At 68.5% G+C, this 55552-nt stretch carries 57 protein-coding genes and 2 pseudogenes (1 of these 59 only partly in view); 22 read left to right on the forward strand and 37 right to left on the reverse strand.

Annotation, left to right across the window (positions count from 1 at the left end; genetic code table 11):
- Positions 1-83, forward strand: partial view of a hypothetical protein gene (locus tag ABT294_RS34770; protein ID WP_350810565.1) — the 3' portion only. It extends 211 nt beyond the left edge of the window; only the last 83 of its 294 coding nucleotides appear in the window; the start codon falls outside the window, past its left edge; the stop codon is at positions 81-83.
- Positions 84-375: 292 nt separating this feature from the next.
- Here ABT294_RS34770 and ABT294_RS34775 read toward each other — a convergent pair whose 3' ends face one another.
- Positions 376-741: a nuclear transport factor 2 family protein gene (locus ABT294_RS34775; protein WP_350810566.1), complete on the reverse strand. Its 366-nt coding sequence runs from the start codon at positions 739-741 to the stop codon at positions 376-378.
- 298 nt (positions 742-1039) lie between these two features.
- Positions 1040-1426: a hypothetical protein gene (locus ABT294_RS34780; RefSeq protein ID WP_350810567.1), complete on the reverse strand. Its 387-nt coding sequence runs from the start codon at positions 1424-1426 to the stop codon at positions 1040-1042.
- Positions 1427-1784: 358 nt separating this feature from the next.
- Here ABT294_RS34780 and ABT294_RS34785 point away from each other — a divergent pair, with 358 nt between their 5' ends.
- The 3 genes from ABT294_RS34785 (at position 1785) to ABT294_RS34795 (ending at position 5198) form a co-directional block, all read left to right on the forward strand.
- On the forward strand, positions 1785-3383 hold the full coding sequence (locus ABT294_RS34785) for an ISL3 family transposase (RefSeq protein WP_350810568.1): 1599 nt from the start codon (positions 1785-1787) through the stop codon (positions 3381-3383).
- Between the two features lie 77 nt (positions 3384-3460).
- Positions 3461-4324, forward strand: coding sequence for a hypothetical protein (locus ABT294_RS34790; RefSeq protein ID WP_350810569.1), 864 nt, complete (start codon positions 3461-3463; stop codon positions 4322-4324).
- Between the two features lie 280 nt (positions 4325-4604).
- On the forward strand, positions 4605-5198 hold the full coding sequence (locus tag ABT294_RS34795; protein WP_350810570.1) for an NUDIX domain-containing protein: 594 nt from the start codon (positions 4605-4607) through the stop codon (positions 5196-5198).
- Here the strand turns inward: ABT294_RS34795 and ABT294_RS34800 are convergent.
- Positions 5182-5601 (reverse strand): DUF6262 family protein, encoded by a 420-nt coding sequence (locus ABT294_RS34800; RefSeq protein WP_350810625.1) that lies wholly within the window; start codon positions 5599-5601, stop codon positions 5182-5184. The genes ABT294_RS34795 and ABT294_RS34800 overlap by 17 nt on opposite strands.
- Positions 5602-6089: 488 nt before the next feature.
- Between ABT294_RS34800 and ABT294_RS34805 the strand changes: the two genes are divergently transcribed.
- Both ABT294_RS34805 and ABT294_RS34810 read left to right on the forward strand, forming a co-directional pair.
- Positions 6090-6572 (forward strand): recombinase family protein, encoded by a 483-nt coding sequence (locus ABT294_RS34805; RefSeq protein ID WP_502912191.1) that lies wholly within the window; start codon positions 6090-6092, stop codon positions 6570-6572.
- Between the two features lie 194 nt (positions 6573-6766).
- A pseudogene (locus ABT294_RS34810) lies at positions 6767-7054 on the forward strand (recombinase family protein); the annotation flags it as partial.
- 95 nt (positions 7055-7149) lie between these two features.
- Here ABT294_RS34810 and ABT294_RS34815 read toward each other — a convergent pair.
- Positions 7150-7794, reverse strand: a complete 645-nt coding sequence (locus ABT294_RS34815; RefSeq protein WP_350810571.1) for a TetR/AcrR family transcriptional regulator — start codon at positions 7792-7794, stop codon at positions 7150-7152.
- 90 nt (positions 7795-7884) lie between these two features.
- Here ABT294_RS34815 and ABT294_RS34820 point away from each other — a divergent pair, with 90 nt between their 5' ends.
- The 4 genes from ABT294_RS34820 (at position 7885) to ABT294_RS34835 (ending at position 10628) form a co-directional block, all read left to right on the forward strand.
- Positions 7885-8850, forward strand: coding sequence for a ketopantoate reductase family protein (locus tag ABT294_RS34820; protein WP_350810572.1), 966 nt, complete (start codon positions 7885-7887; stop codon positions 8848-8850).
- Positions 8851-9010: 160 nt separating this feature from the next.
- Positions 9011-10216, forward strand: coding sequence for a cytochrome P450 (locus ABT294_RS34825; protein ID WP_350810573.1), 1206 nt, complete (start codon positions 9011-9013; stop codon positions 10214-10216).
- A gap of 38 nt (positions 10217-10254) precedes the next feature.
- The gene (locus tag ABT294_RS34830; protein ID WP_350810574.1) at positions 10255-10449 is read left to right on the forward strand and encodes a ferredoxin; all 195 of its coding nucleotides are present in this window, start codon (positions 10255-10257) and stop codon (positions 10447-10449) included.
- Between the two features lie 11 nt (positions 10450-10460).
- Entirely contained in the window at positions 10461-10628 is a 168-nt protein-coding gene (locus ABT294_RS34835) for a hypothetical protein (RefSeq protein ID WP_350810575.1), read from the forward strand.
- Positions 10629-10687: 59 nt separating this feature from the next.
- Here the strand turns inward: ABT294_RS34835 and ABT294_RS34840 are convergent, their stop codons facing one another.
- Positions 10688-13792 carry a Tn3 family transposase gene (locus ABT294_RS34840; RefSeq protein ID WP_350810576.1) on the reverse strand — a complete coding sequence of 1035 codons (3105 nt, stop codon included), beginning with the start codon at positions 13790-13792 and terminating at the stop codon, positions 10688-10690.
- A 595-nt stretch (positions 13793-14387) separates the two neighbouring features.
- Here ABT294_RS34840 and ABT294_RS34845 point away from each other — a divergent pair.
- Positions 14388-15083 (forward strand): hypothetical protein, encoded by a 696-nt coding sequence (locus ABT294_RS34845; protein ID WP_350810577.1) that lies wholly within the window; start codon positions 14388-14390, stop codon positions 15081-15083.
- Between the two features lie 293 nt (positions 15084-15376).
- Here ABT294_RS34845 and ABT294_RS34850 read toward each other — a convergent pair whose 3' ends face one another.
- From ABT294_RS34850 to ABT294_RS34870, 5 genes are all read right to left on the reverse strand, one after another.
- Positions 15377-15709, reverse strand: coding sequence for a helix-turn-helix domain-containing protein (locus tag ABT294_RS34850; RefSeq protein WP_350810578.1), 333 nt, complete (start codon positions 15707-15709; stop codon positions 15377-15379).
- Positions 15706-16830: a tyrosine-type recombinase/integrase gene (locus ABT294_RS34855; RefSeq protein ID WP_350810579.1), complete on the reverse strand. Its 1125-nt coding sequence runs from the start codon at positions 16828-16830 to the stop codon at positions 15706-15708. The genes ABT294_RS34850 and ABT294_RS34855 overlap by 4 nt, the downstream gene beginning before the upstream one ends.
- A gap of 411 nt (positions 16831-17241) precedes the next feature.
- Complete coding sequence (locus ABT294_RS34860; RefSeq protein ID WP_350810580.1) at positions 17242-17745, reverse strand: ATP-binding cassette domain-containing protein; 504 nt, start codon at positions 17743-17745, stop codon at positions 17242-17244.
- Positions 17742-18134 carry a GntR family transcriptional regulator gene (locus ABT294_RS34865; protein WP_350810581.1) on the reverse strand — a complete coding sequence of 131 codons (393 nt, stop codon included), beginning with the start codon at positions 18132-18134 and terminating at the stop codon, positions 17742-17744. The genes ABT294_RS34860 and ABT294_RS34865 overlap by 4 nt, the downstream gene beginning before the upstream one ends.
- A gap of 150 nt (positions 18135-18284) precedes the next feature.
- Positions 18285-19259: a nitroreductase/quinone reductase family protein gene (locus ABT294_RS34870; RefSeq protein WP_350810582.1), complete on the reverse strand. Its 975-nt coding sequence runs from the start codon at positions 19257-19259 to the stop codon at positions 18285-18287.
- A 77-nt stretch (positions 19260-19336) separates the two neighbouring features.
- Here ABT294_RS34870 and wrbA point away from each other — a divergent pair, with 77 nt between their 5' ends.
- Complete coding sequence (gene wrbA, locus ABT294_RS34875) at positions 19337-20020, forward strand: NAD(P)H:quinone oxidoreductase (RefSeq protein ID WP_350810583.1); 684 nt, start codon at positions 19337-19339, stop codon at positions 20018-20020.
- A 26-nt stretch (positions 20021-20046) separates the two neighbouring features.
- The gene (locus tag ABT294_RS34880; protein ID WP_350810584.1) at positions 20047-21471 is read left to right on the forward strand and encodes an MFS transporter; all 1425 of its coding nucleotides are present in this window, start codon (positions 20047-20049) and stop codon (positions 21469-21471) included.
- An 86-nt stretch (positions 21472-21557) separates the two neighbouring features.
- Here the strand turns inward: ABT294_RS34880 and ABT294_RS34885 are convergent, their stop codons facing one another.
- From ABT294_RS34885 to ABT294_RS34910, 6 genes are all read right to left on the reverse strand, one after another.
- Positions 21558-22970, reverse strand: coding sequence for a nitronate monooxygenase (locus tag ABT294_RS34885; RefSeq protein WP_350810585.1), 1413 nt, complete (start codon positions 22968-22970; stop codon positions 21558-21560).
- Between the two features lie 17 nt (positions 22971-22987).
- Positions 22988-24157 (reverse strand): globin domain-containing protein, encoded by a 1170-nt coding sequence (locus ABT294_RS34890; RefSeq protein ID WP_350810586.1) that lies wholly within the window; start codon positions 24155-24157, stop codon positions 22988-22990.
- Positions 24158-24387: 230 nt separating this feature from the next.
- Complete coding sequence (locus tag ABT294_RS34895; RefSeq protein WP_350810587.1) at positions 24388-25293, reverse strand: LLM class flavin-dependent oxidoreductase; 906 nt, start codon at positions 25291-25293, stop codon at positions 24388-24390.
- Positions 25294-25321: 28 nt separating this feature from the next.
- Positions 25322-25567: an aldo/keto reductase gene (locus ABT294_RS34900; protein ID WP_350810588.1), complete on the reverse strand. Its 246-nt coding sequence runs from the start codon at positions 25565-25567 to the stop codon at positions 25322-25324.
- A 95-nt stretch (positions 25568-25662) separates the two neighbouring features.
- Positions 25663-26766 carry an NAD(P)/FAD-dependent oxidoreductase gene (locus ABT294_RS34905; RefSeq protein ID WP_350810589.1) on the reverse strand — a complete coding sequence of 368 codons (1104 nt, stop codon included), beginning with the start codon at positions 26764-26766 and terminating at the stop codon, positions 25663-25665.
- A gap of 85 nt (positions 26767-26851) precedes the next feature.
- Positions 26852-27316: a MarR family winged helix-turn-helix transcriptional regulator gene (locus ABT294_RS34910; protein ID WP_350810590.1), complete on the reverse strand. Its 465-nt coding sequence runs from the start codon at positions 27314-27316 to the stop codon at positions 26852-26854.
- A gap of 874 nt (positions 27317-28190) precedes the next feature.
- Between ABT294_RS34910 and ABT294_RS34915 the strand changes: the two genes are divergently transcribed.
- Positions 28191-29018, forward strand: coding sequence for a GNAT family N-acetyltransferase (locus tag ABT294_RS34915; RefSeq protein ID WP_350810591.1), 828 nt, complete (start codon positions 28191-28193; stop codon positions 29016-29018).
- A gap of 140 nt (positions 29019-29158) precedes the next feature.
- Here ABT294_RS34915 and ABT294_RS34920 read toward each other — a convergent pair whose 3' ends face one another.
- From ABT294_RS34920 to ABT294_RS34930, 3 genes are all read right to left on the reverse strand, one after another.
- Positions 29159-29632, reverse strand: a complete 474-nt coding sequence (locus ABT294_RS34920) for an SDR family NAD(P)-dependent oxidoreductase (RefSeq protein ID WP_350810626.1) — start codon at positions 29630-29632, stop codon at positions 29159-29161.
- Between the two features lie 380 nt (positions 29633-30012).
- Entirely contained in the window at positions 30013-30936 is a 924-nt protein-coding gene (locus ABT294_RS34925; RefSeq protein ID WP_350810592.1) for an RNA polymerase sigma-70 factor, read from the reverse strand.
- A complete protein-coding gene (locus ABT294_RS34930; RefSeq protein ID WP_350810593.1) occupies positions 30933-31844 on the reverse strand; it encodes an NAD-dependent epimerase/dehydratase family protein in 912 nt (303 codons plus the stop codon). The genes ABT294_RS34925 and ABT294_RS34930 overlap by 4 nt, the downstream gene beginning before the upstream one ends.
- Positions 31845-32217: 373 nt before the next feature.
- On the opposite strand from ABT294_RS34930, the gene ABT294_RS34935 reads away from it, so the two are divergent.
- On the forward strand, positions 32218-32982 hold the full coding sequence (locus ABT294_RS34935) for an NAD(P)-dependent oxidoreductase (protein ID WP_350810594.1): 765 nt from the start codon (positions 32218-32220) through the stop codon (positions 32980-32982).
- A gap of 47 nt (positions 32983-33029) precedes the next feature.
- Here ABT294_RS34935 and ABT294_RS34940 read toward each other — a convergent pair whose 3' ends face one another.
- From ABT294_RS34940 to ABT294_RS34980, 9 genes are all read right to left on the reverse strand, one after another.
- On the reverse strand, positions 33030-33533 hold the full coding sequence (locus ABT294_RS34940; RefSeq protein ID WP_350810595.1) for a PaaI family thioesterase: 504 nt from the start codon (positions 33531-33533) through the stop codon (positions 33030-33032).
- A 32-nt stretch (positions 33534-33565) separates the two neighbouring features.
- Entirely contained in the window at positions 33566-34327 is a 762-nt protein-coding gene (locus tag ABT294_RS34945; RefSeq protein ID WP_350810596.1) for a hypothetical protein, read from the reverse strand.
- A gap of 4 nt (positions 34328-34331) precedes the next feature.
- A complete protein-coding gene (locus ABT294_RS34950; protein ID WP_350810597.1) occupies positions 34332-35063 on the reverse strand; it encodes a beta-sandwich domain-containing protein in 732 nt (243 codons plus the stop codon).
- Entirely contained in the window at positions 34967-36415 is a 1449-nt protein-coding gene (locus ABT294_RS34955) for a right-handed parallel beta-helix repeat-containing protein (RefSeq protein WP_350810598.1), read from the reverse strand. Before ABT294_RS34955 ends, ABT294_RS34950 begins: the two co-directional genes overlap by 97 nt.
- A 17-nt stretch (positions 36416-36432) precedes the next feature.
- Positions 36433-37398 carry a hydroxyacid dehydrogenase gene (locus tag ABT294_RS34960; RefSeq protein WP_350810599.1) on the reverse strand — a complete coding sequence of 322 codons (966 nt, stop codon included), beginning with the start codon at positions 37396-37398 and terminating at the stop codon, positions 36433-36435.
- Positions 37399-37430: 32 nt separating this feature from the next.
- The gene (locus ABT294_RS34965; protein WP_350810627.1) at positions 37431-38255 is read right to left on the reverse strand and encodes a carbohydrate ABC transporter permease; all 825 of its coding nucleotides are present in this window, start codon (positions 38253-38255) and stop codon (positions 37431-37433) included.
- Between the two features lie 5 nt (positions 38256-38260).
- Positions 38261-39211 (reverse strand): carbohydrate ABC transporter permease, encoded by a 951-nt coding sequence (locus ABT294_RS34970; RefSeq protein WP_350810600.1) that lies wholly within the window; start codon positions 39209-39211, stop codon positions 38261-38263.
- Positions 39212-39262: 51 nt separating this feature from the next.
- A complete protein-coding gene (locus ABT294_RS34975) occupies positions 39263-40570 on the reverse strand; it encodes an ABC transporter substrate-binding protein (protein ID WP_350810601.1) in 1308 nt (435 codons plus the stop codon).
- A 109-nt stretch (positions 40571-40679) separates the two neighbouring features.
- Positions 40680-41714 (reverse strand): substrate-binding domain-containing protein, encoded by a 1035-nt coding sequence (locus ABT294_RS34980; RefSeq protein WP_350810602.1) that lies wholly within the window; start codon positions 41712-41714, stop codon positions 40680-40682.
- Positions 41715-41842: 128 nt separating this feature from the next.
- On the opposite strand from ABT294_RS34980, the gene ABT294_RS34985 reads away from it, so the two are divergent.
- Positions 41843-43591, forward strand: a complete 1749-nt coding sequence (locus ABT294_RS34985; protein ID WP_350810603.1) for a DUF2264 domain-containing protein — start codon at positions 41843-41845, stop codon at positions 43589-43591.
- 265 nt (positions 43592-43856) lie between these two features.
- Here ABT294_RS34985 and ABT294_RS34990 read toward each other — a convergent pair whose 3' ends face one another.
- Together ABT294_RS34990 and ABT294_RS34995 are read right to left on the reverse strand one after the other, a co-directional pair.
- Positions 43857-44609, reverse strand: a complete 753-nt coding sequence (locus ABT294_RS34990) for a DUF429 domain-containing protein (protein WP_350810604.1) — start codon at positions 44607-44609, stop codon at positions 43857-43859.
- 228 nt (positions 44610-44837) lie between these two features.
- Positions 44838-45620 carry a class I SAM-dependent methyltransferase gene (locus tag ABT294_RS34995; RefSeq protein WP_350810605.1) on the reverse strand — a complete coding sequence of 261 codons (783 nt, stop codon included), beginning with the start codon at positions 45618-45620 and terminating at the stop codon, positions 44838-44840.
- Between the two features lie 315 nt (positions 45621-45935).
- Here ABT294_RS34995 and ABT294_RS35000 point away from each other — a divergent pair, with 315 nt between their 5' ends.
- A complete protein-coding gene (locus ABT294_RS35000) occupies positions 45936-46148 on the forward strand; it encodes a hypothetical protein (RefSeq protein WP_350810606.1) in 213 nt (70 codons plus the stop codon).
- A 337-nt stretch (positions 46149-46485) separates the two neighbouring features.
- On the opposite strand, the gene ABT294_RS35005 is transcribed toward ABT294_RS35000, so the two are convergent.
- On the reverse strand, positions 46486-47223 hold the full coding sequence (locus ABT294_RS35005) for an aminoglycoside phosphotransferase family protein (protein WP_350810607.1): 738 nt from the start codon (positions 47221-47223) through the stop codon (positions 46486-46488).
- A gap of 196 nt (positions 47224-47419) precedes the next feature.
- On the opposite strand from ABT294_RS35005, the gene ABT294_RS35010 reads away from it, so the two are divergent.
- On the forward strand, positions 47420-47620 hold the full coding sequence (locus tag ABT294_RS35010; RefSeq protein ID WP_350810608.1) for a hypothetical protein: 201 nt from the start codon (positions 47420-47422) through the stop codon (positions 47618-47620).
- Positions 47621-47918: 298 nt separating this feature from the next.
- Positions 47919-48425, forward strand: coding sequence for an IS110 family transposase (locus ABT294_RS35015; protein WP_350810609.1), 507 nt, complete (start codon positions 47919-47921; stop codon positions 48423-48425).
- Between the two features lie 3 nt (positions 48426-48428).
- Here ABT294_RS35015 and ABT294_RS35020 read toward each other — a convergent pair whose 3' ends face one another.
- Both ABT294_RS35020 and ABT294_RS35025 read right to left on the reverse strand, forming a co-directional pair.
- Positions 48429-48809, reverse strand: a complete 381-nt coding sequence (locus ABT294_RS35020; protein WP_350810610.1) for a VOC family protein — start codon at positions 48807-48809, stop codon at positions 48429-48431.
- 202 nt (positions 48810-49011) lie between these two features.
- Positions 49012-49183, reverse strand: a pseudogene (locus tag ABT294_RS35025) (IS701 family transposase); the annotation flags it as partial.
- On the opposite strand from ABT294_RS35025, the gene ABT294_RS35030 reads away from it, so the two are divergent.
- The gene (locus ABT294_RS35030; protein WP_350810629.1) at positions 49112-49372 is read left to right on the forward strand and encodes a hypothetical protein; all 261 of its coding nucleotides are present in this window, start codon (positions 49112-49114) and stop codon (positions 49370-49372) included. The pseudogene ABT294_RS35025 and the gene ABT294_RS35030 overlap by 72 nt on opposite strands.
- An 89-nt stretch (positions 49373-49461) precedes the next feature.
- Positions 49462-50355, forward strand: a complete 894-nt coding sequence (locus ABT294_RS35035; RefSeq protein ID WP_350810611.1) for an RNA methyltransferase — start codon at positions 49462-49464, stop codon at positions 50353-50355.
- Positions 50356-50553: 198 nt separating this feature from the next.
- Here the strand turns inward: ABT294_RS35035 and ABT294_RS35040 are convergent, their stop codons facing one another.
- Both ABT294_RS35040 and ABT294_RS50905 read right to left on the reverse strand, forming a co-directional pair.
- Complete coding sequence (locus tag ABT294_RS35040; protein ID WP_350810612.1) at positions 50554-51780, reverse strand: MFS transporter; 1227 nt, start codon at positions 51778-51780, stop codon at positions 50554-50556.
- Between the two features lie 61 nt (positions 51781-51841).
- A complete protein-coding gene (locus ABT294_RS50905; RefSeq protein ID WP_502912192.1) occupies positions 51842-52195 on the reverse strand; it encodes a hypothetical protein in 354 nt (117 codons plus the stop codon).
- 174 nt (positions 52196-52369) lie between these two features.
- Here ABT294_RS50905 and ABT294_RS35050 point away from each other — a divergent pair, with 174 nt between their 5' ends.
- Complete coding sequence (locus ABT294_RS35050) at positions 52370-52702, forward strand: hypothetical protein (protein ID WP_350810613.1); 333 nt, start codon at positions 52370-52372, stop codon at positions 52700-52702.
- On the opposite strand, the gene ABT294_RS35055 is transcribed toward ABT294_RS35050, so the two are convergent.
- Entirely contained in the window at positions 52645-53196 is a 552-nt protein-coding gene (locus tag ABT294_RS35055; protein WP_350810614.1) for an HAD domain-containing protein, read from the reverse strand. The genes ABT294_RS35050 and ABT294_RS35055 overlap by 58 nt on opposite strands.
- A gap of 172 nt (positions 53197-53368) precedes the next feature.
- A complete protein-coding gene (locus ABT294_RS35060) occupies positions 53369-55435 on the reverse strand; it encodes a hypothetical protein (protein WP_350810615.1) in 2067 nt (688 codons plus the stop codon).
- Positions 55436-55552 lie beyond the last annotated feature (117 nt).

Here is a 55552-nt window from a genome sequence, read left to right on the forward strand (position 1 = left end):
CGGTCCGGCGTGAGAACACCACCCTGCTCACCCAGATGATCGCCGACCTCGAAGCCAGGCTCACCGAACCGGCGGCAGGCTGACCACGAGGGCGGCGCCAGGCCGAGCTGGGCGGCTTGTCGAGCCCGGTCTCCTTGACCAGGACGGCGAAGCCACCGTCGATGCCCAGCGAGCCGCCTGCAACCCGTCGCGGCGGACGACCCAGCGCAAGCACGGCGGTGACGATGATGGCGTCGTCGGCATAGCCAAGGATCCCGATAGCGCTGGCTGTGGGACGCCCGACCGCCCGCTCAACACCGAGCAGCAGCGGGTCCAGCTTCGGGGGCCCTAAGGAGGAAGTGAGCTCACCAGCAGGAGAAGTCACACACCAACTAACTATCCATAAATCAGTTTGAAGACGTCATTAGCGACGTAGTACGAGCCACCATCCTGCATGAGCACGAACGTCTGCGCGAATTTAAAGGGGGAACCGTCTGCTTCGATCACCCCTGTCACCAGAACGAGTATGGCGCCGTCTGCCGCGGGCTGCGCGTCCTTGGTTTGGACCTCGTGCTTGACGTTCACGAAGGAAAGCCCGGCCAGCTTCTCCGCGATGGCCGCCGCGCCTTCGGTCTGACTGGATTCAAAGGTCAGAACCGAGTTATCCCGATACAGGCCCTCGAGGGCCCGGCGATCTGAATCGAACGTGTTGTAATAGTATGGAATGAACTGCTCGGCAACGGATGCATAGTCTCCGCCCACAGTCTTCCTTTCAATTAGCCCAAGTACGGACCCCTTTTGCTTGAAGGGCTGGAGTTCTGACAGCACAGCCTCGGCTGGACGTCACTCCACCCTATCGATGTTAACGATCATCCTCCTGCACCCCAACCCCCTTGGTGATGGAACGGAAGCCGCTCCGGCCAGAGGGCGGCCGCAGCCAGCCAAGGTGCAGCGCCCCCGCATCGGCCGTCAGTGGGCGCAGTGCTGCCAGTGCGTCGCTCAGGGCCCGGCCGACGGATCGCCGTCCGGGCCTTGAGTTGCGCAGCGCACCGTGAGGGCGTCAGGCTGTCCTGGTGTCGGGCACAGTGCCGGGCTCGCCGTCAGACCAATCAGCTAGTGGGCCGCCGTGGTGGTTGGTGCTGCCGTGGCCGCGATCTCTTTCGCAGTTGAACCACAGCCCGATAATCATCGGGTTCAGGTACTGCGTGGTGTCCCATGCCAGTTTCAGCGCGTGGCAGCAGTCGTCGGGGAGCATCATCCGCGGCAGCGTGAACAGGCCTATAGCGCTCAGAGTGGGGTAGACGATCAGCTTGGCCACATCCCAATCCACGGAATACTCTTGGGCGGCTTGGATGACGGCGCTACTCATCTCGTTATTTTCGGTTTCAGTCAGGAAGCGCAGGGGCGGGGGAAGCGGGACCGGCGTGGTGCTATAGACCAGGGACATGCCGTCACAATGTCATGGGGGCGTTGCCCTGTCACCATGGCCGCTTCGCGGACGGCGCCCTCCCCGGTCTCCTGCGTCGCACCTCGCCGGTCTGCCGCAAGCGGGGTTCAGAAACACGGCTCGATGCACCTCTCGGGATTCCGGGCCCATACAGAAGGGATGAACGGCGGACGCGCGCCGACACCGACCACCTCCTGATGATCACCGCGCATGCGGGACAGGGCCGCGAACCTCGCGCTTATGGCTGCCCGGTTCAGCACCATGCCTTACATGCCTGACAAGATCATCTCGCTCTGACCTGCGAGAAAGAGCCAAGAACCCAAGATAACGATCGTCACGAGCGGCCGCGAGGGCTATTGTGCAGCACGCCCCAACAGGCAAGGAAGCCTGCTGTGTCAACCTGCTGTTCCCGCATCTGCACCAGGTGCACATTCAAGCGATCGAGCGAGATCGAGGGGGCGTGCTGATCACGGCTCGAACCCGAATCGACGATGCGACGTGCCGGCGATGCGCCACCCCCTCGGGCCGACGGCACAGCCGCTACCGGCGACGGCTTCATGACCTGACCACGGCGGGCCAGCCTGTTCTGATCGACTTGGAGGTCCGCCGGTTCTTCTGTGACAACCCCTCCTGCGACGTACGCACCTTCGTCGAGCAGGTCCCCGCGCTGACCCAGCGGCATGCCCGCCGAACCCCGCTGCTTCGCGCCATGCTGGAAGCCGTCGCGCTGGCTTTGGCAGGTCGCGCTGGTGCGCGACTGGCGAGCATGCTCGGTGTGGCGGCCAGCCGCTCCACCTTGATCCGGCTGATCCACGCCCTTCCCGATCCCGAGATCGGCCAGGTCACCGTGCTGGGCGTGGATGACTTCGCCACCCGCCGCGGCAACAACTACGGCACCGTCCTGATCGACATGGCCACCCACCGACCCATCGATGTCCTGCTCGACCGCCAGGCCAACACCCTTGCCAACTGGCTGCGCCAGCACCCCGAGGTAGAAGTGATCTGCCGCGACCGGGCCAGCGCCTATGCCGAAGGCGCCCTCAAAGGCGCCCCCCAGGCGACCCAATGCGCCGATCGCTGGCACCTGTGGCACAACCTCATCCAGGCGGTGGAACGGTCAGTCGCCCGGCACCGCTCCTGCCTTCGAGAACACCAAACCGACGCTCCCGAGCCTGAACCAGCGGCCCAACCGCAACCCCCACGACCGAAGGGCTCCACGCGGTTCGCCGACCGCACCCGCGCCAAGCACGCCAGAATCCACGAACTGAAGGCGGCCGGGCACAGCCTCCGGAGCATCGCCCGCCAGCTCGGCATGGGCCACCACACCGTGATCCGCTACGCGCACGCTGCCACACCCGAAGAACTGCTCTGGGACCAGTGGACCAACAAGCCCAGCGCCGTCGACGACTTCAAGCCCTACCTGCACCAGCGCTGGCAAGAAGGCGAGCACAACGCCACCCACCTGCTGAAGGAGATCACCGAGCTTGGCTACCGCGGCAGCTACGGCGCACTCAGCAACTACCTGCGACCCATGCGCGCACCTCGCCCCGTCTCACCACCGGCGCCTTCGGTCCGCAAGGTCACCGGCTGGATCGCCACCCACCCCGAACAACTAGAGGAAACCCACCACCTCCAGCTCAAGGCCATTCTGGCCCGATGCCCGGAGCTGACCACGCTCCTCAAGCACGGCCGCTCCTTCGCCATCATGCTCACCCAACGCCAAGGCCAGGACCTTCCTGGCTGGCTCGCCGCAGTGAAAGCTGATGAGCTGCCCTCTCTTCACGCCTTCGCCAGCGGCCTGGAGAAGGATCTCGACGCCGTCACCACCGGTCTCACCCTGCCCTGGAGCTCCGGCCCAGTGGAAGGTCACGTCAACCGCATCAAGATGATCAAACGCCAAATGTTTGGCCGGGCCAGCTTCGCGCTCCTTCGCAAACGCGTGCTCCTCACCAGCTAGCGCTCATCATTTGAAATGATCTTGGTCGGCTGCCAGGCGGTACGATCCAAGTGATCTCAACCTCGGGAGGGTATCGGATGTGCGTGTCGACGGCGGCGTCACGGTTCTCGGGCACGATTCTGTATCAGGGTCAAGCCAGCCATCCCGAGCACGGCCGGGTCCACGTGCTGGGCTATCAGAACACCGCCGTCAACCTGGCGAACGGACCGAACGCAATGCTCTTGCACGTGCCCGCCACCGGCATGACCAGGGCGAACTTCGTAGACACCCGCAGCTGCCCGCGCGTCCTGCGCGACATGGTCGACGCCCTCGCTCCCCCAACCCGCGGTCGGCGGCCGATGCCAGAGGGCTGTGTGGCGGTGGCCGGAGGACCACCGCCCGTCCAGATCTTCGACCATGACATCTACACCGTGGTACTGGCCACCGACCCCACCCTGATCCCCCAAGCACTGGAACACGTACCCGAGCACCGACGGATCCAGCCCAACAAACCACTGTTCGACTTCTATGCCACTCGCTATCCCGGACACGCGATCATCGTGTGCTGTTTCGACAACACCGAGGCGAGATCGGCCAACCCACTGCTCATGTGGTATCGACCGCACAGCCTCCGCCACTTCGTACTACCGGCGCTGGACTGCCACACCGGAGGTGTCCCCGATCTGACCACACAGGTCCCCGCCGACCACTGGGTCATTCTCGGACGCGATAACCCACCAGCTTCATGGGGTATCCCGGTCACCTACACCGCCGACGACAGCCGTACCGGACACGGCCGGCACCCCGACCGGCACGGACCCGCCGCGCCCTACCTCCCAACCCGGGTAATAGGCGCACACTTCACCAGCGCCATGCCGAACGGTGACTTCATGATCCCTTATACCGATGTCATTCGAGGCGACCTCACTGCTCTCAGCCGCACCACAGCCGCAGCCGCGTAACCTGTCGAGCGCCACGTCATACCCCAGGTGTGTCGTCGGTTCGTGCGTCAGCTCGCTGTGGCCTGCTGTTGTTGCTTGGCGCGGGTCTGGGCCAGACGGTAGGAGTCGGTGCCGGTCTCGATGATGGTTCCACCGAAGGTGAGGCGGTCGACGATCGCGGCGCTTATCTCGACCTCATCTCTCGAATCCCGCAGGCATGCAGCAGCTTCATGTCGTGGACGGATGTCTTCGACTGCTCCCGTGGCCTGGATGTCAGAGCGGCTTTGTAGGGTCTGGGGCCGTGAGCACGGATCGCGAGAAGATCGCCCGAGTGGTTGCCTTGATCGAGCCTGCTGACGCCCTGGAGGCGGAGCATCAAACTGCTGTGCTCGATTGGATCAGTTCCGGTGCCGGGTTGCACCGACTCGTTCCGCCGGACCAGCCGGCCATGCATCTGGTGTCGTACTTCGTCCCGTTCGACGACGCCACGGGCTCCTTGCTGTTGACGGAGCACCGTAAGTCCGGTCTGATCCTTCCTCCGGGTGGCCACTGCGAGGTCGGCGAGCTGCCGTGGCAGACGGTGCAGCGTGAGTGTGTCGAGGAACTCGGCGTCTCTGCGATTGCACTGCCCTGGCTCGGCGCTGAGCCGCTGTTTGTCACGGTCACCGAAACCCAAGGCACCGTGGTGCGGCAGCATACGGACGTGAGTTTGTGGCACGTGATCGAGGTCTCGAGCAACGATCATCGGCTGCGGCCGGATCCTGGCGAGTTCGATGGCGCGCGCTGGTGGTCGTTCGATGAGCTGCTGTCCGAACCAGTCGATCGTTTCGATCCGCATACTCACCGGTTCGCCCGGAAGCTGCGTTCAAGACGCAGTTCTAGCCTTCGCTGTTGAGTCGGGCGGCCCGGAGCTGTCCGTGGGCGAGAGCAAGGGCATCGCGGAGTTGTTGGTTCTCCGCTCGGAGTCGGCTGATGCGCTCGTGCGCCAGCGTGAGTCGTTGCCGGAGCGAGTCATCGCTGGCGCGAGTGACGGTCCCCCGGACAGCATCCGTGCGGACCTGGCGGTGCTGCTCGTGCTGGATGCGTTCCCGCAGTTCGGGCTGGGTGTAGATCCATGAGCGTGAGACTCCGGCCTGGGTGGCGAGCGTGGCGACGGTCACGGGTTGGCCGGTGTCGGCCAGCTCGGTGAGCGTCTGCTGGGCTCGCCGCAGGGTCCGTTCGTGCCGTTGGCGAGCGTGTTCGGCGAGGTGATGGACGTGCTCAGCAGGCAGGGGTCCCGGACTGGTGAGGTCGCCTATTCAACTGTCGTCAGTTCGGCGGGCCGGCCTGGGCAGTGGTGACTGTGTGTGGTCGCCGGCAGCGGGGGTGGACCTGCAGTGGAACCGTTTCGTACGGTAAGCGCCTTCCCGCAGGCCAGGGTGGGGTCCGGACAGGGCTCACGCGGGGTCGTTAGCGTACGTTCCCGTTCCGGCGCAGCTCGCCTGTGATCATGGTTTCGGGGTGGATCGCCTGGTGGGGTGACACCTGGTGACGGTGATCTTCGTGTCCGGAAGTCCTCAGTAACGGACAAGATCCAAAATTGGCTGTGAAGGTGGTCGCCAACCCTCTCGGGAGCGTCCGAAACCCCGACCGGAATCAACGTTGTAAAACCGCCGTCACCGACCCGGGTTTCGGTACATGATCGAGGCTATGAGTCTTCCTGTGCACCCTCTCTCCGGCCAGCGGGTCGGCTACGCCCGGATCTCCAGCGCGTCGCAGAACCTGGACGGGCAGACCGACGCGCTGAATGCGGCGGGTTGAGAAGGTCTTCGCCGACACCGCGTCGGGGAAGCTGGCCGAGCGCCCCGAGCTGACGCGGTGCCTGGAGTATCTGCGGGGCGGGGACACGCTGGTGGTGTGGCGGCTGGACAGGCTGGGCCGTTCCCTGCATCTGGTGGAGACCGTCAACGCTCTGGCCGGGCGCGGGGTCGCTTTCGCCTCCCTGCACGAAGGGATCGACACCAGTACCAGCACTGGCCGTCTGGTTTTTCATATTTTCGCGGCATTGGCGGAGTTCGAGCGGGAGTTGATCGCCGAGCGGGCGGCGGTGGGCCGGGCCGCCGCGCGCAGCCGAGGCCGCCTCGGCGGCCGACCCGCCAAGCTGTCGGCGGAGCAGGTCGCGCTGGCGCGGTCACGCTACGCGGCGGAGGACGCCACCGTGGCCGAGATCGCCAAGGCGCTGGGAGTGGGCCGCGGCACCATCTACCGGGCCCTGCAGCAGCCATCCTGACATCCGCGCCAGGGTCGCGGCTCTACGGGGTCGCATCGTTATCTAGGGTAGAAGGACCCTTCCAGCAGGTCAGAGGACGATGATCTCTTCTTTCCGTAGACCAAGTTGACCGAACGCAGCCCGGACCCAAGAAGAACCGAGCGCGGAGAGCGCCTCGGGGTTGTTATAACTAGTTCACCGGCCAGGCCCTCGCCGCCGTGTGGGACGGCAGCGTCTTCACCGTGACCAAGTTCGACCGGTTCGCCCGCAACATGGCCGGGGCCAACGAGATCCTCACCGGCCTGTCAGGACACGGCGTCCTGTTCGGCTTGGGCGCGCCCGTCTACGACTGGAACGACCCATTCGGGCGGCTGTTCCTGCAAACCCTCGCCATGGTCGCCGAGTGCGAGAGCGAGGTGTCCCTGGCCGACCTGGCCACCGAATACAGCGTCGGACGCTCCACCATCCACCGCATCATCCACGGGCCAGAAACCCCCACGTAGAACGCAGGATCATCGCCCCCAAGCGATCACACACCGGCGTTGGGCGTCACTCTTCGCTCAAATCATTCTCTCGCCAACGGCTGTTCCTGGGTTCCTCAACTCGATGCCGTGCCGTTGTTTGCACCTCGTGCACCTCTCCTTCCGGAAGGCGTACGGATGGCCACCTGGGCTGAGTACGAGCTGCGAAGCCCGTCCAGCACGAGGGTGATGACACCGTCGGCCTCGGCCCGCCAACCGGGGCGGTCATGGGCCGCACCGATGCCATGCAGCGCCATCATCACGGCACCGGCATCCACGTCGTCGCGAACGGCGCCGTCCCGCACGGCGGCGGCCACCAGGTCGGTGACAGCCTGCTCCAGCGCCCGACTGCCCTCGGTGAGGGCACCCGAGCGGGTGGCCATGAGCGTGGACAGCGTCCGGGCCAGGCCCTCGTGGGCGTCTATGTGGTCGACCATGCCGCGTAGGAAGGTCGCCAAAGCCTCCGCCGCGGGCAGCGCGGCCCGCAACTGGCGGACACGGTCGCACAGCGCGGCGATCTCTCCGTGGTAGACCGCCTCGGCCAGCGCCTCCCGGGTGGGGAAGTGGCGGTACAGCGTGCCCGTACCCACCCCGGCCAGACGGGCGAAATCATCAAAGCGCAGGTCGAAGAAGCCACCGGCGTCGAAGACCTCCCGGGCCGTGGCGAGCAGGGCGTCACGCTTGCGCTGGGCGTCGGCCCGCAGGGGCTTGTCGGCGGTCATGCGCTACCTCGCGTTGACAAATGGAGATGATCTCCATATTTTGAAAAGTGGAGATTGCCTCCAATTCGATTGTATCCCACGAGGTGCAGTGTGAAGATCCTGATGTTCGGCCGAGGCGTGATCGCCACCATCTACGGCTGGGTTCTGCAACAGGCGGGGCATGACGTCGAGTTCTACGTACGGCCCGGCCGCGCGGCGACGTACGGGGACGCGGTGGACCTCGACCTGTTCGATATGCGGCGCCGGGTGTGGGGGCAGCGCGTCGCCGAGAAGTGGCCGGTGCGCTACCGCGAGGCGCTGGAGCCGGACCACGACTTCGACCTGATCGTGCTCAGCGTGCCGCACCACCGCCTCGCGGAGGCGACGGACTTCCTGGCCCCGCGTGTCGGCCAGGCCACGGTGCTGATCTTCGGAAACCTCTGGACCGAGCCGCTCGCCGCCATCGGCGCACTCCCCGCCGGCCAGATCGCCTGGGGCTTTCCCCAGGCCGGTGGCGGTTTCGGCGCGGACGGCGTACTCCACGGGGCGCTGCTGCCGTCGGTCATCTTCGGCACACTCGACCGGCCCCCGACCAACCGGGAACGGGCCGTGCGCCAGGCGTTTCGCGAGGCCGGGCTCCGGATCAAGGAGCGGCCTGACTTCCGCGGCTGGCTGTGGGTCCATTTCGCGTCGGATGCCGGCATGTTCGCGCAGGGCCTGCGGCTGGGTTCGCTGTCCAAGCTGGCCGGGGCAAGGGGCGACCTGCGCGAGGCGCTGCTGGCCGGCCGCGAACTGCTGCCGCTCCTCCAGGCGCGCGGCCTCGACCTGCGACGGCACCGGGGCGCTGTGCTGCCGTTCCGGGCGCCCACCTGGCTGACGGCACCCGTGCTCGCCTGGCTGACCGCTCATGTCGCGCCCGCGCGCGTGAGCCTCACGGCGCACTCCGACCCCGACGCCGAGGAGCCGCGCGAGGTCTGCCGGGACACCCTGGCCGAAGCACGACGGCTGGGCATCTCGATACCGCGACTGGAAGCGGCGGAACCGAACTTCGCCCGCGAGGGGACGGGTCGAGTCTGAATCCACCGATGTCGTCGGTCCCGGTGGTCCGTTGCCGCTCCTTGGTCCGCCGCGGCCCAGAGCCAAACCCGGTCCCACCGGTCGAGCAACTGCCGTTCACACACGGCTTTTCGCTGTCCAGCCTCTATCGCCTGTCCGTGACATCGTGGAAGGAAAAGTCATGACTACCGCAGAGAAGCACGAGTTCCCCATGGCCCGTACGTGCCCGTTCGCGCCGCCGCCGGCGTACGAAGAGATCCGCGAACAAGAGCCGGTCTCGCGGGTTCGTCTGCCCGACGGCGGGTGGGCCTGGGTGGTCAGCCGCCACGAAGACATGCGAACCGTGTTGAACGACCGGAGGTTCAGCGCCGACCGGCAGCATCCGGACTTCCCAGCGCTGGTCGAGGGCGAGGCGGCGTCCCGGCGGCCGGACGAGGAGCGCTTCCTGATCGCGATGGACCCGCCCGAGCACGGGCCGGCGCGCAAGGCCGTACTCGGCGAGTTCACGGTACGCCGGTTGGAGGCGCTGCGGCCGCGGATCCAGGAGATCGTGGACGGGCGGATCGACGCGCTGCTGGCCGGGCCGCGGCCCGGCGACCTGGTGGCCTCGCTGTCGCTGCCGGTTCCGTCACTGGTGATCTGCGAGATGCTCGGTGTGCCCTACGCCGACCATGAGTTCTTCCAGAAGCACACGGTGGCGGTGATCAAGCAGTCGACGCCGCCCGAGGAGCGGTGGGCGGCCATGAGCGCCATCCAGGGCTACATGGCCGACCTCGTCGCGGAGAAGGAAAAGAACCCACCGGACGACCTGCTCGGGCGCCAGATCGTCAAACTGCGCGCGGACGGCACCTACCGGCGGACGGCACTGGCCAGCATGGGCTTGCTGCTGCTCGTGGCCGGCCACGAGACGACGGCGAACATGATCTCGCTGTCGACCGTGGCGTTCCTGCGCAACCCGGAGCAGCTCGCGATGATCAAGGCCGACCCGGGCAAAACGCTCAACGCGGTCGAGGAGATGCTGCGGTACTTCACGATCATCGACGTGGCGACGGCCCGGCTGTGCGTCGAGGACATCGAGGTCGGCGGGCAGCTGATCCGCGCCGGAGAAGGAGTGCTGGCGCTCGGCCATTCGGCCAACCGGGACCCGCGGGCGTTCGAGAACCCGGACGAGCTCGACATCGAGCGCGGCGCGCGCCACCACGTCGCGTTCGGGTTCGGGCCGCACCAGTGCCTGGGCCAGAACTTGGCCCGGATGGAGCTACAGATCGTGTTCGACACGCTGTTCCGCCGCGTGCCAACGCTGGGGCTGGCGGTGGATGTCGACGAACTGCCGTTCAAGGACGACGCGAACATCTATGGCCTGTACGAGCTCCCGGTGACCTGGTAGCGGACGAACTGCCATCCCCACCTCAGGAGGAGAAGGCCATGAAAATCATCGCGGACACCGGAAGGTGCGTCGGCGCCGGACAGTGCGTGCTCACTGAGCCCACGCTGTTCGACCAGAGCGAGGACGACGCCACAATCATCGTGCTGAACGAGACACCGGACGGCAAACTGGTCGAGAAGGCCCGCGAAGCGGCGCACGTGTGCCCTAGCCAGGCCCTCTCCCTGGAGGAGTGAGTCAATCGTGGATGGCCGACCAGCCTGAAACGATCATGCTGGTCGGTGTGTACGGCCGCCTCTACGTGGACCGCATGCGCCCCAGCATCACACCGATCCCGGTGGCCGAATACCGCGGGACCGGCAGCCCGTGGAACTACAAGGACACCCCCGCCGACTATCTCCCGCCTGGCGAGTGACGAACCGTGTTGACCAGCACGTCATCGCTTAGCGGGAATTCTCACCACTACCAGTCCCTCTACCAGGAGTCGTCCTCATCGAAGTCCTCCTCGTCTTCGTCGCGGGCGTCGGGGTCACGCAGCTGCCGGGTTGCGACGGCGCCTTTGGCGGGGTCGGCGGGATCCACCGCGGTAAAGGAGTATTTCCCGTGGACGTTGATGTGTTTTCGCATGAAAGGGCTGAGGCGCGCGACGTCTTCATCCCGCACGGGATACCCTTGGGCGCGTAGCGTGTTCAACGCGGCATCAATGTAGACCGTATTCCAGAGAACCACGCAATTCAAAACGATACCCAATGCGCCCAGCTGGTCCTCCATGCCTTCCCGGTATCGCTGGAATACCTCGCGGCGGCGGCCGTTAAATATCTTCTCGGCGAGTGCGTGGCGCCCTTCCTGGAGGTTGCGCATTCCTTTGATGCCGCGCCGGTAAGGTTCGCTGTCGATGATCGACAGGATGTGGAGGGTTTTGAAGAGGCGGCCGTAGGTCGCGATCGCCTCACCCAGAGCGGTGGGGTGCCCGTCCCGCTGCAGCGCTCTGACCGCATCCGACGCGCTGACTTTGCTGGTGTAGATCGTGGCGATCAACCGGAGGATCTCTCCCCAGTGCCGCCGCACCTTGCCCAGTTCCAGCTTCCCCCTGGCGAAGGTGTTCAATGGGCCGTAGTCGGCCCCGTTATCGGCACGCCACCCTTTCTGGTCGGGCAGGTCGGCCAGCGCCGGACGATAGTCCACACCCAGCAGGTGCGCGATTCCAAATACCAGATCCGAATAGGATCCGGTATCGGTGACGAGGACTTCCGGCAGCTTGGCCGCGCCGAAGCCGAAGAACAGGTCGATGGCGTGCAGGCAGTCTCGGTCGGTTCCCGCGACGATTTTATGCGCGATGCCGAACGCCTGATCGTTGATCATGTTCAGGAACGTCATGCCGCGTTTCGGGCCAAAGAATTTGCGGTTGGGTTTGGCCATCAGGGAGGGGACGGGCACGACGAAGCGCATGCCGTCGATCGCGGCGACCATCCCGCCGCCGAGCGCCTGGGCGAAGCCGATGGCGGTTTGGGCCTCGATCAGGTGCGGGTTGACCGCGGTGTAGCCGGCGGCGCGCAGGTAGGTGCGGCCGGCGTGCCCGATCCGGCGCCGGTCCAGCGCGGGGAGGCCAGGGCTGGAGACCGGCCCGTATCCGATGTTGAGGGCTTGGCTGGTCAGGCAGGCCGCCACGGTGACGTTCAGGTCCGCCATCCGGCTCGTCCCGCCGGACAGGGCGGTCAGCGAGGGTAGGAACTGCGGCACCCAGCCCATCACCTCCAGGACCTGGTCCCCGATGTCGATGCGGGGCAGCATGGCCGCTACCCGCTTGCGCAGATCGATCAGCGATGGCGGCTCCTTGATTGCCTTGTCGCTCGTGAGGTGGATCTTCCCCTGCCCGTCCACCCGCACGTCGGTGTTGGCCACCAGGCGTCCGCCGACGTAGCGCAAGGCTCCATCCAGGGCGGTGACGTGGGCGGCCAGCAGCGCGTCGGGATCCTCGGGCAGGTCCAGGGTGGTCAGCACGTCGACCTTGACCGCCTCCCACACCGCTGCGTCCAGCAGCCGGGCCTGCGGGTCGCGGTAGCGGGTGGAGGCTTCGGCGTAGATGTCGCGGTGTTTCAGATGACGGCAGAACAGCTCCAGCAGGCAGAAAATGTAGGCGCCCCGCTCCACCGACCCGTCGGTGCGGGCCGGATGGCCGAACACCAGGTGCTTCCACGGGCCGGTCACCACCTGCGGGTGGATGCGCGGGTTCTTGACGCTCCAGCGCGCCTCGGTGCCCAGTTGCTCGCCCAGCGCGATCATCGCCGCCAGCACCGGGGCACCCCGGGCGTTCGCGCCGAAGGTGATCGTGGCCGTGAGCATCCGGCACAGCCCCACCACGGTGGAGGCCCTCTTGGCCAGTTCGCCCCGCCAGTCGCCCTCAGGTACCGCCTCGGGCGGCGGCAGCATCCCGGTCACGGTGGCCACCGCGGCCCGTACCTGCTCGCGGGCGATCCGCGCCTCGATCGCCTCCCACACCTCCGCGACCCGGACCTGGTCCTCTTCGCCCCACGTCCGGGCCTCCAGCAGCACCTGGGCCACCACCGCCAGCACCGCCGAGGCCTTGGCCAGCCGCGGGTGTTTCTTGATGACCCCCTTGTCGGCCTCGGTCCGGGCCTTGCCTGCCAGTTCGGTCGCCCACAACAACTCCAGCAGCTCCAGGGTGTCGTCGGTGGCGGTGGCCTCCAACTGCGTCACCGTCGCCACCAGCGTGGCCAGCCGCCGGCTGTCGCGGTGCCGCTTGAGCTGGGCCACATCGGCGCCCATCCCGTACCGGGCCAGCTCGGCCAGCCGCCGCGGCGTCACCGTGACATCCAGCTCCACGCGTGACAGGCCCGAGGAGATGATCTCAGCGACCCGGCTGAGCGCCTTGACCATCTGCGGGCCCGAGGCCCGCGCCGGACCGGTCCGCCATTCCTCCAGCTGGGAGATCCGCTTCCCGGCCGGCACCACCAGCAGCGCGTCCAGCTCGCGGCGCTGCTGCTCGCTCAGCGCCGCACACAGCGCCTCCCACAGTCGCCGGGTCGCCGCCTCCCGCTCCCGCGCCACCAGCCGGGTCAGCCGCGAGATTCCCGGCAGCAGCACCTGCTGCTCGCGCAGCCACCGCAGCGCGTCGAAGAAGATCGCTTTGGGCCCGTCCCCAGTGATCCACGCCCGCCGGGCCACGTACGCTGCCAGGTCGGCCTCCACCTCGGTGAAGTCCCTCAGACCCAGCGCCTTTTGGATCGTCCCGGCATGCTCACGATGGGTGGGCTCGCGCCGGGCATACCGCTTGACGCACGAAGGGTCGGCCACCCCGAGCTGCCCGGCCAGGAAGTCGATGACCTCGGTCGGCACCCCCTCCAGCGGATCGCTTAGGAACCGGCCGAGATGCCGCACGGTGGCGAGTTGGACGCTGAACCCGAGGCGATTGTGATCACCCCTCAGCTTCGCCTTCGCCAACAGCCGGCGGTCGGCGTCGTCGAGGTAGAAGAACGACTCAAGATCTGCCTGCGACACCGAGGCGCCGTAGCTGCCATAAGCAGCCGCTTCCTGATCACTGAGGAACTCGACCGGCATGACCCGCACCATAGAACCCAAGCACCACGATCCGAACGGTAAGCGACCATACCGTTACGTAGGGTTCATGTACTCGTTTTATGACTCCAAGGTTGATCTTGTCCGTTACTGAGGACTTCCGGACACGAAGATCACCGTCACCAGGTGTCACCCCACCAGGCGATCCACCCCGAAACCATGATCACAGGCGAGCTGCGCCGGAACGGGAACGTACGCTAACGACCCCGCGTGAGCCCTGTCCGGACCCCACCCTGGCCTGCGGGAAGGCGCTTACCGTACGAAACGGTTCCACTGCAGGTCCACCCCCGCAGCGTAGCGGTTGTAGGTGATTCCGGTCTCGGTGGCGAGTTTGGCCGTGGTGACGGGATGGAAGCCGAGGGCGTCGGCGATGATCGGGGCGGGGCTGTCCTGGACGTGCTGGCGGATGGCGGCTCCGCGGGCGGGGAGGGTTGGGATGCCGAGTTGGCGGATCTGTTCGGCGAGCCACTCGGGCCGTAACGGCTGTCCGGCCCGTCGGCCGGGGAAGAGCCACGTCGAGGCGGGGTTGGTGGCGGTGCGCGTGTTTGGCCGGTTGGCGAGGTAGTCGAGCAGGACGGTGGCGAACGGGCTGGGAACGGGCGAGGACCTCGCCGAGGAGGGCGAGTCGCTGCTGGGAGGTGAGCGGGGCGGCGCGGCGAGCGGTGTGGGGCATGAGCTTCAGGGGTCGCGCCAGCTCGTTGCGCTGAGACCATTGGAGGAAGGCGCGCAAGCTGTTTCGTTCGTGGGCGGGGTGCTCGGTGACCCATGTGTCGAGATGCGCCTGACGGCAGCCGGCCAGGTTGAGGTCCCGGTCGGCGAGCCAGGTCAGGAAGCGGGTGGCGTGGATGATCTGTTGGCCGGCGTGGCTCCGGTTGGAGGGCGTGACGAGCTTGGTCTCGGCGATGCGGCGCAGGCGGGGCAGGATCTCCCAGGTGGCGAACCGGCGGATGATCTGGACGTTGTCGGGATTGGTGATGTCGTCGAGGTGGTGGACGAGCCAGCGCTCCAGCAGGCAGATTTGCTTGTCGATCTTGGGGAGCAGTCCGCATGCCATCAGGAGCTCGCGCAGGTGGGAGGCGGCCTGCCCGTGAGGCAGTTGGTGAAAGGCTTCGTGGGTGAGCTCGATGCTGCCATCTGCCAGGTCGCGGAGCATGTCAGGGCTGTACTTCTCGTAGAGCCAGGTCAGCCCGGTGAGCGGGTTCTTCATGCTGACCAGGGAGTGGAACAACGGCAACAGGGTGGGACGGATCTGGCCGGTGCCGTCGTCGAGTAGCTCGGTCAGCCGATCGGTGAGAGTGCAGCCAGTGCAGAGGCGTCGAGCGTGGAGCTTGCCCTCTTCACCGCAGCGTGAACAGCAGTAGCACGGCTTGAACCCGGCGCAGGTGCTGCAGATCGGCTCACCGTCCTCGGGCCGCAGGCCGGGCAGGAGACGGGGCTGACCGCAGGCCGGGCAGGTGCCGCGCAGCCGCAGCCCCCGGTCGACGCAGGTCCGGCAGACAGGCCCATCGGGCCACCACCCGGCGGGGTAGGACAACCGCTGGCACCGGGTGCAGGTCCGTTTCACGCTCATCCTTCGGGGGCGATCCGGGCTCGTCGGGGCCGCAGATGGGTGGGGGGTGGCGGGGTGGGGACGTCGCCGTCGGCGGTTTTGCGGACTCCGGCGTTTTGTGCCTCGACCGGAACGAGGTCCGTGGGAGTGGTCTGGAAGATGTCACAGAGTGCGGCCAGCAGCTGCAGGGACAGCCGTTCGGGGGTTCCGGTGACGAGCCGGTGGACCTGGGAGGCCGACAGCTTGATTCCGCGTTCGGTGAGCAGCGGGACCAGTTCGGTCGTGGCGAACATGCCGTGGGCGGCCATGATCTCCCGCAGCCGCCAGGAGTAGGTGACCTTGCGCTTCATGACGGGCCGCCCTTCGCGGCGGCGGTGGCCAGCGCCTGCGCCACCGTGGCGTCCAGGGCTCGTCTCAGGGTGCGGGTCCGGAAGTCGGAGGACACGCAGGTGTAGATCGCCGTCGTCGAGGCGTGCTCGTGGCCGACCTGCTCCTGGACGAAGCGGGGATCCCAGCCGTCCTCGATCAGGTGCGTGACGTACGACCTTCGCAGGCTATGGAAGTCTAAGGCGGGATCCAGATCGAGCGCGTCCCGGTAGGCGACGAACCGGGAGTTGAGGCGCTGGCAGCCGACGCGCAGGCCGCGCTCGGACGGCCAGGCCGCCGGATTGCCCTCGATGCCGAAGTGCGGGCGGATCTCGGTGATCCATTCCTCCAGGACCTCGGCCGCCCAGGGCCAGACCGTGAGCACGCTGCGGCGTTTGGGCGGCGAGCCCTTCTTGGCCTTGCCGAAGCGCACCAGGCAGACGCCGTGCTCGCCGAACTCGGGGCCGTGCGGGTTGCGGCTGAAGTCGGCGACGTCGAGCATCCGGGTCTCATTGCGGCGCAGCCCGTAGGCGTAGGCGGTCTTGAACAGGACCGCGTCCCGGAACGCCGGCAGCCAGCCCTTGCGGCCGAACGCGCGGATCCGGGCGACCTGCTCATCGGCGTGATCGAAGAACGCTTCCAGCTCGGGCCGGGTGAACGCCCGTTTGCCCGGGTCGCTCTCGTTGTCATGGACGTGGACGGCGGTGTTCCATTCGTGCACGACCTGGATCGGGTGGCTGGCGAACCTGGCCTCGCACTGCTGAGCCCACTCGTATGCCGGGTCGGTGGCATAGGCGCAGAACGTGCTGATGGCCTGGGAGTAGCCGCGGATCGTCGAGCGCTTCAGATCCCGCAGCGACCGCAGATCACCCAGCCATTCGTCCACCATCGCGGCGGTCCACTGCCAGGGGAAGGCGTTGACGTAGGACGCGAACGCCTTCACCGTGTTCTCCCGGCCCTCCACGGTCGTGCGGGCGAGATTGCGTGCCAGCTGCTGGTTGGCGAACCCTTCCAGCATCGCGGTGAACACCTGCTCCTCGGGCCGCAGCAGCGACACCCCGGACACCAGCGCCAGCCGAGCCGCCCCCGGCACCTGCCCGCTCACCGTGACGCCTCATCGCGCGCCGAGTCGGCGGCAGCACGACAGGATCGCAATTCCGAATCGTCCCGGTCTTTCACGCCCACCAGCTCACTCTCCGTTGATTGCACCTGATGCGAGATATCCGCATCGTCTGCGACCGGGCCGCGAGCGTGCAGGTCAAAGACGCGATCGGCATATCGGCGCCCATCGGCACCCCTGGTCCCGCTACTCTAAGCAATTCACTGGAGCCCCCTGAATGCCCAGCTCGGGCTCCAGGTGGGAGAGCGTCCCACAGTAGAACTGCTAACTGTCGCCAAATCGCATCCAATGCAATAGGCGGCAGTTGTAGCAATGACGCTGGATCCAACGGATACGCCTCTGACCTGCGCTTATGCAGAGGTCTCGGCCTGGTGGGCCAGACCTGAGCCCTGCCTATCAATGCAGGCCAGAGGCATATCTGCTGGATTCTCGGCCGCAGCTACGGGGACCCCATGGGGGGTCGGAACCGACTTGGGCGGTAGCGCAGAGGCCCGCACCGATCAGCCCTCGGCCCGTCGCCGCCACCTGCGCCTGCTGCCCGCCCGACAGCCCACTCACCTTCCGCTCCAGCGGGATGCCCAGCCCGGCGAGCCGGTCGGCAGCGGCGTCGTCCCAGCGGGTGTTCATGCGGCGGCCGAAGGTGAGCATCTCGGCGACGGTGAAGCCGTCGTACAGCGGCTTGTCCTGCGCCACGAACGCCGCCTCGCCGGCCACGCGGACGCTTCCCAGCGCGGGCCGCAGCAGGCCGACGGCAGCGTGCATGAGCGTGGTCTTGCCCGCGCCGTTGGGCCCGACGAGCGCCGCCACGCGTCCCGCGGGGACGGACAGCGAGCAGTCGCGCAACACCCACGTACGGCGATAGCGGACCCCCAGCCCGGTCGCCTCCAGCGCGGGACTCATGCCACGCCTTCCTTCGCGGCGTCAGCCAGGACGACGGTGAACAGCGTCCGCAGGTCCTCCTGATCAAGCCCGGCCGCGAGGGCGTCCCGCACCCACGCCTCCAGACCGCGCCGCAGCCGCGTGTGCTCGGCGAGCGTCGCACCCGCGATGCCCTGCCGGACGAACGTCCCCATCCCCGGCCGCCCCTCGACCAGCCCTTCGCGCTCCAGCTCCCGGTACGCCTTGAGCACGGTGTTGGGGTTGATGGCCAGGCTCTCGACCACCTCGCGGGCGGTCGGCAACTGGTCGCCGGGCCGCAGCGTACCGAGCCGGAGCGCCTGTTTGACCTGGTGAACGAGTTGCAGGTACGTCGAAACCCCCGAGCCGCGGTCCAGGTTGAACTCGATCAACCGAAAACACCCTTTCACTATTTAAGTAGTGAAAGGGTGTTGGATCCGGCCGCTCGTTGTCAACCCGTGGCCGTCAGGCGACGCCATGTTCGGCAGGGCGACGGGTGTGGAGACTGCCGAGCCGACCGGCGCGCGGGTGACACCGAGCAACTAGCCTTCGGTGCCGTCACCGGCCGGCGTGCCGCCGCCGACCGGTTCGAGCACGAAGACCGGGATCTGGCGGTCGGTCTTGCGCTGGTAGTCGGCATAGTCCGGGTATGCGTCCACCGCCCGGCGCCACCAGAGGGCCTTCTCGTCCCCGAACACCTCGCGCGCCCGGTACCCCCGGCTCACCGCGCCGTCCTGAAGCTCGACGACCGGCTCGGCGAGCAGGCTGGCGTACCACTGCGGGTTGGTCGGCGCGCCCCCCTTGGACGCGACAGCCGCGTAGCGCCCCTCGTGCTCGACACGCATCAACGGCGTCTTGCGAACCTTGCCGGTCCTGGCGCCCCGGTAGGTCATCAGCACGGTGGGCAGGCCACTGATCGTGACGCCGTCGGTCGTGCCGGTGCGCACGATCTGCTCGACGTGCTCGCGGACCCACCCCGACGCGCTCGGTTCGTAGTCACCGGTCAACGCCATGCCCTGATCAACGTGCCCGGCCCGTGGCGATTCGGCGACTGGACCAGGCTGGCGGCCGTGTGGATGGCGGGGGCGCCTGGTATCCACGTTGCCGGTCAAGGTGTTGAGGATGCCGGGTAGTTCCGCCACCGTTTCGGCGGGCAGGCCGATCACGGTCTCCTCCGCCAGAGCGCACCACAGCTGCTTGACCTGGTCGGTCAGAGCTTTGCCGCTGTCGGTGAGTTCGACGATGCTGGCGCGCTTGTCGGAGGGGGCGGGTTTGCGGCGGATGTGGCCGGTGGCTTCGAGCTTGCGGGTCATGAGCGTGACGCTGGGCGGCTCGCAGCCGAGCGCCTCGCTGAGCTGGGCCTGGATTCGCGGGCCGGTCCGGGCGAGTTCGAGCAGGAGCGCCTCCTGCCCGGGGTGCAGGCCGAGCGGGGCCAGCAGCGCCGCGGCCCTGGCCCGGTGGCGCAGGCTCAGGAGACGGATGGCCTGGTTGAGGGCGTCAGCTTGCTCGAAGTCCACTGGCTCTCCTTGACAGATTAGTTATGCGCATAACATTATGCGCATAACTAATCTTACATGACATCGAGGGAGCCGACATGACCGCGAAGGTCGCTGTCATCTACTACAGCGCGACAGGCACCGTGCACGCGCTCGCGCAGGCCGTCGCCGAGGGCGCCGCCTCGGCCGGGGCCGGGGTGCGGCTGCGGCGGGTCGCCGAGTTGGCACCCGACAGCGCGATTGACCAGAACCCGCTGTGGCGACAGCACGCCGACGCCGCCTCGTCGATCGCCCAGGCCTCGGTTGAGGACCTGGCGTGGGCCGATGCGTTCGCGTTCGGGACGCCGACCCGGTTCGGCACGCCGGCCGCGCAGCTCAAGCAGTTCATCGACCAGGCCGGCGGGCTGTGGCGGGAAGGGAGACTGGCCGACAAACCGGTGACGGCATTCACCTCGGCGTTCAACCGGCACGGCGGCAGCGAGGCCACGATCTTGTCGCTGGGCAACGTCTTCTACCACTGGGGGGCGCTGATCGTCCCGCCGGGATACACCGATCCGGTCGTGTACGCCGCCGGCGGCAACCCCTACGGCACGTCGCTGGTGACCGGCGCGCAGACCGGAGACGCCCCTGACGCCGCAGCGCTGGAAGCGGCCAGGTACCAGGGACGGCGGCTGGCCCAGATCACGATCCGGCTGCTGGAGGGCGGCCGCGTCACCGATGCCGCTGCGGGTGACGGGAACGCCCGCGGAACCAGGGCCGGAACCACCTCCTCGACCGCCTGAGCAGCGGGTTGGCAAGGAAAGAAGTCATGACAATCACCAGCAACGCAACTCAGCGGGCCAGGCCGCACGCCGGACCCGCCTGGATAGTCCTTTCGCTGGCGTGTGCCTGCCAGTTCATGGTGATCCTGGACGCGTCCATCGTCAACGTCGCCCTGCCCTCGATCCGCCAGGACCTCGGCTTCCCGCCCACCGGCCTGGCCTGGGTGGTGAACGGCTACCTGCTCACCTTCGCCGGCTTCATGCTGCTGGGTGGCCGCGCCGCCGACCTGTTCGGCCAACGCCGGATGCTGGCCGCCGGGCTGTTCTTGTTCTCCGCCTCGAGTCTGCTCGGCGGCCTGGCAACCGCTCCGGAGATCCTGGTGACGGCCCGGGTCGTGCAGGGCGTGGGAGCCGCCATGCTGGCCCCGGCGACGCTGGCCGTGATCAACACCAGCTTCACCGAGAAGCGCGCGCGTGCCCGGGCGTTCGGCGCATGGTCCGCCTCGGGCGGTGTGGGCGGGATGGCCGGCGCGGTCGCGGGCGGTGCCATCACCACCGGCCTGTCGTGGCGATGGGTCTTCCTCATCAACGTGCCGATCGGCGTGGTGCTGATCGTGGTGGCCATGATGTCGCTGGCAGGCACGCGAACCGGCCGGCGGGAATCGCTCGACCTCATGGGCGCGGTCACGGGGACGGCGGGGCTGGCCGCGCTGATCTACGGGGTCATGCAGAGCGCCGATCACGGCTGGACGTCCGTGCCGGTCGTCGGGCCGGCCGTGGCGGGCCTGCTCCTGCTCGTCGTCTTCACCGTGGTGGAGGCGCGTTTCGCCACTCAGCCGATGATGCCCCTGCGGCTGTTCAGGGTCCGGCGGATCGCCGTCGGCAACGTCATGCTGCTGCTGTTCGGAGGGATCGGCAGCGCGATGTGGTATTTCACGTCGCTCTTCCTGCAGAACGTACTCGGCTACAGTGCGCTTCGAGCCGGGCTCGGGCAGACACCCGCGGCGGTGACGTTCGTGGTGATCGCCCGATTGGCCGCCGCCCTGCTGCCACGAACCGGGGTGCGCCCGCTGGTGCTGGCCGGCTGCGGCTGCTTCCTGGCTGGGTTCGGCTGGCTCGCCCAGGCTCACGCCGACAGCGGCTACCTCACCAGTGTGCTCGGGCCTACGCTGCTCATCGCGGTCGGCATCGGGCTGACCTTCCCCACCCTCATGGCCGCGGCGACCGCCGACGTTCCCGAGGGCGACGCGGGGATCATCGGCGGTCTGGCCAACACCGCCAGCCAGGTAGGCGGGTCGCTAGGCCTGGCGGTGCTCGCGACGGCCGCCAGCGCCAGAGCCGCGATGGAGGCCGGCGGGAGTCCCCCAGCCGCCCTCGCCGCCGGCTACGACCTGGTCTTCCTCCTGGCGGCCGGGCTCGGCCTGGCCATCGCGGCGGTCAGCGTGCTGCTGCCGCGGCACCGGCGCGGCTGACCGCCGGCGACGCCGCGCGCTCACCCGCCGCAACGGCGGCCTACCGGGCGCCCGGTCACCGGAGCGCTCGGTCGGCGGTTGCCCGGTCATACGCGGGCCCCCAGCAGGATGTGTGCCACGACGTCGGCGGCCGAGTAGTCGTCGGGCAGACCGTCCAGGAAGGCGGCGTCCTGGCCGAGCGTGAGCAGCGACGGCTCGTCGTAGCGGTCGGTGCGGTGCTGGCCGAGGCCGATGGCGGCCAGCAGCCCATTGCACAGGCACCGCCGCCCTTCCGCCTCCTCGGCCGGCCCGCCCTTGCGGACGTAGAGGTCCACCGGCTCGGCCGGGCAGCGATAACCGATCGCCCCGTCTGGCTTCTCGTACGGCGTGCGCAGGTAGCCCAGGTCGCACAGCCGCGGACGCGCCTGGTACACCTCCTGCTCCGACAACGTCCCGGCCACGTCGGCGACCTTGAACGGGAACCCGGTCGGTGAGGCCCGCAGGTCGTTGCGTACCCGAAGGGAGCCATTCGCGGCCTGCGCGCGCAGGCGCCTGCGCAGGCCGGGGTCGAGCCCGGACTCCCGGCACAGCGCGAACGCCGACCCCACCTGGATCCCCTCCGCGCCCGCCGCCCACGCCCGTTCCAGCCCTCCGGGCGTGCCGTACCCGCCCGCCAGCCAGAATGGCAGCCCAAGAGCGGCGACCTTGGCCGTGTCGACCTCATCGCGGGGGCCGTACACCGGCTCCCCCGCGACATCGAGCACCATCCGCCCCCGAGGTGGCGCGCTGTGCCCGCCCGCCACCGGCGACTCGATCACGAACCCGTCCGGCCTGGTCCGCGGTGAGCGGGCCAGGTACGCGGCCAGCACGTGCGACGACACGATCGCCAGCAGCTTGGGCCGGGCCGGCGGTGTCAGGTCGCGGCCTAGCAGTCCCACCGGATCGATCCCGATGGTGTGCCCATCGCCGCCCGCCACGGTGACCGAGACCTGGGCGTGGCGGTGCTCGGCCAGGTCGTCGAGCAGGCGCGGGAGCTCCGCGGGGATACCGGCGCCCATCAGCACGTAGTCGGCCCCGGCAAGCACCGCGCCGTAGACGGCGGCCGGCGTGGCGAGCTGGATCTTCTCCAGGTAGTTGACCCCGACGGGACCGTTGTGGTCCTCCTTGGCGAGGAAGACCTCGGCGAAGTTGGCGACCACGGCCAGCTCGTCGCGGGCCCGGTTGGGACGCAGCCCCAGCCGGGGCACCGGCCGGTACGGTACTTCCCGGCCGGTCCCGCCGGGCACGAAGTAGCGGCCGAGCACCCGCTCGGCGACCGCGGGCACGGGGAAGCGGGCCAGCGCGCGGCGCAGGTGGCCGCCGGGGTCGCCGCGCTGCAGCCGCCTGGCCAGGGTGGCGTCCAGCGCCGTGCCGGACACCACGCCCAGCTGCCCGGTCTCCGCGACGGCCCTGGCCAACTGCCAGCCCGACACGCCCACTCCCATCCCGCCCTGGATGAGCACGGGTCGTACTCGCTCCACTGCTCCGGGCCAGACCATCAGTTGGCGCCCAGCCACAGGTCAGGGCCGAAGACCTCATAGTGGATGTCGCGGGCCGCCACCCCGGACGTCAGTAGCCGGGCACGTACGTCACGCATGAACGGCACCGGTCCGCACAGATAGGCCACCGCGCCGTCCGGGATGTCGACGCCGTCCAGGTCCATCCGGCCGCCGCGGTCGGGGGCGGCGGCACCGCTCTCGTACCAGAAGACTCGCTCACTGGCGAGCCGCAGCATGTCCTCACGCAGCGCGTGCTCGCCGGGGGAACGGTCGGCGTGCAGCAGCAGGATCCGGCGGCGCGAGCCGGTGGCGGCCAGATGTTCAAGCATCGCCACGATGGGCGTGCAGCCGATGCCCGCGGAGACGAGCACGAGCGGCGTGTCCCCTTCGTCCAGCGTCACGTCGCCGAACGGCGCCGACAGGGTGAGCTCGTCGCCCGGCCTCGCGGTCGCGTGCAGCAGCGTGGAGACCTCCCCGGCGGGATCGCCGTCGACGCGCTTGACCGTGATCCTGCGCAGCATCTCCTCGCCGGCGTTCGACAGCGTGTACTGCCGCAGTTGGTGCACGCCGTCGGGCATCCGGACGCGGACGCTGACGTACTGGCCGGGACGCGCGGGCGGGACCGGCGCGTCGTCGGCCGGTCGGAGCAGGAGGGAGACGACTTCTGGCGTCTCGTCCCGGCGGGCGACGACACGCCACTGCCGCCAGGTGACGCCGTTACGCACGCCGGCCTGGGCGTAGATGCCGGCCTCCATGGCGATCAGCGCGCCGGCCATCAGCCAGTAGACCTCGTCCCAAGCGGCGGCCACTTCAGGGGTGACGGCCTCGCCCAGCACCTCGGCGATCGCGCCGAACAGGTACTTGTGCACGATCACGTACTGGTCGTCGGTGACGCCGACCGCGGTGTGCTTGTGCGCGATTCGTGCCAGCAACTGATCGGGCCGCTCGTCGGGATGGTCGACCAGGAATCCGGCGAACGCGGCGATCGACCCGGCCAGGGCCTGGCGCTGCTCGCCATTGGCCTGGTTGCCGCGGTTGAACAGGCCGTCGAGCAGCTCCGGCCGCTCGCTGAACATCGTCTCGTAGAAGCGCGCGGTGATGGCGTCGAGCGATGCGCCGACGACCGGCAACGTGGCACGGACGATCGTGGCTGACTCCGCGGACAACATGAATCCTCCCGAACAGGGGTGAACCGTGGACCGCGACTGCGGGCCGCGAACCAGGCTACGGACCCGATCAGGCCGTTCATCCGGGCAAATGTCAGGACTTTTAGGGCCGAAAGTCCCGAACAGGACGCAAGATCATTTCTCTTGACTGCGTCGGTAACGTAGGGCGAGCGGAGCGGCTGGGAGCCGCGGAGAACAGCGAGCTTCGGGGAGCAGCCTGCGCCCGTGTCGCCCTACTTCGCGATCGCCTCGCGGACGGACGGGACGATCTCCTGGGCCCAGCGGGCCAGGAAGGTGAGGTCCGGGGCGTCGTGGCCGGCGGAGAAGAGCGTGAAGCCTGACGCGCCGTGCTCCAGCACGGCTCCGGTGAGTTCCTCGACCCACTGGCTGACGGAGCCGCCGAGCCAGCGGCCGTCGCGGTCGCGGGTCGCGGGCAGCGGCCGGTCGGTGATGCGTCCGGGGAAGTTGAAGACCGTGCGGATCTCGCTCGGATCGCGGCCGACGGACGCCGCCGCCTCGTCGATGATCGGCCGGGAGGCCCGGTAGCGTTCGCTGAGCCAGTCGGCCGCGTGGCCGGGGATCCAGCCGTCGGCCACCCGGCCGGTGGCGGCCAGGGATTTCGGGCCGACCGATCCGGTCCACACGGGCGGCGCGGCGACGGGAGCGGGCTCGATCTGGTGGACCTGGTAGTGGTTGCCCTGGTAGGTGACCGGAGGGCCACCGCCCGACAGCAGCTTGACCAGGACGATCGCCTCCTCGAAGGCGTCCACGGCATCGCCGGGCGTCAGCCGCGGCACTCCCATGTCGGTGATGCGATCCCACAGCCCGCCCGCGCCCATGCCGAGCACGATCCGGCCGCCCGACAGCGCCGACAGCGACGTCACTGTCCTGGCGAGCATGGGAGCGGGCCGGGTCGGCAGGTTGGTGACGTTGGCGAAGCCGGCGATGTGCTGCGTACGTCCGAGGATGAAGCCGAGCGCGGCGTAGGCGTCCAGGCGCCCGCCGATGTAGGGATGGTCTGACAAGGTGAAGATGTCAAGCCCGTCCCGGTCGGCCTGCTGGGCCATGCGCAAAAGCTCGGGTATGTCGTCAATGCCGGAATGCGCGCCAAAACCGAAGACGACGTTATGTGCGGACAATGTTCTGCCTTTCCGTAAATGGGGAAAATCACCAGGCGTACGCTTCCAGCGCGGGCTTGGCGCCGTTCGGGCCGGGGAACAGCTCGTCCAGCCTGGCCAGCGTGTCCTCGTCCAGAATGATCGCCGGCGCGCGGAGCGAGCCGTCGAGCTGCTCGACCGTACGTTGCCCGATGATCGGCCCGGTCACACCGTCCTGCGCGAACAACCAGGCCGGCCCGACATCAGCGGGGTCCTCGCCGATGCCGGCGCACATCTTCTCGTACGCCTCGACCATGAGGTGATGCCGCGCTCGCGCGGCTGTCCATCATCGCGCCCAGGACGAGCCGGGACACCGAGAGGCCGCTGCGGCCCAGCCGGATGTAGTCCATGTCAGGCGGCGCCGAACTGCTCGGTGAAGCGGCCGGTGAAGAGGTCGGCCCCCTTGTAGGCCGAGACAGTCTCGGCCGGGACGACGACCGGTCCGTCGGGGGTGGGCAACTGGCCGACACCGCCACGCGGGCCGAGCGGGAGCAGGATCATGGGGTGAGGCAACGGCTGGTAGGTGGTCTCCGGCTGCTCGCCGCGCAGTTGGGCGAGGATGTTCTGGGCCACCACCTCGGCGTGCTGCATCGCGTACCCGGCCATCTTGGCCTCGGCGACGTCGGTGATGTCGCCGATGGCGTAGACGCGCTCATGAACGGCGTCGCGCCCGTGGACGTTGAGGGTTTCGGTGACGGGGACGTGTCCCTGTGGCGTACGAGTCGTCAGCCGGCCGTCGGCGAGGTAGTCGCTGTTGACGCGCACGCCGTGGGCGCGGAACCAGATGTCGGCGGTGATCTCCTGCCCGTCGGTGGTGGTGACGGTGAAGGTCGCCGCCTGGCCGGGATCGGTCGCCGGAGGTGCGGTCAGACCGGCGCCCAGCCGCAGGTGGATGTCCAGGTCATCGAGCTGGCGGTGCAGCTCCTGGCGCATCGCCTGGGGGAAGGCGGCCAGCAGTTGCTCGGCGGGGTCGACGATGGTCACGTCCTTGTGCGGCCAGACTTCCTTGATCTCGCCGGCCAGTTCCAGGCCGACCGGCCCGGCGCCGAGGATCAGCACCCGCTCGGCGCCGGCCAGTTCCTTGTGGGTCCGGCGCAGGTCGTCCAGGACGTCGTCGGTGGAGTCGGCGGCGGGCTTGGCGGGGTAGGCGTAGCTGGAGCCGGTGGCCAGGACCACGTAGCCGGCCTCGACGCGCCGGCCTGAGGCCAGGGTGACGCCGCCGGGGTCCACCGAGACCGCGCGGTCGCGCACCACCGTGCCGCGCCTGAGCCACTGGTCGTAGGGGAAGAACATGTTGCCCGCCCAGTCGGGCTGGGTCAGCGCCCGCAACGAGCCGGCCGAGTTGATGAACGCGTCCCGGGGGTCGATGAGGACGACGTCGGCCTCGGCGTCCAGCGCCTTGGCTACCGCAGAACCACCGTAACCTCCGCCGATGACCACGACTGTACGACTCATGATTCACGCTCCAACACAAAAAGGGCTTGAGTTCGCTTCACGAACCATATTAGTTCGTATAGCGAACTGCAAGTCCTTCTCGAGGTCAGCGCAGGTGATCCGGTTCCATGAAGACGGTGGGAACCTTGTTGTCCGCCACGACGCGGCCGAGCAAGGCGGCGAGCGTGTCGCGCTCCGCTGGGTCGAACCCCGAGGTCAGCTCCTCGACACGGCGACAGGTCTCGGCGTAGAAGTCATCGGCCAGCTTGGCGCCCCGCCTGGTGAGCGCCACCCTCACCGCACGGGAGTCTTGCGGGTCGGGATTGCGTTGGACCAGGCCGTTGCGCTCGCTGCGGTCCACCAGGCCGGTCAGGCTCGACTTGGCCAGGCCGAGCACCGCGCCCAGCTCGCTCATGCCGTACGACTGCGCCATCAAGACGCACAACAACTGGCCCTGCTGCTGGGTGAGGCCGTACTCGCGGGCGGAATCTGCGTACACGGCATTCACCAGGAACGTGGACCGCACCAGTGCGGCCACCGCCCCGATCTGGCCGTCAATATGCTTGCTCACTGGCCCAGCCTAACAAATTCGTGGGACGAACTACCGCTTCCGGGCACGGCCTGATGAGAATCCGCCCGGACAGCAGCGAATCCCTCCCTTGCGTCTGCGCTGCTGGCCGGCGGATTCCGGCATATCCGGCGAGCGCGGCCGGAACCGGAAGGTCAGGCAACTCGCACGCCGCCACGCTGCGGATCGGTCAGGCCGGTGCCGCACTCGAACTCCACACCCTGGCGAACTCGGGAGCGGGCGGATCGGGGTGAGAGCCGGGCGCACCCGTTTCCTTGAGCTGGGACCTACGCCTTGCCGCCGACGACGAACCCGTGCTCGTAGCGGAAGGGCGAAGTAAGAGCGGTGGCGGAGCAGCGCGAAGCCGGCTCGGCCGCGCATCTGGCGCATGATGCGTTCGCGGCGGAAACGAGCCCCGGCTGTCGCAACCGGCGTCGGCGTTGGACTGTCGCTGTTGGGCTGGGACGTCGGGATGACATGGCCTCACTTGCTGACCTGGGGCCTGCAGTTGACTCCCGAGAAAATCTAGGACCTCGCTGGTCCCTCGGTCACTACCAGCCAACTCACCGCGAACCGCATTCGGGGTCAGCCACAGTGGGAGTGATCGTCAACGTCGTATGATTCTCCGAGACGGCAGCCATCGCCGGAGCACAGAGCACCGCCATTCGGGCTCTTCACCATCGTGCCCGTGATCGCAGTCTTCACAGCGCGGCACGCTCGCCGCTGGACCACGATTCCGATCCCGCCGCCTGGCGGCGCTCGTCGCAGTCCTCAACGAGCGGCTGTGGCAGCTGCTCCGGTGTGGTGCGGCACCGCCGACCGAAGAACCCCAAAGCCGTTAGTCGCCCTCCGCATAGACACGATTGGATCAACCATCATGAAGCGCATAACGCAACCCATCTCTGATGAAAGCGATCTGCTGGCCAGGATGGAGCAGAACCTTGCCGAACATGCCTGCCATCTGCACCGGCGCATGACGGGCGCGACCGTTGTGGAGGCCAGCGACCTCCTGGTCGCCGACAGCGGCCTCGACGACGACACCTTCAATATTGTCGCCATGGCCCGCTTCACCCACGACAGCGCCCTGGCACGGATCACCGAGACCATCCGGACCCTGGCCGCTACCGGTCGTGCCTTCTCCTGGTGGGTGGGCCCCGCCTCCACACCGGCAGACCTCAGCGCCCGCCTGTCGACAGGCGGGCTACCCGCCGCCGAACACGAGACGGCCATGTGGGCCGAGCTGACCGACACCCTGCCGCAGCCGCATGCTCCAGGGCTGGACATTCGTCCCGTGTCCACGCCTGAGCAGCTCGCCGACTACGCCCTGGTCCTTGCTGCCAACTGGGACCCGCCTGCCGACACCGTCCGTCGCTTCTTCGCCCAGGCCGCTACGCAGGCGCTGGCTGCCGACTGTCCCGCGCAGTATCTGGTCGGCTACGTGGATGGCCGTCCGGTCTGCTCGGCTGAGGTCTTTCACCACGCGGGAGTCGCCGGGATCTACAACATCAGCACCTTGGCCACGCACCGCCGGCGCGGCTATGGCGGCGCCATCACTCTCGCTGCGCTTCACACGGCCCGAAGCCGTAACCACCGCATCGCCGTCCTGCAGGCATCCGCGGACGGCGAACCTGTCTATCATCGTCTGGGTTTCCGTGCCTGCGGCCAGTTCACCGAGCACGCCATCCCTGGGGGTCTGTCCAGATAACCGCTCTGTCGCAGATTCGAACAGTTGGCGGACGATGTTGGCGCCGACGTTTCCCGGTGCCACCGGTTACCAGAATCACGGTAAGGATCTCCTACCTTTCTTAAGAGGGGGTTCCGCTTTCTTGCAGGCCGGTTGCCGGGTCAGGCCGCCGGGGCTGCGGGGGTGTGTCCGTGCGCCTCCACCGAAAGGTCCTGCCAGTCGGCCCAGGTCGTGAGCCGGTCGGCGTAGACCTGCTGGAGGATCGGGTTGCCCTGGGTACCGAAGAAGATCCGCAGGGGCGGGTTGCCGGAGTCGACGATCTTGAGGAGTGCCCGGCCCGCGGCGGCCGGGTCGCCGACGTCGAGCGTCCTGGAGAACGCGGCGAAGCTCTCGCGCAGACCGTCGTAGAGCGGGTCGGCCTCGGCCTGGACGGCGCCGGCGCTCGCGTCGGTGGCGTAGGAGCCGGGCTCGATCAGGGTCACCCTGATGCCGAAGCCGGCGACCTCTTGGGCGAGGGATTCGCTCAGGCCTTCGAGGGCCCACTTGGAGGCGTGGTATCCGCCGCCGAGCGGCATCGCGGTGAGGCCGCCGACCGAGGAGATCTGGATGATGTGCCCTGCGCCCTGCTCGCGCAGGCGGCGACCAGCTCGTCAAGGCTTGCGGTGTTCCGGGCGGTCGCGGCCACCTTGTCGCCGCGGGACAGGGCGGCTTCGACGAAGTTGCGGCCCAGGCCGCGGGACGAACCGGTGACGAACCAGACCTTGCACATGATGTCGTTCCGTTCTTTATGTGATGGTGGCTACCGGCGAGGGCCGGTCCTGGAACGCGGCCTCGTCCCGGAATGGGTGCACGGCGCCGGCGGGCTGCTGGACGATGACGTTCAGGCGGTCGGCGGCGTCGATGAGCGACACCAGGGCGGCGAGGTGCTCCTCGTCGTAGTGCTTGGTGGCAGTCGCCCGGGCCTCGTCCGTGACACCACCGGCGCCATCAACTTGCTTGTACGGGTCCCTTGCGGTCAGTCCTTGGGCCGGCGGGCCTGGTTCGCCTCGCGGACGACCGCCCAGGCGTCCGCCACCGGGCCCAGGTGCCCGAGCTTGTCGGGGTTGATCACCGCGCGGATCGTCTGGATCTGCCCGTCGAGCATGTCGAGCGCCAAGGTGTTGACGACCTTGCCGTCCCGGTCGCGGAAGATCGCGCCCGGCTGACCGTTCACCTCATGCGGCTCCACGACGCCGCCGATCCGGACGAACGGCGCGACGATCGCGGCCAGCATCCGGGCCACGTTCTCGGCGCCGAAGAGGCCCTTGCCCCAGAGCGGGGCCTTGCCCCCGCTGTCGCCGACCATCTGCACGTCGGCGGCGAGCAGCTTCCGCAGCCCGTCCACGTCCCCTTCGCGGAAGGCGTCGAAGAATCGCTCGGCGAGTTCTTCTCGCTCCCGGCGATCCGCCTCAAACCGAGCGCGTCCCGCGTCCATGTGGCGGCGCGCCCGGACGGCGAGCTGGCGGCACGCCGCCTCCGAGCGCCCCACCGCCGACGCGACCTCGCCGAAGCCGAACCCGAACACCTCCCGCAGCACGAAGACCGCGCGCTCGAGCGGGCTGAGCCGCTCCAGCAGCAGCAGGGCCGCCATCGACACCGAGTCGGCCAGCTCCGCCGACCGCTCCGGGTCCTCATACGGGTCGGCCAGCAGCGGCTCGGGGAACCACTGCCCGGCATACTCCTCCCGCCGGACGCGCGCCGAGCGCAGCACGTCGATCGCGATCCGGGACACCGTGGCCGACAGGAACGCCTTGGCCGAGGCGGGTTGTGTCGGGTAGGCCTCGTAGCGCAGCCAGGCCTCCTGGACCGCGTCCTCGGCCTCGCCCACGCTACCGAGAATCCGGTACGCGATCGAGAACAGCAGCGGCCGCAGGTCCTCGAACTCCTCGGCCCGGGTCACGCCAGCTCCTCCTTGAAGCCCTGACGCCAGGAGGGGTAGCGCAGCTGCCAGCCGAGCTCCCGCTTGGCCTTGGCGTTGGAGAAGCCGCGCCCCTCGGTCATCATCGTCACCGCCGCTCTCCCGGCCAGCGGCCGGGAGAGCCAGGTGGGGATCCGCATCGGCCGTTTGGCTCCCGCGCACGCGGCCAGGTAGGGCAGCCACTCGCTGGCCGGGGCCGGTTCGTCGTCAACGATGTTGAACACGCCCCTCGCCTTGTGCTCCACGGCCAGGACGGTGGCGCCGGCCGCGTCGTCGAGATGCACCCACGAGCTGTAGCCGGCGCCGTTCCCGACGACCGGGTACTGCCGCTTGCGCACCAGCTCGACCTGATCGTCGGTGGCGCCCGGCCCGTAGAACGCGCCGTATCGCAAGACCACGCCGCCGGCTTTGACGACCACGTCCTCAAGGTGGCGGATCGCCTCGGCGCCCTTGCCCGTGCTCGTCGGGTCCAGCGGGTCCTCTTCGGTCTTCACCCATCCACCCTGACGGATGCCGTTCCAGGAGGCGTAGCTCTGCGCGACGACATGGGATACACCGGTCGCTTCGGCGGCGGCCAGCAGGTGGTCCGTCCCCTCGGTGCGCAGCCGGTTGGTGGTGGCGAACCAGCGGTCGAAGTGCTTGATATCGGGCTTGCCGGAGATAGCGGTCATCTGATGGACGATCACGTCCGGCTGGGCCTGGGCCACCGCCTCGCCGACCGACCTCGCGTCCAGCCCGTCCATCACGACCGCCTCGGCGCCCAGCCGCTCCAGCAGGCCCAGCCTGGCCGTGCTCCTCGTCGTCGCCGTCACCTGGTGGCCACGCGCCACCAGCTGCGGCACCAGCCGCCGCCCCAACACCCCGGCCCCGCCGGCCACGAACACCCGCATGACCATCACCTTCTCAACGTAAGTGTCTGTCTCTCCTACCCGAGACGAGACAGCCCGGCCGTTCTGTGACATGGGAGGCAAGACAGTCGGAAACCATCGTTCGCGGCTGTTGGTCGATGCCGCCAGCAGTGAGCTGGCAGGCGGCGTTTGCGGAGAACGTTCCGGACGCGGGCCGGGCTTCAGGGGCTCTGCATCAGATGAAGGATTCCTGTTTCCGATCCAATGCCGCACCGGATCTCCGACCTCAGCCCGGATGTCTTTCGCAGGTGGAGAGCGCCGTCGTCAGCTGCCTTTCCTCCCATGTCACAGAACGGCCGGGCTGTCTCGTCCCGGGAGGAGACGGACTCGGCCCTCGGAGCGTGGAGGAACGTACGTGAGCCCGTTCTCCACCGAGCACCTCCAGCACCGGAAAATCGGACATCACCAGGGAAGGACTGTCGTCATGCGTATCGCAGTCTTCGGAGCCAACGGTCCCACCGGCCGCCTGCTCACCGGCCAGGCACTCGCCGCCGGACATCAGGTCGCCGCGGTCACCCGGCAGCCGGACTCGTTTCCACTGCACCATGATCGGCTCGAGGTAGTCGGTGCCGACGTGCTCGACCCGGTGGCCGTCGACGCCGCCGTGGCGGAGCGGGACGCGGTGCTGTCGGCGCTCGGGGTGCCCGCTGGGAAGGAACCGATCAGCACCTATTCGCGCGGTGTGGCCAATATCGTCGCCGCGATGAAACGGCATCGGGTGCGTCGGCTCGCCGTGGTCAGCTCGAGCGGGGTCGACCCGCACTCGTACTCCGATGGCGGGTTCCTGTTCAACCGAGTATTGCTGCCGTACGTGACGCGGGTGCTGGGCAAGACGCTGTACGACGACATGCGGCGGATGGAAACGCTGGTCCGCGCCAGCGATCTGGACTGGACGATCGTGCGCCCGAGCGGGCTGTACCACTTGCCGTCGGTCACCGGCTACACCCTCGTCGAGGGCCACGCCGACGGCAGGTTCACCGCCCGTGCTGACCTGGCCGCGAGCATGCTGGCCCTGCTGGACGACGACCGCTACCTCCGCACCACTGTCGGCGTCATCACCACCGTCGACAACCCCACCTTGCTCCAGTGGATCCGCCGCGAAGCACTCGCCAAAAGCTGAGCCGAATCGTCCGCATCCCGCCGAGACGCCGGCAGCGAATCTTTCGCTTAACGAATGGTCTGGATTCGTGCGGTCGCGGTCGCCACCGCCACGGGCCTTCCGTCGGGGCCGATGAGCTCACCGGCGAGAAAGCACACGTCCTTGCCGCGCTGCACGATCCGCCCGCGCCCCAGGAGCCGTCCCGGGCGGGCGGGGCGGAGGAACTGAACATGGAGATCGAGAGTCGGCGCGAACTGGTTCTCCGGCAACGTCGCGACCAGCGCCGGCCCCAGGGTGTCGTCGAGCATCGCGGCCAGGAACCCGCCCTGGATCACCCCCACAGGGTTCGCGAAGTTCTCACCCGCCTGGAACGCCACCTCGATGGTCCCCTGCTCCGGATCCACCCCGACCAGTTCCCAGCCGAGAACCACCGCTGCAGGTGGCGGCGGGACCCGCCCCGCCAGCACATCCCAGAACAACCCGCGCCTGTGCGTGTCCATCTCCATGGCCACATTGAACAGGCCGCCACCGACAGCCTCGGGGTCGCTGACGGCGATTGCGGAGTCGAACAACGATGGGCCCGCCAAGGAGGGCGATGCGAAACTCATGATCGGGCACGGGTTCGAAGGGCCTGTTCGTAGCCTTGGATGACCAGTTGCCGCCGGAGGTTCTCCCGCACCTGCTCGAAGGGGGGCGCCTCCGGGCCGGCAGTGCGCGCGTACTGCTCGCGCAGCCGTCGCTCCGACAGGTCCAGCTTGCCCGCGTACAGCTTGCTGAGCGCCGAGTCCAGTTCGGCGGCGCGTACCTGCGCGAAGGTGTACTCATCGTAGGCCGGGACACCGGGGACGGGATGTCCCGACCGCGCGGCTTGGGCGCGGCGCTGGTTCTCGGCTGCCAGCTCCCGCTGGAATCCCTGCTCGCTGACGTCGGTGATCAGTCCGGCGTAGCGTGCCCACACCCGCCGCGCCTTGTCGAGCACGGCCGTCCGCACCGCCTCGTCCCTGAGCCGTTGAGCGGGGGTGACTTCGCCCCGGGGGCGCTCCCAGAAGCCTGGGCCGAGCTCCTGACCGGTGAACTCGGAGATCACGTCGGCTCGGACGGTCTGAGCGGCCCTGATCACCTCGGCCCCTGTCACCGGCTCCCCTTCGAATGTGGTGACGGTGTCTCCCGGCGCGATCCCGAGCACGTCCGCGACGCTCGCGAAGGCGGACCGGCCCGCGCTCGCGCCTCCCTCCGGTTGCCGCCCGACGGTGGTGAGCCCCACGACCAGGGCGGCGAGGGCCAGCACGCCGGCGGCCCAGGCGGCGTTCCGCCACGTGCGGCCCGGCCCTTGGCCGGTGGGAGGTCTGGTCGTGGTGCTCCTCATGGCGTCAGTCCGCGATCTTCGTGTCGAAGACGTGGAAGCCCGCGTCGGCCAGGGGGCTCCCCTGTGGGAAGGTCACCGTGGCGACCGTTTTGGCCGGGTCGAGCGGCACCGCGTATCCGAACACCGAGACGCCTGATTCGCGGGTCTGCCCGGTGGCCGGGCTCTTGTAGTGGGTCATGTTGTGGTACTGCGAGCGGGCCACCACGACACCGCCCGCAGGCGCGGCAGCCTCCCACTGATCGCCGAACTTGACCGTCTTGTCGTCGACCGTCCCGTCGGTGTAGGTGACCTTGAAGACGGCCTCCCGGACCTTGAAGGCGCCCGCGCCCAGGAACACCAGCTTCGAGCCCTGGCCGGCCAGCTTGATCGTCTGCCCGGCGACCTTCACGTTGTCCACCGCCCCGTACGGGCGCGGGTGCCAGACGAAGTCGGCGCCGAGCACATTGACGATCTTGCCCGGCACCAGGCCGGCGGCTTCCAGGCCCTGTCCCGAGTAGCTGCGGCCGCTGGTGCTGAAGCCGCCGGTGTTGGGGTTGAGGTCGGAGCTGACCCCGACGTTGTTGTACGCCTCCTCGATCGACCTGAACACGACAGGCTCGACGCCCAGGCCGTTGTAGGCCCCGCGCGAGACCGTGCCGCCTACCGGGTTGCCGAAGTAGTCGCGGTCGCCGAGCCCGTCCACGACCGCGCCGGTGCCGAGCGCGGGCGAGCCGGTGAGCAGCCGGTAGCCGGCCACCTCGGCGGCCCCATGGGCGGTGCCGGGAGCGGCCAGTCCGGGGTCGGTGGTGAGCAGCGGGCGTCGGAGGCGGGCACGCTCACGCCGCCGTGGTAGACGTTGGAGTCGTAGGCGATCCCGGACGCCGAGGGAAGCGTGCCGGACGGGGCGTAGAAGATGTTGTTGTAGATCTTGGAGTTGCCCGTGGGCACGGCCACGTCGAGTTTCTGTGAGGGGCAGAAGAACGTGTTGTTGTAGAGCCACAGCGGGCTCCTGTTGTCGCCGGCGGCGTTGCCCGCGATGCGGCAGTCGTCCTGGGCGATGTTGAAGCGCAGGATGGCCGTGGCCTGGTAGTTGGGGAACTCCGTGCAGCTCTGGCAGCCGAGGTAGAAGCCGCCGGCGTTGTCGTGGGAGTAGTTGTACTGGTAGACGCACGACCCCTTGATGCCGCCGTCGCAGTCCCAGGCGGTGGAGTCGAAGATGGTGGGCCGCTGCCGGGTTACCTCGTTGTACTGAAATACCGGGTCAACGGAGTTGATCGGCCACATTCCCGCGAAATTTCCGTCAACGTAGGGGTATTTGCCTGCCCCACCCTCGTCGAAGAGGTTGTGCTCCACCAGCGGCCGGTCCGACGCGTGGACCACGATGCCGTCCCCGCCAACCGCCCGGATGGTGTTGCGCGCGATGTACACGTTCTTGTGGTAGTCGGTGCCCTTGCGGCTGATCTTGATGCCGCCCCCGCCGGTGTCGTGGACGTAGTTACCGGTGATCGTGATCCCGTCCAGATACCCGACCTTGCCCTCGGGCAGTGCCTGGATGCTGATGCCTGCCGAGTAGGCGAACCAGGACCCGTTCGTCCCGGTCTTGTTCCCCCAGCCGGCGACGTCGGAGATCTCCAGATCGCGCAGCACCAGCCCGGCCTTGGGCTCGGGGGTGGTGGAGTTGTACTGGATGCCGGTCCGCTTGGCGGTGGTGGCGGCGGGGTTGGTGATGTGCAGCTTCTCGAGGGTCAGGTGGCTGTTGTCGACGAGGTGCACGGCCCACTCGGCGCCGTCGCCCTGGATGATGGGCTTGGGCCCTTCACCGTAGGAGGTGAAGACGATGGGGTGCTCGACCGTACCGGAGCCGACGGGTTCGAGACGGCCGACGCAGACCGTGCCGGCCCGAAACTTGATCTTGTCTTTCTCGCGGAACGTGATCGCGTTGACGGCGGCCAGGGCGTTGAGCGGCGCGTCGGCGGTACGTCCCGAGCCGCCGTCGGCGGCCTGGCAGTCGACGAAGAAGTTCCTGGCGGCGGCGGCCTGGGCCGGGGTGGCGACCAGACCGGCCGCCGCCACGACCAGGGCGGCGACCAGGTGTCGGGATAGGCGCATGTTTCCTCTCGGGGGGTTCAGGCGGAGCGGGACAGCGTGGCGGGCTCGACTTCATGCTCGAACGGCAACCCCCGGGCGTACCTGGACAGTTCGTCGAGCGCGAGATCGGTCATCCTGGACAGCTCGCCCCCGAGCGAGCCGGCGATGTGCGGGGTGACGAGCACGTTGGGCAGGTCATAAAGGGGTGACGTGGCGGGCAGGAACTCGGGCTCGGTGTGGTCGAGCACCGCGTACAGCCGCCCGGCGACCAGCTCGGCGGTGAGCGCGGCCTGGTCGACCAGCGCGCCGCGGGCAGTGTTGATCAGGGTCGCGCCGTCGCGCATGGCGGCGAGCCGGCGCGCGTCGATCATGTGGCGGGTCTCGGGAAGCGCGGGCGCGTGCAGGCTGACCACGTCCGAGCGGGCGACCAGCTCGTCCAGCTCGACCTTGGACGCCCCCAGGTCCTCCCTCAGGTACGGATCGCTGACCAGCACGTCGAAGTCGAACGGCCGCAGGAGCTCGATCACCCTGCGCCCGATCCTGGAGGCGCCGACGACGCCGATGACGCGCTGGTAGTTGCCGAACCCCGGATAGCGGGCGTCCCAGTCGTCCCTGACCCGCCGAACCCGGTAGGCGCGGGCGATGTCGATCACCCGCTTGTTGGCGAACAGGATCGCCGCGAGCGTGAACTCGGCCACCGGCTCGGCGTTGGCGGCGGCGGCCGAGGAGACCGCGATGCCGCGCTGCCAGCAGGCCTCGGTCACGTGGTGCTTGACCGAGCCGGCCGCGTGCACGATGGCGCGCAGCCTGGGCGCCCGTGCCAGCACCTCGGCGGTGACCGGCGGGCAGCCCCAGGAGGTGAACAGCACCTCGGTCTCCGACAGATCGGCGCCGTCGAAGTCGTGGATGACCTGCCGTGCGTCGGCCATCTGGGCCAGGCGGGTCCGCACCTGCCGGGTGACGATACGCTCGGCCACCTCGGCGCTCATGGCGACGACGGTCACCGGTTTCCTCATCTGTTCCCCCGAGAAATCGTTCATTTGACGCTGCCCGCCGTCATCCCGGCCTTCCAGAACCGCTGTAGCGACACGAACGCCACCAGCAGCGGCACGACGGACAGCAGCGACCCCGTGATCACCAGGCTGTGGAACTCGGGGAATGACGTGCCCTGCTTCTCCCAGCTGTACAGGCCGAGGCTGAGCGGGTAGAGCTTCTGGTCGCTCAGCATGACCAGGGGGAGGAAGAAGTTGTTCCAGATGGCGGTGAACTGGAACAGGAAGATGGTCACGTACGCGGGCAGCAACATGGGCAGCGCCACGGACGCGAACGTGCGGATCTCGCCGGCGCCGTCCGACCTGGCCGCCTCCAGAACCTCGCCGGGCACGTACCCGGCCGAGAGCACCCGCGCCAGGTAGACGCCGAACGGGTGGACGAGCACGGGCACGAACACGGCCCAGAACGTGTTCACCACGCCGGCCTCGGAGGCCAGCAGGTAGAGCGGCACCGCTGTGGCCGTGGTGGGCACGAGCACGCCGAGCAGCACGAGGCCGAACAGCTTCTCCTTACCGAACCAGGAGTACTTGTCGAAGGCGTATCCGCACATCACGGTGATGAACGAGCTGACCGCGGCGCCCAGGCCCGCGTAGAGCAGGCTGTTGAGATACCAGCGGAAGAACACCCCACCGCCCTCCTCGGCCACCGCCCTGATGTTCTGCAGCAGGTCGAAGTCGGCGAAGGCGAAGCCAGGAGTGGAGTACAGGTCGGACAGCGATTTGGTCGAGGCGAACAACAGCCAGGTCAGCGGCAGCAGCGTGTAGACGGCCGAGAGGGTCAGCAGCACGTTGACCGTGGCGCGGGACATCCACTTCACCGGCGGTTCCCCCACTTCGTGACGCCGTAGGACAGCACGGCCGCCAGCAGCGCCAGGATGATCGAGGCGGCGCCGGCCTGGCCGTAGTCGTTGTTGCCGAACGCCTCGTTGTAGGCGTACATGTTGGGCGTCCAGGTGCTGACCACGCCGTCGCTGACGCTGTCGAGCACCATCGGCTCGGTGAAGAGCTGCAGCGAGCCGATGATCGTGAACAGCAAAGTCGTGATCACGGCGCCGCGGATCAGCGGGACCTTGACCTGGAGCGCGATGCGCAGCGGGCCCGCGCCGTCCATCCTGGCCGCCTCGATCACCTCGGCGGGGATGGCCTGCAGCGCGGCGAAGTAGATGATCATGTTGTAGCCGATCCACTCCCACAGCGCGATGTTGACCACCGAGCCGAGCACGTGGCCGCCGCCCAGGAAGTCGACCTCGCCGAGCACGTCCACGATGGGGCTGATGCCGGGCAGGTACAGGTAGAGCCAGATCAGTCCGGCGATGACACCGGGCACGATGTGCGGCATGAACAGCGCGACCTGGAAGAGCTTCCCGAACCTGGCCACGCCGGAGTCGAGCAGCAGCGCCAGCGCGAGCGCGCCGCCGATCATCAGCGGGATGTACAGGACGCAGTAGCCGAGGATGACCAGGAAGCCGTCGGTGAAAGCGGTGTCCTGCAGTGTGTCCAGGTAGTTGCCGAGCCCGACGAACACGGTCTCGGCGCCTCCGAAGCCGAGCCCGGACGACTTCTCGCTGAACAGGCTCAGGTAGACCGCGTACGACAGAGGCGCCACGACCACGGCCGCGAACAACGCGAAGAACGGCCCGGTGAACAGCAGGATCGCCCCCCGCCTGCGCCAGGCCGCACCGCTGCCGCGGGCGCCGGCCGGGAGGGTGCCTTCCGCGGAGGAGGAAGGCGGGCTGCCGCTTCCGCGAGGGAGCGGAGAGGTCACAGGTATGCCTTTCGATGAGCGCGGCGGAGGGACTCGTCACCGCGCGTCGTGCTACTGCTGGGCGACGTTGAGCCCGCGGCTCTTGATCTCGTTGACGGTGGCCGTCTGCGCGGTGTCGAGCACGCCCGGGAGGGTGGTCTCGCCGGTGGCGACCTTGCCGAGTGAGTCCTTGAACGTGGTCAGCGTCTGCACCATGCTCGGCCCCCACGTCCAGCCGGGCTGGATCGTCTTGTACGACTCCGAGAACAGCGCGTAGATGTCCTGGCCGCCGTAGAAGGAGGCGTCGAAGCTCTTGGCCGCGACGGGCAGGAGGTCGGCGATGGCCGGGAAGCCGCTGGACGTGCCGGAGGACAGGCGGGCGGTCCACGCCTCCTGCGAGCCGGTCAGCCACTTGATGACCTCGACGGCGGCCTTGGCGTTCTTCGACCCCTTGCTCACGCCGAACGTGGTGCCGCCGAGCATGCCGCTGGCCGGGGTGTCCCAGTACGGGATCGGTGCGATGGCCCACTTGCCGGCCTGGCCCGCGTGATTGGCCTTCATGACGCCCGCGCCCCAGTTGGCGCCGAGGTAACCCCAGAGGGTGTCGTTCTCGAAGGCGGCGTTCCACTCCTGGCTGAAGGACGGCTGGACCTTCACCAGGTCGTCCTTGACCAGGCCCTGCCAGTACCCGGCGACCTTCCTGCTCGGCGCGTCGTTGATCGTCACCTTCCAGGCGTCGCCTTCGGTACCGAACCATTTGCCGCCCGCCTGCCACGACAGCGCCGCCAGCACGCTGGGGTCGTCGGGGAAGAAGGTGGCGATGCGGGCCTTGCCGTTGGCCTTCTTCACCTTCTCGGCGGCGGCCCTGAAGTCGTCCCAGGTCTTCGGGACCTCTATCTTGTTCTTCTCGAAGAGGTCCTTGCGGTAGAAGAACACCTGCGGCGCGGCGTCCATCGGGAGCGCCCACGTCTTGCCGCCCAGTTCGACCAGGCTGACGACACTGGCCGGGTACTTGGACGTGACGTCGGCGACCTCGGGAGAGATGTCCTGGAGCGCGCCCTGGTTCACGAAGTCGGGAAGCTGCGGGTACTCCACCGACATCACGTCCGGGGCGTTGCCGGCCTTGACGGCGTTGGAGAACTTCGCATACCCGCCCGCGTTGCCCGAGGGGATCTCCTCGAACTTGATCTGGACGTCCTTGTGCGACTTGTTGAAGGCGTCCACGACCTCCTGGGTGCCCTTCGCCCAGCCCCAGAACGTCACCTGGACGGGCTTACCCGCCTCGGGCACGGGCTGCGCCGACTCCCCGCTGCCGCACCCGGCCGCGAGCAGTGCCATACCAGCCACCAGCCCGGCAACGCCGGCGCTCTTGCGTCCCATCGATTGCTCCTCATCGCTTCGATCGATAAGGCATCATTCGCTCGCAATCGATCGTTTGTCTAGAGGTAACGGACAAATCGATCAATAACGAAATGGGTGCGCAACACCGCTAGCGCGGCGCGGCGGTGGACTGCCGCGCCCTGAGCTCGGGCAGCAGCGCCACGTGCTGGACGGGAAGTTCCGGCCCCTGCTGGATCCGCTGGACCAGCAGGTCGACGGCGCGGCGCCCGACCGCGACCTTGGGCGGGGCGACGGCCGTCAGCGGCGGGTCGCTGAGTGCCGCCACTTCGTCGTCGTACGCGACGATCGACACCTCTTCCGGCATCCGCACCCCCGCCATCCGGAGATGCTGCACCAGCAGGAGCGTGTCCTCGTCGTTGTGGACCAGCATCGCCGTGACCCCGCCCCTGATCGCCGCGACCACGTCGGCCACCTGCTCGCGAGAGGGGCCGTCCTGCGCGATGTCCAGGCGCACGGGCTCGGCCAGCCCGAGGTCGCGCACGGCGGCCAGGAACCCCGAGCGCACCCTGGGAGCGGTCGGGCTGACCCGGGAGGCCATGGCCAGCCGCCGGTGCCCGAGCTCGGCCAGGTGCCTGACGCCGAGGAAGGCCCCATGGGCGTGGTGCGAGGCCGCCGCGTCCAGGAACGAGGCCGGCCCGCCCAGCTCGGCCCGCCGCTCGACCAGCACTGCGGGCACCTCCAGCCCGGCCAGCCACTCTTCGTGCGAGGCGTCCGGCTGCCTGCTCGGCGTCAGCAGCAACCCCTCGATCCCGCCGTCCACGAGTTGCTTGACCTGCCTGCGGTCCTCCTCGTCGTCGTAGCGCGAAACGCCCAGGACGAGCCTGGCCCCCAGCCGTTCGGCCCGCTCACGGGCACCCTTGATGACCGCCGGGTAGTAGTACGTGGCCGAGGGGACCAGCATGCCGAGGGTCAGCGAGCGCTCCCGCCTGGCCGCGGGCGCGGACTCCACCCTGGTGATCCCACCGTGCACCCGGTTGACCAGGCCCTGCCCGGCCAGGTGCTCGACGTCCCTGCGCAGCGTGACCATCGACACGTTCAGCCTGTCGACCAGCTCGGCCAGGCGTACGGAACCGCGCTCCCGCACCTCGCGCAGGATGAGTTCATGGCGTTGTTCGGCGAACACTGCGGCTCCTTCTGACGCTCGACCCTGAATGATCCTACCGGGCTGCGCTTTCGTTTGTGAACGGATGCGTTCGTTCGATCAGTGATGTTAGAGTCCGCCGAACCCGGAACGTCGCCTTGGAGTGCCGCATGTTCTCGCTTCCGCCAGAGGACCGTACGGTCAGCCCGCACACCGGCTGGACCCGCGCCCACTGGGAGGCGGTGGCCGACCAGTTGCTGGCCGCCGTGGAACCGTACCGCTCGGCGGACGGCGCCTTCGTCACCTTGCCGGGCCGCGAGAGCTCCTCGCGCTGCGACGGCCTGGAGGGTTACGCACGCACGTTCCTGCTCGCGGCCTTCCGCGTGGCCGGGGGCGGTCCCGCCGAGCTCCTGGCACCCTACGAGCGCGGGCTCGTCGCCGGCCCGCACGTGTGGCAGCCGATCAAGGATCGCACCCAGCCCATGGTCGAGGCGGCCTCGATCGCCCTGGCGCTCTGGCTCGTCCGCGACCACCTCTGGGACCGGCTGCCCGCACCTGTGCGGGAGCGGGTCGCCGCCTACCTGGCCGACGCGCTGCACCACGATCCGGTGGACAACAACTGGTGGCTCTTCCCCGCCGTGGTGGGCGGCTTCCTGTCGGCCGCGGCAACGCACGTGGAGGCGGCCGAGGCGGCCGTCGAGCGCGGCCTGTCCCGCATCGAGTCCTGGTATGCGGGCGAGGGCTGGTACGCCGACGGGAACATCCGCTCCTTCGACCACTACAACGGCTGGGCCATGCACCTCTACCCGGTCCTGCTGGGCCACCTGTCGGGCACGACCGGCTCCCGCTATCGTGATCGCCTGCGCCTCTTCCTGCGCGGTTACGCGCTCACCTTCGACGACGCCGGCGGCATGCTGTACCACGGTCGCTCGCTCACCTACCGCTTCGCCTCGGCGTCCTCTCTGTTCGCCGGCGCCCTGGTGGAGGCCACCCCGCTGTCACCCGGCCAGACCCGCCGCATCGCCTCGGGTGTGCTGCGCCACTTCCTCGACCACGGCGCGCTGTCCCCCGAGGGCCTGCTGCCGCTGGGCTGGTACGGCCCTCACGAGCCCTCGTTGCAGCCCTACTCCGGCTCGGCCTCCTCGTACTGGGCCTCGAAGGCGTTCCTCGGCCTCCTGCTCCCGCCCGGCCACCCGGTGTGGACGGCAGTGGAGGAGCCCGGCCCCACGGGCACGGCCGCGCTCCCCGGCCCCAGCCTGGTGGTGCACCATACGGGCGACGTCGCCCGGTTGCTCAATCACGGTAGCCAGCACCATGTCGGCGACCCCCTCTATGACCGCTACGCCTACTCCACCCGCACCGGTCCGACGGCCGCAGTCCCGGACAACCACGTCGGCCTCGTCCGCCCGGACGGCACGGTCACGGAACGCGGCACGATCGCGCCGCGGGGCGCGGGCACGCTGGGGGATCTGGCCTGGGCCGCCTCGGCGAACGATGGAGTGGAGAGCCTGAGCGTGATCAGGGGCCCGGTCGAGGTCCGCGTCCACCGCGTCGAGCCCGGCTCCCCCGTCCGCCAGACCGGCTGGGCCCTCACCGCCGCCACCTGCGAGGGCGTTGAAGGGGCGGTGAGCCTGCGCGCGCCCGACGGCCTGACCTCCGACCTGATCGCCGTACGCGGGTACACGCGCGCCTTCACGGCCGAGGACGCGCAGGGCACGGCGTTCGGCGCCCCGGCCCAGATCCCGGTGCTGGAAGGCGTGGCCGAGGACGGCTGGGCCGTGGCCATCGCCGTCCTCGGCCACGGCGACTGTGCGCTGCCGGTTGTCGAGACCACAGGGGCGACCGCCACCATCACCTGGCCCGACGGCCGCACTGACGCCTTCACCGTCACCGGGCCCGCACGGAGAAGCTTGTCGTGATCCCGCGGGCGGCAGGCTCACAGGCTTCTCCCCCGGCTGGGCGCTCGTCGGCGCCGCCGCTCTGATCATCCATGCCGTCCACGCCGAGCGCGAACAGGATCCCGGTGAGCAGCACGACCCCTGGTACGGCGTCAGCTGGGTCCGGTGTGGTCGGCCGAGCGAGGCGAGTAGCACACCCTCCTTGCCCATGACGAACACGATCCGCCCGATGACGTTGATCGGCGCAGTTTACGCAGGACGTCGGCGTTGAGCGCCTGCGACAACCTCACCCGCCCGTGACGAGGCGCTCCAGAGGCGTGGTGGGCAGCGCGATCCAGCCTTCTGTGCCCGCCGCACCTTCCTGCTCACCCGTCGGCACGGTCACCAGGCCGAGGGCGGACGCGCGTGCGGCGAGGGCGGACACGACAGCATCCGTGGCGTCGTCAGAGGCCCGGCAGAGCGGCTCGTACTCTCCCAGCTCCAGCCACGGCGCCACCTCCAGCATCCGGTCCACAAGCCGTCCCAGCTCGGTGAGGTTGGCCGTGCGCTTGTACCCCCGGTACGGCAACCCCCACCCCTTCAAGCAAGCGGCCGGATACACCTCCACAACCGCCCCACCACCACGCCGATCCACCGGCCGCCCCCGCCGTGCGAGCTCGGCCAGCACAGCGGCACAGCGCATGGTGGCATGCCCGATACGGTCGGCCGACACGCTCAACGGCGTCAGCCCCGTCTGCTCATACACCGCCTGATCGGTGACCCGCAACGCCAGATCGCGCCGCCACGCCCGGCCCGCCACATCCTCCGGCACCTCAACATGCCCGGCGCGATGGGCGGTGATGAAGTCCACGAACTTGTCGGGCCAGCCCAGCGGGCAGTCGATCCCCGCCTTGCCCGCGCCCATCACCGCCTCAACGATCAGCTCATCGTCCGCCCCGACCACCACCCTGACCAGCCGGACACGGCCGCCCGACCAGTCCAGCCACGCCACCGCGGTCCGCACCGCCTCCGCGGCCAGGTCGATGCCAACCGTCAACATCCCCTCACGATAGGGCCGCGTCCCACGATCGGGCGCTCAACACGATCGATCTCACCGAGGATGGATGTATCCAGGCTGGCTGGCCCGGCGCCCTTCACTCGACCGAGTGCGGGGATGGCCTGGTGCCGGTCCAGCCGGACTCCAGCACGTTGCCCCGGTCGCCCTTCTGCGGCACGCCCGAAGGTCAGCACCTTGGCGGTGTCGGGGTCGATGACCAGCCAAGTCAGGTCAGGCGGGGCCGGTTCGAGCCGCGGTGGCCGCCAGTGTGACGTACGGCATGGTGAAGCCGCCCCCGATCTTGTCGATGGCGGACCCGACGCCTTCCAGCACTTCCGCCAGCTTGTCCAGTGGGAGCTGGGTGAGGGCACCGGTGGTGGGCAGATGGTCCAGCCACTCGTCGCGGGTGTAGGACTGCTCCCATGCGAACCGCCACTGCTCTGGTTCGCCGAATCCGCCCGCCTGCCGGATACCGTCGGCGGCATTGGCGAACATCGCCTGGTAGATGTCCAGGGCGGTCCTGGTCGGCTGGGCGCTGTCCGCCGGCCTGAGGTTCAACGGCGAATCGGGCGCCACCCGCCGGTAGACCGCGGCGAAGGCTTCCGTCACCTCAGGTGGGGCATCGAACGCGTGCCCGAACACTGCCAGCCGGCCGCCAGGCCGCAGGACCCGCGCCGCCTTGGCCACGCCCACGACCGGGTCCACCCAGTGCCAGGCCTGCCCGGCGACGACCGCGTCGAACACGCGGCCGGCGGGGTCCCACGCCTCGAAGGTCGCCACCTCGACCTCCACCCCCGTCCGCCGGGCGAACTCGGCCATCCGCGCGTCGGGGTCGACGCCGAGCACCGTGCAGCCGGCCGCCTGGAACTGCCGGGCCTCTATGCCGGTGCCGCAGCCGACATCGAGGACGTCGAGACCGGGGCTGGCGGCGACGATCCGTTCCACCAGCGCGTCGGGATAGCGGGGCCGGGCCCGGTCGTAGCGTTCGGGGTCCACACCGAACGACTCCGCCATCTCTCGCGCTTGATGAGATTGAAGAGGCACGCCTTCGGAAGGACGTGGTTGCTCCTGGGGTATAGTGGGCATGCGCCCACCATAGTGGGCGCATGCCCACTCGGTCAACCGGGTGGGCATGGTCGAGGTAGGGAGGGTCGCGCGGCGCCGACCGGGGGTGCACATCGTGACGCGCGCCAGCAGCTGTTCGACGCTGCCGAGCGCGTCCTGCTCCGGAATGGGCCGAGCGCGCCGACCAGCCGGGCGGTCACCACGGAGGCGGATGTCGACAAAGGCGTCCTGCACCGGCACTTCGACGCCTTCCTCGCCGAGCTCGTGCAAGATCGCATCACCCGGATCGAGGGCCAGGCCACCGCCCTACACGAGTCCGCCGGGACCGGCACCGTCGCCGGCGCGCAGATGGACCTGTTCGATCGCAGTCTCGTCATCTTCCGGGACGAGCTGCGCGCCCGGCTACGCAAGGCCAGACCGGCCCATAGCGTCCCGATCCTGGCGGAAGCCAGCGCACGGCTGTCGACAAGGTCGTGACCACGGTCATCGCCGAACCCCTTGTCCGCGGGATTGCGCTCGATGACCTGCACGTCGATGCTGTGCGAGGCGCCGTGGACGACGACAGAGCAGGTGGGTATTGAAGGTCAGTGTCAGCCACTCTGGCTGGATCAGTGACGCTCTTTCAAGCCTGGGTCTATTCCTCAGCTGAGGCGCATCTTCGACTCGAGTCGGGCGTCGGCTTTCGATGTCGCCGACCGGCTGCCCGGGATCTTCGAGGACCATGACCTCATCCGTCCGGAAGACGACGCGCTTTCAGGAGATGGCCCGCTCGATGCGGCAGAACGGCACTCGTAGCCGTCGGGCTCGTACAGCCTCACAACCGGGATCTGAGCACGTCGACCTCGCAGCCTGGCGAGGACGGGTCGAAGCCGTGCTCGACCAGCCAGCGGACCGCCAGCAGGCTTCGCAGCGACCACCACGCGCGGATCACGTCGAGGTCGACGTCGGTGCCGTAGCCCGCGAGGACGTCGCCAAGGTGCTCCTCGTGCCCGAGCGTCAAGATGGCGAGGTCGAACAGGGCATCGCCCTGGCTCGCCTCGGACCAGTCGATCACGCCGGTGATCTCGTCACCGTCGACGAACACGTGGGCGATCTGCAGGTCGCCGTGCGTGAACACCGGTGTCCACGGCCGAAGCGCAGCCTCGGCAACCTGGCGGTTGCGCGTGACCAGGTCGGCGGGAAGGACGCCGTTCGTGACGAGCCACTCGCATTCGTCGTCGAGGTGCGATGCGATCTCGTCGAGGCTCCGACCGGGCCATGGCGGCAGCGGCGCGTCGTGCAGCATCCGTACGGCGGCACCCGCCGCGGCCCACGCCGCCGACGACGCGGTCGACGGCTCGCCGAGGCGGCCGAGTGCCGTCCCTGGGAGGGCGGCGAGCGCGAGCACGGGCGGCTTCCGCCACAGGATCTCCGGAGTCGGGAGCGGCGCCATGGCCATCGCCTCGACCTCGACGTCGGTGCGCGTCTGATCAGCGTCGATCTTCAAGAACACGTCGCCGACGCGCAGGGTCGCGCGCTCGGAATGGGCGACGACGACCTCGATCTCCTCCACGTCGGCCATTATCGCGGGGAATGACCACCGACGTCACCGGGTTTATCGCGTGCGACTGCGCGGCTGACCGCGTCCCGCTGCCCGGCGGCCTCGTGCCCGGGTGAGGTGTTTCTCACCTGAAGACGCAGGTCACGACCCGATTGCGGATCACCCGGCTTGATCACAAATAGCGAAGCCAGCACCCAGGGCAGCTGGGGTGAACCGGCATCGGATCGCGAGCGCTCAGGACGAGCAGCAGCCGGTCTCCGGGCCGGAGCGGGCTCGGATCCGGGAGCTGGAGCGGGAGAACGCCGAGCTGCGGGAGAAGCTGGCGTTCTTGAAGAAAGTCCCCCTGACCCTTTCGGGACGCCACGCCGGGCGTGAAAATCGGGGCGGGCTGCTCGCCGACGCTGCATGAGGCGGGTTGAGCTCGCAAAAATGGTCTGGTGCCGGGGGCTCGGCCTGAAGGGTCACGCACTGTTGCCTTGGTCGGAATCTTCGGTTCCCGACCGAGGCCCCGCGAGCAGCCGTCCGCTGTCTGGTTGGTAGGCGATCTCGTCGAGGAGCGTGAGCGGCTGTCGTGATGCCGCAACCGGAAGAGATCCCCGAGGAGGGGCACGAGCGCATCGTTGATCGGGTGGCTGCGATCGATGTGGCCAAGGCGTCCGGCAAGGTGTGCACGCGCACCCCGCACCCCGCAGGACGGTGCCCGTCGGGTGACCAAGGTGTGGGAGGTCGTCGCCACGCTGGCCGCGGCGGAGGAACTGGGCGACCACCTGATCGGTGAGCACATCGAGGTGGCGGCGCTGGAGTCGACCGGGGACTACCGGCGGATCTGGTTCTCTGTGCTGGAGGAGCGCGGGCTGCGGGTGCAGCTGGTCCACGCCCGCGATGTCAAGCACGCGCCAGGCCGGCCCAAGACCGACCGGCTGGATGCGGTGTGGCTGGCCAAGCTGACGGAGAAGGGCCTGGCCCGGCCGTCCTTCGTGCCGCCCCGTGAGGTGCGGGTGCTGCGCGATTACACCAGGATGCGGATCGATCTCATCCATGAGCGCACCCGCTCCTGGCAGCGGCTGGAGAAACTGCTGGAGGACGCCCTGATCAAGATCTCCTCGGTGCCCAGCACGCTCCTTGGCGACCCGCGCGATGCTGGAGGCGCTGATCGCTGGGGAAACATGATCCGCGGGTGCCGGCCGAGCTGGCCAGGGGACGCCTGCGGGTGAGCATCAGAGTGGGTTGAGGCGGGCCTTGAGCAGGCAGAACTCATTACCTTCTGGGTCGGCCAGGACATGCCACTGCTCCTGCCCTGTCTGGCCGATGTCGGCCGGGCGCGCACCGAGCTGCAGAAGGCGTTCGAGCTCGGCGTCCTGATCGCGGTCGGTGGCGTTGACGTCGATGTGCAGCCGGGATTTCCCCTTCTCCGGCTCATCCCTGCGACTGAGGATGATCGTCGGCTGCGGACCGCCGAACCCTTCGCGCGGCCCGATCTCCAGTGTGCCGTCGTCCTCGCGATCGAGCACGACGAAGTCCAGGACCTCGCACCAGAACCGCGCCAGCACCTCAGGGTCACGGCAACCGAGCACGAGCTCACTGATACGACATGCCATTGACGAAACCTACTCTCAGCCTGGGAACTGCAGGGGAGGCCACACGCGAACCTCACGGCTCCCAGCAGCGAAACAATCCCGGCGACCGTACCAAACGAGACCGGCACGGGCGAAATGATTTCAGGGCCGCCCTGTCCGGGCGGCCGGGCAAGGCCGTTGACCATGCAGTCGGGAAGCTGACTTTGAGAAATCGCAGATCGTGATCTTCATGGGTGGAGTGGTGCCCGACCACGAAGTCGCCGACCGCGTCGGCGTCCCCACTTCGCCCGGTCCAGGAGGTGCTGCACCCTGTCTGGCGTGGCATGGCCGACGTGGTCGGCGACCGTCCAACAGTTCTTGCGCGGCAGGTCATCCGACAACGGCCCGAGTACCAGCGCGCGGGCGTGGCGGCGGGGTTCGACCCGCGCGAAACGACCCGCCACCCGCTGCATCAACGTCTCGAACGCCTCGCGCCAGCGACCCGCTACGCGGTCTTCCGCGCCCAACGCCTCTTCACACCGCACGATGATCACTGGTGGCTGAAGCCGTCGGCCGATGACAGGCAGCCGGCCTCCTCCAGGTAATCTGCGTCGCGCGCCGGTACGGGGTCTGACGGACCAGAGCGTGTCAAAGGAAGTCATCGGACTCTTCACACCTTGGGGGACAGGTTCCAGTGGCCCAGCGGATCACCTCTCGCAACGCCCGGTTCCAGCAGTGGCAGGCACTGCTCACCAACCGCAGCAAGCGCCAGCGGGCGGGGGAATTCCTGGTGCAGGGCGTGCGTCCCATCTCACTGGCGGTGGAGTACGGCTGGCCGGTGCGTGCACTGATCTTCGATGGGAGCCGGAGTCTGTCGCGGTGGGCTCAGGAACTGCTGCGGACGGTACAGACCGAGCAGATCGCCATGGCTCCGGATCTGCTGGCGGAGCTCGGTGAGAAGAACGAGTCTGCCCCCGAGGTGATCGCCGTGGTGGGCATGCCCGCCGACGACCTCGGCCGGATAGCGGTCGGGGACGACTTCCTCGGCGTGCTGTTCGACCGGCCGGCCAGCCCAGGAAACATCGGGAGCATCATCCGCTCGGCCGACGCCTTCGGCGCGCACGGCCTGATCGTGGCCGGGCACGCCGCCGACGTCTACGACTCCAAGTCGGTTCGCGCCAGCACCGGTTCACTGTTCGCCCTGCCCGCCGTCCGGGTACCGTCGCCCCGCGAGGTGACCGACTGGGTGGCCGTCCAGCGCGCCTCGGGGCGACCGCTCGTGCTGGTCGGGACGGACGAGCACGGCGACTGCGACGTCTTCGACTTCGACTTCACCCAGCCGCTCCTGCTCCTGGTCGGCAACGAGACCAGTGGACTCAGCAACACATGGCGCGAGTTGTGCGACTACACGGTGAGCATCCCGATGACCGGCGCGGCGAGTTCCCTGAACGCGGCCAACGCCTCAACGGCGATCCTTTACGAGGCCGCTCGGCAGCGAATCGCCGCACGGAATCGCAGTCTGCGCAGCACGACTCCGCCCAGCCCAACCGCGGCACCATGCCCAGGCTCATCGCCCAGCCTCCCCTGATGCCGACCGGCCTCCTCGACCTCGACTACTCCCCCGTCGAACGCGCCGTCCGGCTCGGGCGGAGGCGGATTGAGTTCACGACTCCGAGCCCAGTGCGGCGCGCGACGGCGAAGAAGGCACCCTCCGCGATGGAGGGTGATCATCACGGTCAGGCGCGGTGTCGTCGACCAGATCGAGCGTTCACCTCCACCGACCATCTCAGTCGTCGTGGGCGATGAGCATGAGTTGCCGCCACAGCAGCACCACGAACACCGCGGAACCAGCGAAGGCGAACCAGAAGGGCGCTGCGACACCGAGGCGGGTGGCCAGGACACCGCCGATCAACGAGCCGACCACCAGACCGGCGTAGACGCAGACGGTGTTGACGCTGCCCACCCGGCCCTGCAGTTCGCGCGGGACGGCGCGCTGGCGGACGGTGACCGAGGTCGTGCCCCAAATGAACGCGTGCGCGCCGAAGGCTAGGAAAATGCCCCCGGCGACCCACGGCGAATGGGTCAGGGCCAAGCCCAGGTGAGTGAACGTTTCGATGATGAGTCCGATCCGCATCAGGGCGCCGAGGCTCACCCTGCGGGTGATGGCCCCGTACAGGCCGGTGCCGATCAAGCCGCCGATCCCGCCGATGGTGGTCATCAGACCGAAGCCCAGGGCGCCGAGGCCGAGCTGCTCCTGGGTGTAGAGGACGAGAACCGACCAGGCCGCGCCGAACGTGAAGTTGAAGATGAGGATTGTGAGCGCCAGCGTGCGGACCGCCGCGTGCTGGATGGTCCAGCTGAACCCGGCGATCAGTTCCCGTACGGTGTTGGGCATGAGGTCGTCGGCCTGTCGGCCGTGCGGCGGCAACGTGATCCGGGAGACCAGGACGATCCCCGCCACCACCAGGAGCAGCTGGCCCGCGAACGGCCAGGTCAAGCCGAGGCCGAACAGTGCCGCGCCGATCGGCGGCCCGGCAAGCTGATTGAGCGTGATGAACCCCGTGCCCAAGCGGGCGTTGGCGATGACGAGATCGTCCTTGCTGACCATCATGGGAGTCAGCGTGGCCGTCGCGTTGTCGGCGAACACCTCGGCGATGGACCGGAGCGTGAGCGCCACCAGCGCCGTCGCCACGGTCACGGTGCCGGTCACCATGAGCGCGACGAGCGCCGCCAGCACCACGGCCCGCACCGCGTTCGCGACGAGCACGATCCTGCGTCGGTTGTACCGATCCGACAGCACGCCCGCATACAGGCTGAATAGCAGCGGCGGCGCCCAGCCCACCAGGGCCGACAGCGAAATCATGAGCGGATCGCGAGTCAACGTCGCGATCAGCAGCGGGCCCGCCGCGGCCGCGAACCCATCACCGAGATTTGTCAGCCAGCTCGAGGCCAGCAACCACCGGAATCCTGTCCCCAGCCGGGCAGGCAGGACTCGCTCCACTACTGCGATCACGAGCGCAACACCATACGTTTTTGCGAGCATCTACGGCAACGCATTTTTTCGCGTCTACCCGCTATGTGGTGAGGAGGGGCACGGCGACCGCGCTCACTACTGGCGACAACGTGAGCCAGTGGTGGCCGGTTCGGCCTGCGAAGTTCAAGTGTTCGTTCAGAAGTGGCGCTTGCCGTGCGCATCGATGGTCGCGGCCATCGCCACCCGGCTCCTGCTCCGTGGTGACCCGGCTGACCCCGAGCTGGATGATCGACAAGAACCGCAGCTCCTCCACCGCGTTGTCGATCAGGCCCGGATCGGCACGCAGCGCCGCGAGTTGGTCGGGATGCTCCAGCAGCGCGAACGTCCCCAGACCCAGCATGTTCGCCGTGGTCTCATGGCCCGCGTTGAGCAGGACGAGCGCGACATCGCCCAACTGCGCGTCCGTCAGGGGTGGGTCGGCGTCGTTGATGAGCCCGGACAGCAGGTCACGAGCGCTTGCCGGCCACCAGCCGCCGCATGAACGCAGACAGCCCGGCCAGCGCCACGGCCAGCTCCTCCGGGGTCGAGTTCGCGTTCAGAGCTGCCCGACGTACCGCGTTCGTCCCGCGTGGTGAACCTGCCGCTGGACCTGTTGCGCCACGACATGTTCATGACGATGCGCACCGTGCCGGACGAGTCGATCGTCGAGATCGTGGACGGGGTGCGGCTGCCGCTGCTGGGGGCGCCTGGGCCCCGTCCGCGACTGGGCCACCTCGCCTGCGACCTGGTGAGCATCCCCAACCGCCACTACGACCGCGACCGGGTCGTCTCCGGAAGCCAGGTCGGCGAGACAGTCGCGCAGGATGGCGCGTGCGCCCTCGCGTTCGGGCAGTTCCACGGGCGTCAAGCGACGACGGAGTTCCCCCCGATCCTGTGCAACCACTCGTACAGAGCGGCGTAGTCGGTGTCGCCGAGGCCCTGCCTGGGGTCGACACGATGGAGCAGGGAAGGTCCTGAGTGGTGCGCGCATACCCACCTGCGGTCGATGTCGGTGATTTCATCGTCGACCCAGGCGAATGGACGCCCAGCTGCCCAGCCGACGAGAGCGCGGGTTTTCCAGTGCATCCCCTTCCGCTCGTCCTGTTCATCGATGTCGGACGGCTCCGGCCAGGTCACCACCGGCAACTGCGGCAGGCCCAGCAAGGGTGCGATGCACTCGTTGGCATCCTCCATCCACGTCGTGGCCCAGACCAGATCGCACGGCAGCATCATCAAACGGGGCCCGTACGCCGGATTGATCCTGGCCAGAAGTGGATTCGAGCCGCCCCCTCGTAGCTCGCGAGTCGTTTGATAGGTCGGGTGTCCGTCCGGATATCGCCCCGGAGCCGCGCCGAAGGGAATGAGTGGTCCGTCGACATCGAGGAAAAGCAATGGGCGCTGAGTGGGACCGGTCACAGCTGCACGATAGTGGCTCACCCTGACAACCCGACTCGACGAGGAAGCGTGATGTGCATCACTGAGTATCGCTGATTCTGTGGCGGTATTTGTTGTGTCCGAGCCGTCCGAGGCACGGACAGCATGGTGAAGCTCGGACAACATCAAGCCCCCAAAGTCATAATCCAAGCTTTTACTGCTTCAGTTCGCCGAGAAGTGCCAGCGCCTGCTCGGCGAAACCGGCGTGACCGGAGTCGGCCGCGCGTCGAAGCGCGGCGCGGTCGCCTCGCATCTCACCCACCCGGAAGGCAGCCTCGGCGACCAACTCAGGGTCGTCCGTTCCACTCAAGGTGAGGTCATACCATCGAAGGGACTCTTCTTCATCTCCGAGCCAATAACAAAGCTCGCCCAGATGTGCCGCCGCCAGCTCGGCATTCTCATCATCAGATTCGACGACAGGCCCGTACCATCGCAGCGCATCGGGGAGATCGCGGGCGATCTTGGCCAGATAACCAAGCTGCATCGCTGCCCGATGGACCAACGCCGGTTGGCCGCTCGCCGCCGCGCGCAGCCACCATTCCTGGGCCCTTCCCATATCGTCGACGCTCTGCGCACGATTTCCGAGAAACATCATTGCCTCGGCCGCGCCCTTGTCGCCCTCTTCGGCGATTTTGAGAAGCAGGGACCGTGCCCGATGTTCGCGTCCTGCTCGGTGGAGGAGGCGCGCGTGGGCGAAGGCCGCGTACGAGTCCCCGGCGGCAAGCTCCGGGCCGGCCTTCTCGGTCGCCGCCTTCCGTGCCGCCTCTGCAACCACCGGATCGCCGGTCTCGTCCAGAATCCGGGCCAGGGTGACGAGCGCCTGTGCGGCCGGTTCGGTCCCGCCGAGCTCGTCGACGCTCGTCCAGTAGGCCGCGAGGGCCCAGGCCCCGGCCTCGTCCTCGGGTTCGCCAAAGGTCGCGTAGTGATCACCGAGCTCGGCGTATGCAGCTGCCGCCAGCCCCGGGAAGCGGGCACCGGCCGTTTCCGCGATGTACCCCACTTCCTTGGGCAGGTGCATGGCCACCATCGTCCGCATCAGGCGCTCACCGATGGCGGCTGCGACCTCCTCCGGGTAGGCGTTCCCGCTTTCGAGCGCGTGCCGCCACATCGTCGACCCGAGCTCGGCCGTCACACGCAACTCCAGCAGGGCGGCCACTGCGTCGTGGTCGCCCTTGCGGCCATGGACGAACGCCAGGTCGGCGGCGATCAGGGCCATGCGGGTGAGGTCGAGGGCGCCGCCGGGCTCCGTTCCGTCCGCGGTCTCGAAGTCGCCGTCGAGAAGGGCCATAGCGAAGTCGATCACCTCGTCCCCGCCGTCGTACGCGCGCCTCAGCTCGTTCAGCGCCCCGAAGCGGTCACCCTCGCTCATGAGCCGATGCGCGCGCTCCACGGGGGACACCATGCCCGCCCGCTCGCGGGCCTCGCCCATGAACTCGGGCATTCCGAAGGCGTGCACGATCAGGAACGCGGCCCGCGCGTCCGCGTCCCGGCCCTCCCCGGAGAGCCGGACGCAGAGCTCCAAGGCCGCCCTCGCCTCGTGGGCGACACGGTCGTCGAAGTCTAAGGCGTCGAGGTCGATGTCGAGATCGTCAAGGGCCAGGAGCGCCCGCACCGTAGCCTCGGGGTCGTCGACGGCGGTCGCGCGTCGGAACGCGTGAGCCGCCCCTTCCCCGTCGCCCCGGTCCTTGAGGATCAGGCCGCGACGCACCAACTGACCGCCCGCTACCGTCCAGCCCCATGAGGCGAAGCCGGTGCCCATTCCCTGGCCCTCGCGGAGCGGCTCCAGCCAGCGCGCGTCGGTGACGACGACGTCGTAGTCAGCTTGGACGAGTTGGTCCTCGTGCTCCCATCGTTCATGCCACCGGTGGAGGCGCCGATCGAGTTCCGTGTAGTGGGTTTCGTACCAGCCTGCGAGCTCATCGCCAGCGGGGAGGTTCCGCGCAGCGACCCTCTCCACACTCTCAATGAAGCGACCTGCGTTCGCTTCGACCCAGTCCGGGTCGAGGGTGTCTTCAAGCGGGACGAGGCCGTTGAGCGGGCCGCGCCGCCGTCCCGCCTCCCCGTCGGCGGCCTGCCACAGCACGCCGAAGAAGAAGCTCCGCCCCTCAGGAAGGAGATTCCTGTGAGGCTGGGACGGATCGTAGTCGGCCAGGAACACGCGCAGGCGCACGCGCCGCTCGTCCAGCTCCAGTGCGCGGACACCGTGGGTGTAGATGATCATTCAGCCTCGATCGTTGATCATGAGCAGGGTCGGTGGCCATGAACCATAGGGCCGAGCCGTCTTGCTCTCGGGCTTTTTCGAGAATTCGAGCCGCGGCTGTTGAGCTGGGTCAACGCG

This window comes from Nonomuraea sp. NPDC000554 (assembly GCF_040300065.1).
Classification (GTDB): Bacteria; Actinomycetota; Actinomycetes; order Streptosporangiales; family Streptosporangiaceae; genus Nonomuraea.

What these genes read in the sequence shown, in the direction of transcription:
- ABT294_RS35020 (WP_350810610.1), bottom strand. Translation starts at nt 48,809, where the DNA reads ATGGCATGTCGTATCAGTGAGCTCGTGCTCGGTTGCCGTGACCCTGAG.
- ABT294_RS34890 (WP_350810586.1), bottom strand. Translation starts at nt 24,157, where the DNA reads ATGTTGTCCGCGGAGTCAGCCACGATCGTCCGTGCCACGTTGCCGGTC.
- ABT294_RS34900 (WP_350810588.1), bottom strand. Translation starts at nt 25,567, where the DNA reads ATGGTCGAGGCGTACGAGAAGATGTGCGCCGGCATCGGCGAGGACCCC.
- ABT294_RS34995 (WP_350810605.1), bottom strand. Translation starts at nt 45,620, where the DNA reads ATGGCGGAGTCGTTCGGTGTGGACCCCGAACGCTACGACCGGGCCCGG.
- ABT294_RS34860 (WP_350810580.1), bottom strand. Translation starts at nt 17,745, where the DNA reads ATGAGTCCCGCGCTGGAGGCGACCGGGCTGGGGGTCCGCTATCGCCGT.
- ABT294_RS34965 (WP_350810627.1), bottom strand. Translation starts at nt 38,255, where the DNA reads ATGTCCCGCGCCACGGTCAACGTGCTGCTGACCCTCTCGGCCGTCTAC.
- ABT294_RS34990 (WP_350810604.1), bottom strand. Translation starts at nt 44,609, where the DNA reads ATGTTGACGGTTGGCATCGACCTGGCCGCGGAGGCGGTGCGGACCGCG.
- ABT294_RS34955 (WP_350810598.1), bottom strand. Translation starts at nt 36,415, where the DNA reads ATGCGCCTATCCCGACACCTGGTCGCCGCCCTGGTCGTGGCGGCGGCC.
- ABT294_RS34930 (WP_350810593.1), bottom strand. Translation starts at nt 31,844, where the DNA reads ATGCGGGTGTTCGTGGCCGGCGGGGCCGGGGTGTTGGGGCGGCGGCTG.
- ABT294_RS34780 (WP_350810567.1), bottom strand. Translation starts at nt 1,426, where the DNA reads ATGTCCCTGGTCTATAGCACCACGCCGGTCCCGCTTCCCCCGCCCCTG.
- ABT294_RS34825 (WP_350810573.1), top strand. Translation starts at nt 9,011, where the DNA reads ATGACTACCGCAGAGAAGCACGAGTTCCCCATGGCCCGTACGTGCCCG.
- ABT294_RS34915 (WP_350810591.1), top strand. Translation starts at nt 28,191, where the DNA reads ATGAAGCGCATAACGCAACCCATCTCTGATGAAAGCGATCTGCTGGCC.
- ABT294_RS34880 (WP_350810584.1), top strand. Translation starts at nt 20,047, where the DNA reads ATGACAATCACCAGCAACGCAACTCAGCGGGCCAGGCCGCACGCCGGA.
- ABT294_RS34975 (WP_350810601.1), bottom strand. Translation starts at nt 40,570, where the DNA reads ATGGGACGCAAGAGCGCCGGCGTTGCCGGGCTGGTGGCTGGTATGGCA.
- ABT294_RS34840 (WP_350810576.1), bottom strand. Translation starts at nt 13,792, where the DNA reads ATGCCGGTCGAGTTCCTCAGTGATCAGGAAGCGGCTGCTTATGGCAGC.
- wrbA (WP_350810583.1), top strand. Translation starts at nt 19,337, where the DNA reads ATGACCGCGAAGGTCGCTGTCATCTACTACAGCGCGACAGGCACCGTG.
- ABT294_RS34815 (WP_350810571.1), bottom strand. Translation starts at nt 7,794, where the DNA reads ATGACCGCCGACAAGCCCCTGCGGGCCGACGCCCAGCGCAAGCGTGAC.
- ABT294_RS34945 (WP_350810596.1), bottom strand. Translation starts at nt 34,327, where the DNA reads ATGAGGAGCACCACGACCAGACCTCCCACCGGCCAAGGGCCGGGCCGC.
- ABT294_RS34850 (WP_350810578.1), bottom strand. Translation starts at nt 15,709, where the DNA reads ATGAAGCGCAAGGTCACCTACTCCTGGCGGCTGCGGGAGATCATGGCC.
- ABT294_RS34830 (WP_350810574.1), top strand. Translation starts at nt 10,255, where the DNA reads ATGAAAATCATCGCGGACACCGGAAGGTGCGTCGGCGCCGGACAGTGC.
- ABT294_RS34985 (WP_350810603.1), top strand. Translation starts at nt 41,843, where the DNA reads ATGTTCTCGCTTCCGCCAGAGGACCGTACGGTCAGCCCGCACACCGGC.
- ABT294_RS34905 (WP_350810589.1), bottom strand. Translation starts at nt 26,766, where the DNA reads ATGAGTCGTACAGTCGTGGTCATCGGCGGAGGTTACGGTGGTTCTGCG.
- ABT294_RS34790 (WP_350810569.1), top strand. Translation starts at nt 3,461, where the DNA reads ATGTGCGTGTCGACGGCGGCGTCACGGTTCTCGGGCACGATTCTGTAT.
- ABT294_RS35030 (WP_350810629.1), top strand. Translation starts at nt 49,112, where the DNA reads ATGGCCGACGTGGTCGGCGACCGTCCAACAGTTCTTGCGCGGCAGGTC.
- ABT294_RS35060 (WP_350810615.1), bottom strand. Translation starts at nt 55,435, where the DNA reads ATGATCATCTACACCCACGGTGTCCGCGCACTGGAGCTGGACGAGCGG.
- ABT294_RS34805 (WP_502912191.1), top strand. Translation starts at nt 6,090, where the DNA reads ATGCGGCGGGTTGAGAAGGTCTTCGCCGACACCGCGTCGGGGAAGCTG.
- ABT294_RS34835 (WP_350810575.1), top strand. Translation starts at nt 10,461, where the DNA reads ATGGCCGACCAGCCTGAAACGATCATGCTGGTCGGTGTGTACGGCCGC.